Genomic DNA, 57,303 nt, shown 5'->3' with positions numbered 1-57,303 from the left:
CTGACGTGGTTACCCTGCACGTGGATGACAACAAAGCAAACAAAAACTTTATTGGAGAACGAGAACTCAACCAAATGCGTGATGGGGCTATCCTTATTAACCTTTCCAGAGGTTTTGTGGTGGATATTGAAGCGCTTGCAGCTGCCCTTAAAACTGGCAAATTGGGTGGTGCAGCGGTGGATGTGTATCCGTCGGAGCCAAGAAGCAATGGCAAGTTTGAAACAGCCTTGCAAGGATTGCCCAATGTGATCCTTACGCCCCATATTGGTGGAAGTACCGAGGAGGCGCAACGGGATATTGCGGATTTTGTGCCTAACAAGATCATGGATTATATCAACTCTGGTAATACCGTTGACGCGGTAAACTTCCCAAACATCAGATTGCCCAAACAAACCAATGCCCACCGCTTCCTTCATATTCACAAAAATGTTCCTGGAATTATGGCGAAAATCAGTAAAGTTCTGGCCCAATATGAGATGAATATTACAGGGCAATACCTGTCCACAGACGACAAAGTGGGGTATGTAATTACTGATTTGGATAAGGAGTACAACAAAGAAGTGGTTAAGGCCTTGAAGAACGTGGAAAACACGATCAAGTTTAGGGTTCTTTATTAGTCAAACAGTTTTACTTTTCCTGAATAGGGGATTTCACATGCTTTAAATCCCGTTTCACAACATTTTTCTTCGCGTCCTTATTTTTCCATCTAAATTGTGGGTAAATACTTACGGTAATTTTACCTAAATGAGGATAGGAAAGTTCGAAATATTCAAAAAAGGCTTTAGAGCCTACTACTTGTTGGTTATCTCCATTGTATTCCTTACGATTGTTATTCAGTCCATGACCCAATACACTTTGAGCAGGCAGCGATCCACTGCCCTCATCGTAAACCTTGCGGGTAGACAGCGGATGCTGAGTCAAAAATTACTTAACGAATTGTATTCTTGTAGGTATCACAATTGTGATTATGCCGAGATGAAACTGGCCCTTACCAAGTTATATCAAATGAACGGGTTTTTGCAAAACGGCAATCCAACCTTAAATATTGAGCCGCTGGATGATGAGGAAATACAGACCCAATTCAACCGGTTGGAGCCACACATGGAGTGGATTTACCATAAGCTCAAAAACTTTAAAAACTTCAAAGAAGTTTCCTTTAATGATGTCCGCTATCGGGTGGATCGATTTTCCGGAATTATGGACGGTATTGTGACCCTGTTTCAAACTAAGGCCGAAAAGGATATCAAGACCATGATGATCATAGAATTGGAGCTGGCCATTTTTTCCATAGTCATTATTTTCTTCGAGATTTTCTTTATTGTTAACCCCATTATTAGTCGCATAATGGACCAAAAAAAGAAACTATCAGAGATTGCTTGGCACCAATCCCAGGTGTTCAATTCCCACATGAAAAACATCTCAGACCTTCAATATGTCTTGGAAGTTGAGAAGGATCCAATCAGACAGAAGGAGATTTATGGTTTTATCGGTGAGGAGCTGGATGAGTTAAAGAAAGTGTCGCAACGCATGCTAAAATCCTTGGAAGAGACAACACAGGAGGCCAAACCACACCATATTATCATTAAGAAAGTAGAGGATTTTCTGGAAAAGTACAATTTGATGTCCTCCGAAAAAGAACTTATTGGTGATGATAAGGCTCATTACGCAAAATAGTGAAACCTCTATAGAGTTGTTCCACCAAAAACAAGCGTACCATTTGATGCGAAAAGGTCATTTTGGACAAGCTAAGTTTTTCTTGGCTTCGCGCATATACGGCATCACTAAAACCGTAAGGTCCTCCAATAGTAAGAACCAAATTCTTAAGGCCGCTGTTCATCTTCTTTTGAAGGAATTTGGAAAATTCCATGGAGCTATGGTGCTTACCATTTTCATCCAATAGAACAAGATGGTCTGAAGCATGGATTTGGGATAAAAGCAATTCCCCTTCCTTTTCTTTTTGCTGAGACTCGGAAAGATTTTTAGTATTCTTTACATCCGGAAGTATTTTAAACCGAAATTTGATGTAATGTCCCAAGCGCTTCTCATAGTTGTTGATAAGCTGGGAAAGCTCTCTACTATCCGTCTTGCCAATGGCGATTAAGGTGATTTGCATGCCCAAAATTAATTTTTTAGGGACAAACCATGACAATAGATCTTGGATGTTATTAAAATCCTTGATCAAAACCTTGATTCAATCCATTTAAAAGAGCGGATTTTGTTTTTGTGGAATCTATTGTTTCTCCCTAAGCTTCGCAGCAAAAGCAATTTTTAGGTTTGTAATAACCTCTTTTATGTAAGGAGTGTTTAATACGTTCTTTTAGCAGTAGTGTATACTTTTCGCTTTTTGTATATCCAAAATTACTGATACTTATAGAGGTATCAAGAGATTTCACATAATGCCACCACTTTTGCGGAACAAATAGGACATCCCCTGGCTCCAGGATGGCAACTTGAAGTGCTGCATCTTCAAATTTCGGAAATTTCTTCGGGTCAAAGTTATTGAGGTCTATCTGACTTGCCACTGCATCTGCAATATGCTTGCTACTTGGGTACATGTTCCTATTAAATTTGGGAGGGCAAATAATGAACATTTTTTTACCCATGATTTGGGCATACATATTATTGGCGGTATCAAAATGAAACCCTGATATGGTTCCTTTGGGTCCTATCCAACCCGTAACATAATTTGAAACGGTATTTTTTTCAAACAGTGAAAAATCTATGTCCTCAGTGAGATGGGGAAAAAATTTAAAGATATCTACGGTGGTCAAATAATCCTTCATTACCTCCTTGTTGTTTTCCGCGCTTTTTAAAGCTTGTAGATAATCCTTAAAAGATCCTTGTCTATATCGATTGTCGTCTTGAATAAAATTTGCAGCCAAAAGAAGTACTTGGTTATCACCTTCCAAATTCATGAGAAAATCAAGATCCCATTTTTTTTTGGCTCCCCAGTCTTTGGCAAAACCTTTTAAAAGAACCGGTCTTTTCTTAGTGAAGTAATTCTTCCTGAATTCCAGAGCATTGATAGAACTTACTTCTTCAACCGAACTGCTTTTTGCTACAACATCATTGACTATATCCATCTTGGTTTAGGTTTGATTAGACATCCTAATAAAGTTAGAAATAATCCATTTTCACCATTTAAAAGCTTACTGTAATACTTACCAAATGCGAAAATATTCGATGAATTACGTAAATAAGCTAATCCAGCATGATTGATGCTTAGGAACCCCCTAAACCATTGACCCACAAACCAGACCAAGTGCACTACAGGAATTCCATTTTTTAAAAAGAATTGTGAGTAATGTTTTTACTATTTTCGTTGAAACCCCATATACATGATTACCCAAGATCAATTTGAAAAGGAAGTTGCTTTAATTATTGCCAATGCTATCAGGGAAGATGTGGGAGATGGCGACCATAGTTCATTGGCTTGTATTCCAGTTTCGGCACAGGGTAAAGCCAAGCTTTTGGTGAAGGATGAGGGTATTTTGGCCGGGGTGGAATTTGCCAAACAGGTATTTCAATACGTAGACCCCGGTATGAAAATGGAAGTTATGATTCCAGATGGGATACCGGTAAAATACGGAGACATCGCTTTCTATGTTTCGGGAAGTTCACAAAGCATCTTAAAGGCGGAGCGTTTAGTGCTAAATGCTATGCAGCGAATGAGCGCTATAGCCACAAAAACGCGGTTTTTTGTAACATTACTGGAAGGAACGCAGACTAAAATATTGGATACCCGAAAAACCACTCCAGGAATCCGGGCATTGGAAAAATGGGCCGTGAAAATTGGGGGAGGTGAGAACCATAGGTTTGCGCTGTATGACATGATCATGCTTAAGGATAACCATATTGATTTTGCCGGCGGAATTTCAAAAGCCATCAAAAAAACACAGCAATATTTAAAGGAATCGCAACAAGATCTAAAAATAATAGTAGAGGCTAGAAACCTTGGGGAAGTGGAAGAAATTTTGCAATCCAATGGAGTGTATAGAATACTATTGGACAACTTTGATTATGCAGATACCCGAAAAGCGGTTGCTATGATTGGAGATCAATGTCTGACAGAATCCTCCGGTGGAATCAACGAGGAAACCATTCGTAAATATGCGGAATGCGGGGTAGATTTTATATCCTCAGGGGCCTTGACCCATTCCGTACACAATTTGGATTTGAGTTTAAAAGCAGTTTAATGTCATTGGCTATAGAAGAACGGTTAGAGAAGATTCCAGTGGTAAACTGGTTGGTGAGATTGCTCAAAAGTATTAAACTTAGGGCGTTCGAGGGTTTGTCTTTTTATGATTTAACGGAAATGTACCTCCTGGGAATTGTAAAGGGGACACTGTCGGCCAGAGCTAGTTCCATTGCTTTTAGCCTTTTTATGGCGCTTTTCCCGTTGCTGATTTTTATGGTGACCTTGTTGCCCTTTATTATTCCATACGCTAGTGTGGGAAACGAAAATTTTGATGCACAATTTCTCATATTTTTGGAGTCCTTTTTACCTTCTGCCACTAGTGATTATTTTGGCGACATCTATCAGCAGATCAAAGATCAGAAAAGGGGAGGTTTACTCTCTTCCGCATTTCTATTGTCCATTTTTTTGGTGGCCAATGGGGTCAATTCCATCTTTGGCGGTTTTGAGAACTCCTATCACGTGGAACTGACCCGAAACTTTTTTCGCCAATATGCCTATGCGCTAATGGTAGGGCTTATTCTGTCCATACTTCTGATTGTAGGAGCCGTGGCTTTTGTTTATTTTGAGTTCTATATTGTAGAGTACACTAGTGAATATTTGGGTAAAACATTGGGTTATGATGTGGAGAAGGGTGATACCATTGGCATTCAAATCTCCAAAATCCTCTTTTTTATGATTTTGTCCTATCTAACCACGGCAATTCTCTATTATTTTGGTACTGCGGAAGGAAGAAAGGCCCGTTTTTTTTCTGCTGGCGCGTTGATGACCACTTTATTGTTTGTGCTTACATCCTATTTATTTGGGGTTTATGTGGAAAAATTTGCCCGATATAACGAGTTGTATGGAGCGTTGGGAGGTCTCTTAATATTAATGGTTTTTATTTGGTTGAACTCGAATATCCTGCTATTGGGATTTGAACTCAATGCCACCTTGAATTCCTTAAAAAAGAAACATGAAAAAAAGCTGGAAAATCAATAAATACCTACTAATTATTTTCTTGCTGATATGCCAGATTTCATGGTCGCAGTCGGTATTCGGTAAGTGGAAAACTGTAGATGACCGCAATGGAATAACCAAAGCTATAGTTGAGGTATATGAAGAAAATGGCCTGTTGCAGGCAAAGGTTCTTAAAGTTGTGGAGGAAGGAAAAGAAAATGCACTTTGTATAAAATGCAAGGGAGAGCTCAAAAACAAACCCATTAACGGGATGAAAATCATGGACGACTTCAAAAAGAACAGTAAAGGCGAATATAAAGGCAGCAGACTCTTTGATCCAGAACAAGCAATGACCTTTAGAGGAAAAGTTTGGTTAGACCCAGAAGATGCGAACAAATTAAAGGTACGCGGTTATTTGGCATTCCTGTACAGAACCCAAACCTGGCATCGAGTAACGGAAGAATAGAGGTATGCAGTATTTTTTGGATGTTGTGCTTCCAATTCCTTTGGAAAGACTTTTCACCTACAAAATCACTCCAGAAGAGGCAACTTTCCTGAAACCTGGAATGCGGGTAGCGGTACCCTTCGGTAAATCCAAAATTTACACTGCGCTGGCATATAACACCCATCAAGACCAACCCCAGGCCTATGAAGCCAAGGAAATTTATCAGATTTTGGATGACGTACCCTTGGTAAACAACTCCCAACTTCAGCATTGGGAATGGATTGCAAAGTACTACATGTGTACCTTTGGTGAAGTATTACGAAGTGCCTTGCCCAGTGCTTTCTTGTTGGAAAGTGAAACCCTGATTTTGCCCAACAAGAATGCGGAAGTGGACGAAATGGGGCTGGAGGATGATGAATTTCTCATTTTTGAGGCCCTGCAGCATCAATCGGCTTTAAAAATTGGGGAGGTAAGTGGAATCGTAGATAAAAAGAACGTACTGCCCCTCGTCAATAGGTTGGTGCAAAAAGGAGTTGTGCTGCAAAAGGAAGAGCTATATGAACAGTACAGACCCAAGCTTGTCCGTTATGTGAAGTTGGGCCAGGAATACCAGGCGGAGGATAAGCTGGAGCAATTACTTCAGGAATTGACCAGGGCTCCCAAACAAAGTCAGGTGGTGCTTTCACTGTTCCAATTGCAGGCGGTGAACAAAAAACCCATTAAAGTTACCGATTTGGAACGGGAGAGCGGAACCTCCAAAGCGGTGATCAAAGCCTTGATTGATAAATCCATACTGGAAGAATTCCATATCCGAACCGATCGGGTGCAGCAGGAGCAGGAATCTTCCTCGGTGGATGCTATCACACTAAATCCGTATCAACAAGAAGCCCTCGAAGCCATTAAATCAGGTTTTTCGGGAAGCAAACCCGTATTGTTGCACGGGGTTACATCAGCAGGAAAAACCGAGGTCTATTTCAAATTGATTCAAGATGCCTTGAATCAAGGAAAACAGGTTTTGTATTTACTTCCGGAAATAGCACTGACATCCCAGCTCATAAATAGACTACGACATTATTTTGGATCCAAGGTTTCGGTATATCATTCCAAATATAGCATCCACGAAAGGGTAGAGGTATGGAACAATGTACTGAAGAATGCAGAGAAGGCCCAAATAGTAATAGGTGCACGCTCGTCCCTGTTTTTGCCGTATTCCAATTTGGGTTTGGTAGTAGTGGACGAAGAACATGAAAGTTCGTTCAAACAATTTGATCCGGCGCCGAGATATCAAGCCCGTGATGCTGCCATGGTCCTGGCAAATTATCATAAGGCTCATTGCTTGTTGGGGTCTGCCACCCCCAGTATTGAAAGCATGGCCAATGCGAAAAAAGGTAAGTACGGCTATGCGTCCATTGCCTATCGCTATGGAAATGTGTTAATGCCGGATATCAATTTGGTGGACATCAAGGAAGCTACTCGTAAAAAACGGATGAAAGGCCATTTTTCAGAAAGCCTGTTCAATGCCATAATGGAGGCTTTGGAAGTAGGGGAGCAGGTAATCTTGTTCCAGAATCGAAGAGGATTTGCTCCCATTGTGGAATGCACGACATGTGGTCATGCGGCCCAGTGTCCCAATTGCGATGTAAGTTTGACCTACCATCAGCACCGGAACCAGCTTCGCTGTCATTACTGTGGATACCACATGGCCTTGCAACAAGCATGTTTGGCTTGCGGGAGTCCTACCTTGGATAAAAAAGGATTGGGGACGGAGCAAATCCAGCAAGAACTGAAGGAGTTATTTCCTGAAGCCTCGGTTGGTAGAATGGATTTGGATACCACTAGGGGGAAGTATGCCTATGAAAAAATTATCACCGCTTTTGAGCAACAGGAAATGGATATTCTGGTAGGAACGCAGATGGTAACCAAAGGATTGGACTTCAGAAATGTGAGCTTGGTGGGTATTATGAATGCAGACACCTTGTTGAACTTCCCGGACTATAGAGCCCATGAGCGAAGCTTTCAATTGTTGACCCAGGTAGCGGGTAGGGCAGGAAGGACTCAAAAAAGGGGCAAGGTTTTGATACAGACCTACAATCCATACCACCAAATTTTGCAGCAGGTGACCACCAATGATTACGATAAAATGTTTGCCGAACAATATTATGAGCGGGAACAGTTTAAATATCCACCTTTGGTACGCATTATTAAGCTAACCTTGAAAGACAAGGATTACAACAAGCTCAACGAGGCCTCGGAATGGTTTGCACAATCGTTACGAAATGTATTGGGACAACAGGTACTGGGTCCAGAGTATCCTCCCGTAGCAAGAATCCGACGGGACTATTTAAAAAACATTTTGGTGAAGATTCCTAGAAATCTCCCAGCGGTCCAAATAAAAAATAGCATTAAAAGAATTGAAAAATCTTTTAATGCTATTTCTAAGTATAAAAGTGTGAGACTGGTCTACAATGTGGACCACATATAACTTTTCTATACGTTGGCCAGCGCTTCGGCCAGCTCGGTCTTTTTGTTTCTGCTCAACGGAATCTGTCTGCCCCCAACTTCTACATTTTTACTGTTGAACTTTTCAATCTTTTCCAGATTGACAATATAAGATTTATGGATACGAAGGAACTTTTCCGCAGGAAGCTGCTTTTCAAAAGCCTTCATAGTGGATAGGATTACGATATTGGCTTCATCTGTCACCAATTTGATGTAATCACCCAAGGCTTCTATCCATTTAATATCATTTAGGATAACCTTACGCTTTTTAAGGTTACTTTTTACAAAGATGTGCTCTTCATCCTCATCCACTCTGTTCATTTGCTCGTATTTGGCCACTGCTCTTTTTACAGAGGATTCAAAACGGGCTAGGGTGATGGGTTTATGAAGATAATCGGTTACATCATAATCAAATGCCTTAAGGGCATAATCAGGTTTTCCGGTAATCAAAATAACCTGTGGTGGGTTCTCTAGGGCCTCTAAAAGGTCAAACCCACTGATGATTGGCATTTCAACATCTAAAAAGATAAGATCAATGTCATGGTTCTTTAACCCATTTTTTGCTTCAATAGCATTGCTATACTCGGCTACAAGGGCAAGATGTGGGTGATTGTTGACCAATTTTGCAACGGCCATCCGCTGCATGGAGGAGTCGTCTACAATTATACTTTTTAATTTCATAGAATGGGGTGATTTGTAGGGTTTTAAATCATCGGCAAATTACACAAAAAGGATGTTTAACTGCAACAAAAGATGTAAACATGGTCTATTTTGTTGTGTACATTACCATATACGTTACGAAGGTTTAGTTGGTTCATTATTGTTAATAACTATTGACTCTTAAACGAAGAAATTTACCTTTTCTTGCGGAGGTGAGCATTTATTACTAATTTTGCGCTCCTTTAAAATAATAAAGTATGAACCATTACGAAACTGTTTTCATTTTGAATCCCGTTCTATCTGAGACCCAGATAGAGGAAACAGTCAAGAAATTTGAGGATTTCTTGATTAAGAATGGTGGCAAAATGGTCTCCAAGGAAAACTGGGGACTTAAGAAATTAGCCTATCCCATTCAGCACAAAAAAAGTGGCTTTTACCACTTATTTGAATTTACCGTTCCAGGTGAAGCAATTGCTCCCTACGAATTGGAATTTAGAAGAGATGAACGTATTATGCGTTTTTTGACCGTTAAATTGGACAAGCATGCTATTGCTTGGGCAGAAAAAAGAAGAACCAAATTAAAAGCAAACGCATAGGGCTATGGCATCTATTGAACAACAAGCAAAATCAAAGAAAGATGGGGAAATCAGGTATTTGACCCCATTGAACATTGAGACCAACAAGCAAAAGAAATACTGTAGGTTCAAAAAGTCTGGTATCAAGTACATTGACTACAAAGACCCAGATTTCTTGATGAAATTGGTAAATGAGCAAGGTAAATTGCTTCCTAGAAGACTTACCGGAACCTCTTTGAAATATCAAAGAAAAGTGGCGCAGGCTGTAAAAAGAGCCCGTCACCTAGCCTTAATGCCGTATGTTGGCGATATGTTGAAATAAAAAATACTGAAGAATGGAACTTATTCTAAAAGAAGATATACAGGATTTGGGTTTTAAGGACGATATCGTTACGGTAAAGAACGGTTACGGAAGAAATTTCCTTATTCCTCAAGGTTTGGCCGCATTGGCTACTCCTTCCGCCAAAAAAGTTTTGGAAGAAAACCTTAGGCAAAGAGCCCATAAAGAAAAGAAAATTGTTGACGAGGCTACTAAATTGGCCGATGCACTTAAGCAATTGGAAATCCGCATCCCAGCCAAAGTGGGTGCTGGTGACAAATTGTTTGGTTCTGTCAGCAATATTGATTTGGCAGCAGCCTTGGATAAGGCAGGTCATCAAATCGAAAGAAAGTTTATCAATATCAAAGGAGGAATCATCAAAAGAGTTGGGCCTTACAATGCCGAAATCAGATTGCACAGAGAGGTAATTGTTGATTTTCCTTTTGAAGTTATTGCTGAAGCGAAGTAAGGAAACCCTTAACATTCGGTTAATAAGTTATGAAGAGCTATGCATGCATAGCTCTTTTTTTTGTCTATGTTTGTAGGTACTCAAAAAACTAACTCATTTATGAAGAAAAATTTACTGTTGGGGATACTATTGCTTATGGTATCTACCTCGGCTTTTTCACAAGTCACCACATCCAACATCAGGGGAACCGTTGTTGATGATCAAAACGCACCCCTTTTAGGGGCGAATGTGGTAGCGGTACACACGCCTACAGGTACACGCTACGGAGCCATTACCAACGAGGAAGGAAGGTATAACCTTCTTAACCTTAGGGTCGGGGGACCTTACGAGGTAACCATTTCCTATGTTGGATTTAAAACCAATGTACAAAACGATATTTTCCTATCGTTGGGTAAAACCTATAACCAAAATGTTGCCCTTGCATCAGATAGCCAGGCTTTGGATGAGGTCATAGTTGTATCGGATCAAACCGGAACCTTCGGTAGCGACCGTACCGGGGCTGAAACAAGCGTTGGCAGACGGGAATTGACCAGACTACCTACTATTTCAAGGTCTACCAACGACTTTACCCGTCTGGAACCTACCGCAAGTGCAGGTTCGTTTGGCGGAAGAAATGACCAATTCAATAATTTCTCCTTGGATGGGGCCATTTTCAACAACCCTTTTGGATTGGATGCTGCCCAGCCTGGTGGACAAACGGATGCAAATCCTATCTCCATTGACGCCATTGACCAAATTCAAGTAACAACAGCGCCCTACGATGTGACCCAATCCGGATTTACGGGAGCTTCCGTAAATGCGGTGACCAAAAGTGGTACCAATGAGTTTTACGGAACCGTTTACGGCTTTTTTAGGAATGAGAGCCTAACAGGAGGAAAGGTAGCAGGCGATGACGTTTTTAAAGCAGACCTGAGCCAATCCCAATATGGTATCAGTATTGGAGGCCCAATCGTTAAAAATAAGTTGTTCTTCTTTGCCAATTTTGAAAAGGACGACCGTACCGATTTGGGATCCAATGGTTTTGTTCCTAACAGTGGCTCTGGTGCCATCAATGAATCTCGGGTTTTGGCCTCTGATTTTGCGTTGGTGTCCAATATTCTAAGTCAGGTTTCCATCGGTGATGGACAATTCTACAATCCAGGTAGGTTTGAAGGATTCAATTTTGATCAGGAATCGACCAAGGGAATTTTCAAATTGGATTGGAACATCAACGACAATAACCGATTGGCCATCATTTACAATTTCTTGGACGCCTCCAAGGAAAAGCCGGCTCACCCAACTGCTTTGGGCTTTAGAGGGCCAAACCTGTCCACTTTGCAGTTTGAAAATGCCGGATATGAAATCAACAACAGAATTCAATCGGTACAAATTGAATTGAACTCTACGCTTTCTGATGAGGCCATTAACAAGTTGCAAGTAGGGTATACCCATTTTGACGATTTCAGGAACCCAAAATCAACTCCGGCACCAACCATTACATTGCTGGATGAAAATGGGGCATCAAACTACATCATTGCAGGACACGAGCCTTTCTCCATCAACAACAGATTGGATCAGAAGGTTTTTCAATTAACAAACAACCTCAACTTTTTTAAAGGGGATCATACGTTCACCGTTGGGTTCTCTTTTGAGAAGTTCCAATTTGACAACTCCTTTAACTTAGGGGTTTATGGTGCACAAGGAGTGTTCTTCCCAACAGGCTCCATTTCTGATTTTAGAGGTCTGGATGCTGCTGGGGAAGCCGCGTTGGTCAATGTTTACCAAGGTCAGTTCAATGCTGCCATTGCTGCTAACAACGCCTTAAATGCCGCTGGAGAAGGAAATGCTGGAGGCTGGGCCTTGGCCGAAACCAATGTGGGTCAAATGGCTTTTTACGCTCAGGATGAGTGGAACGCCACCGAAAACTTTAAGTTGACATACGGAATCCGTTTTGATAAGCCTTTATATTTTGATTCAGCGCAAAAAGCTCAGGAGGTAATTGAAAGGTCTCCCGCGGTAGTTGCGGATATTCCTTATGTAAATCCCAATAATGGAGAAACCGTGTTAATAGATAACACCAATTTACCCACCAATGATTGGTTGATTTCTCCCCGTGTTGGATTCAATTGGGATGTGAACAATGATGGCAATCTGCAGATTAGGGGTGGTTCCGGGATATTTACAGGTCGCTTCCCATTTGTATGGTTGGGCAACCAGATAGCCAACCCCAATGTATTTTTCCTTACTGCTGTAGACCCCGATTTCCAATGGCCACAGGTCTTTAGAACCAGTTTGGGTGCGGATAAACGCTTGAATAATGGCTGGATTTTGACCGCTGATTTCTCCTATTCAAAGGATATCAACGGGCCTCACGTGCAAAACTGGGGGCTTACTTCTCCTTCAGAAACCTTGCAAGGGGTGGATAACAGAGCTGTGTATGCCGCAACGGATTTAATCAACAACGCTTACGTGTTCTCCAATTCCGATGAGGGAAGAATTTGGAATGCAGTGTTCAAGGGACAAAAAACATGGGACAATGGACTTTATGCGAGTTTGGCCTATAGCTATTTGAATTCAAAGGATGTGAACTCCATTGAAGCTGAGATTACCAGTGATGCTTTTGCCGCCAATGCCATTGTCAATGATGCCAATGCGGATGTGTTGTCCTATTCAAGGTACGGGGATACGCACCGTTTTGTTTGGGGTAATTTCCAAAGCCTTTAAAACAGGAACTACCATTTCCACATTTTTTGAATACGCCCAGGGAGGTCGTTTCAATTATATCTATGGAGGGGACATCAATAGGGATGGATCTAGTATAAATGATTTGTTGTACATCCCAACAGCAGCAGAGGTCAACCAGATGAATTTTGCTGAAGCCGGGGATGCAGCTGCCTTTGAAGCCTTTATTCAACAAGATGACTATTTGAGTGAAAACCGAGGCTCTTATGCAGAGCGCTATGGAGCTTTGGCCCCATGGAGAGGACGCTGGGATTTGAAGGTATTACAGGATATTAAAATAGCCAATAAGAACACCATCCAGTTAAGTTTGGATGTATTGAATGTTGGCAACTTGATCAGTTCTGAGTGGGGCGTTGTTGAAATTCCCACCAACCAGCAGGTGTTGGGTGTAACCATTGATGACAACAACAATCCAACCTACAGTTTTGATGAGAATTTAATGGAAACTTTTAGTTCGGATACCAGCCTATTGTCTAGATGGCAAGCCCAGTTTGGGGTGCGATACATCTTCAACTAAAAGAATATAATTTATAAGGTAAAAAGGCTGCGCAACTGCGTGGCCTTTTTTATTTTTGCCGAATTAAAGGAATCTGATTCAATGAAGTACGCAAGATTGACGCAACAACAACTGGAAGAGTTGCATCCTGAGTTCATCAACTTTTTGGCTACCCAGTCCATTACCGCCGATGAGTGGGCGAGTATCAAAGAAGAAAAACCCGAGGTTGCTGAGGAGGAAATAGATGTTTTTAGCGACTTGGTTTGGGAAGGAGTACTGTCTCAAGTAGAGTACCTAGAGAACATTTCGGAAATGCATATGCACCTGTTCCATTTAACGGACAAGGAGATGAAGCTCTTCTCGGTAAAAGTACTTAATCCCGAAATCGATTTACGAACGGAGGAAGGTTTTGGCTGGTTCAAACGCAATTTCCAATCCGATTTTGTGGAATACCTAACTGCTTCCAAAGCTTATTCCGATGACAAGAACAAAGACAAATTTGATTTGATCCAACAAGGAGCCGCCATAACCAAAGGAGATCTTTACCAATGGTTTGAGCGGATAATGGAGTAGCTTTTGGTTGGACCATTAGATAGTTGGATTTTTGGAATTTGGTTATTTGGACTTTTGAATTTTCATGTTTGATGCTGGACACCCGATGTTCAATTCTTGAATTTTAATGTTGAATTCTGAAATCCTAAATCCATTGTTTTCGAGCCAATTTATGAAACCTGCCTACCGGTTTACATACCTTAGGTATGCAGACAGGTTCGTGTCAACCCGCAGGGTTTGATAAATCCTTAAATAAATCGATATTTGCCAAACATATTCTATGCGCCGGTCTTGGTCCTCGAACTACGTGTAGGGCGCTACCTAATTTTTACACCATTTGAATGGCCCAAAAACCATCCATTCCCAAGGGAACGCGCGATTTTTCACCCACAGAGGTTGCCAAACGCAACTACATCATCCAAACCATCAAAAAACACTTTGAGGTGTATGGCTTCCAACCTATAGAAACCCCATCCTTTGAAAATTCTGAAACCTTGATGGGCAAGTATGGGGATGAAGGGGATAGGCTTATTTTCAAGATTTTGAACTCTGGAGACTTTATCTCCAAAGTGGACGATGTTACCTATAGTTCCAAGAATTCGGCTTCGTTAACACCGAAAATTACTGAGAAAGCGCTCAGATATGACCTTACAGTGCCCTTTGCCCGTTATGTGGTCATGCATCAAAATGAAATTGATTTCCCATTTAAGCGGTACCAAATCCAACCAGTATGGCGGGCGGACAGGCCACAAAAGGGACGTTTTAGGGAGTTTTACCAATGCGATGCCGATGTGGTAGGAGCCAAGTCCTTACTTCAAGAAGTGGAGTTTGTACAGCTATATGATGCGGTCTTTACAGCTTTAGGATTGAAAGGTACGACCATCAAAATCAACAATAGAAAAGTATTGTCCGGTATAGCCGAAGTCATTGGAGCCAAACATTTACTTATTGACTTTACGGTAGCATTGGACAAATTGGACAAGATAGGAGAGGAGGGCGTAAAAAAGGAAATGTTGGCTAAAGGAATTTCCGAAAGTGCCATTGACAAAGCAAGCCCCTTGTTTGCAATGTCAGGCTCTAGTATGGAACAATTGGAGCAACTGAAATCATTGTTGGTGGAATCTGAAATAGGTATGGCAGGAGTTGCGGAACTGGATGAAATCACGAGGAATGTTGAGGCGCTGGGATTGCAATCCGCCCAACTTCAACTGGATGTAACATTGGCGCGAGGACTCAACTACTATACCGGTGCCATTTTTGAAGTTAGCGCCCCAGAAGACGTTAAAATGGGCTCTATTGGTGGTGGTGGACGTTACGATGACCTTACTGGTATTTTTGGATTAAAGGATATTAGTGGCGTGGGAATCTCATTTGGATTGGACCGAATCTATTTGGTGATGGAAGAATTGAATCTGTTCCCAAGTAGTGTAAGCAAATCTGTCGACGTACTTTGTGTGAACTTTGGGAATCAAGAGAGTATGGCTGCCCTTAAGTTGGTGAATCAGATGAGGGCCAAAGGCATTAAAGCTGAAGTGTACCCAACGAATACCAAAATGCAAAAGCAGATGAAATATGCCAATAGCAGGAATATTCCGTATGTGGTTTTGATTGGGGCGCAAGAACTGGAACAGGAACAGTTTGTGGTTAAAGATATGGCCCAAGGTACACAGCAGACCTACTCCCTGGGTAACTCAGAGGAGTTTACGGAACATCTATAGTCTTTGGGATATTTCTTCAATTATCTTCGTGTAATAACCGCTATCATTGGGTACAAAACCGGCTAGTTGATTGTGCTCGACATTAAACTTAAATGTTGTCAAATCAATCAATTCCAAAGCGTCAACTTCGCTTTCCTGTTTGATTAGCTTTGGTAACGGAATTTTCATTTCACATAAAAAAGTATGATGAAATTCCTTGTCAACTAGCACTTTGCTGTGCTCATGAACTGATTTGAAACAGCCAATTTTTTCCAGGTCTTTGGGTTTTATCACTAGACTGATTTCCTCCTCTACTTCGCGTATTGCTGCCTCAATAACATCTTCACCTGCTCCAATGTGCCCAGCTACCGAAACATCCCAAAGTCCTGGAAAGGTGTCTTTGTTTGCCCCCCTTTTTTGAAATAACACTTTTCCATCTGAAGTATAAAACCATACATGAATGGTAGGGTGGAAGTACCCTTTACGGTGTGCTTCGGATTTTAGACAAGTCTTACCGGTAAGCTTCCCGTTTTCATCCAGAATGTCTACCAATTCGTCCACTACAAACAGTCGTTGTTGTCACCTCGAGCGCAGTCGATAGGTCTTAGGATTACTAACTACAAAATAGTTCTCGACTGCGCTCGAACCGACATATTTTTAGTCAAAATAACTAAAAGTCTCCCCTTCTTTGATGTTCAGGAGCGTCTCGTAAATCAATCTGATGACGTTCTCGACATCATCTTTGTGTACCATTTCCACGGTGGTATGCATATATCTAAGCGGCAATGAAATTAGGGCAGAGGCCACACCTCCATTGCTATAAGCAAAGGCATCGGTATCTGTTCCCGTATAACGGGAAGATGCCAAACGTTGGAATGGAATTTTCTTGGCTTCAGCCGTTTCAATGATGCGTTCCCTTAGTTTATTCTGTACCGCTGGGGCATAAGAAATTACAGGACCAGAGCCAATGGCAGTTTCTCCTTCCTTCTTTTTGTCAATCATGGGAGTAGTGGTATCGTGACAAACATCTGTAACAATGGCCACATCCGGTTTAATGGTCTGGGTAATCATTTCAGCACCGCGTAGTCCAATTTCTTCCTGCACCGAGTTGGTGATATACAATCCAAAAGGAAGTTTTACCTTGTTTTCATGAAGTAAACGTGCCACCTCTGCAATCATAAAGCCTCCGGCACGATTATCAATGGCGCGACAAACAAATTTGTTTTTGTTCAGTACTTGGAATTCATCTGGATAGGTAATTACGCAGCCCACATGAACGCCCATTTTTTCAACTTCTTCTTTGTCTTTGGCACCTATATCAATACAAATGTTATCCAACTTGGGTGGTTCCTCCTTGGCACGGTTACGGGTATGTATAGCGGGCCAGCCAAATACACCTTTCACAATCCCTTTTTTGGTATGGATGTTCACCCATTTTGAGGGTGCAATTTGATGATCGCTCCCACCATTTCTGATCACATAGAGCAATCCATTGTCGGTGATATAATTTACGTACCAAGAAATTTCATCGGAATGTCCCTCAATCACCACCTTGTACTTGGCATCAGGATTGATTACCGCTACCGCAGTTCCGTAGGTGTCCGTAATAAAATCGTCCACATAAGGTTTCAGGTAGTCCATCCATATTTTTTGACCTTCCCATTCATAGCCGGTTGGAGAGGCATTGTTTAGGTATTTTTCGAAAAATTTAAGCGATTTGTTGGTGATGATTTTTTCTTGAGCCATAAACATGTATTTGACCTTCAAAAATAATAAGATCATTAGACCCAAGAAACCCTTTGCTTCATTTATTCGGGTATTATTTTGGAATTGAGTAAGCCTTTGGGATAGTGATAGCCCTTTGTCTAATTTATTGAATATGTTTTTTCAAATCCTTCGTCCGCGTCAGTGTCCTGATCGTAGGAAACGGTAAAGCTATCAATTTGTGAGCCATTTCTTCGTACTGTTACTGCTACGGAAAGGGTATATTCTGTTCCATTGTCGGCCGCATCTTCAAGTGCTTCCAGGGTCAATCCATAAAAACTATAGCTTACCCTAATCTCATCTATATACGTTCCAGTGTAAAACTCGTAGGGTGAGGTATCCCAAAATTGTACGGCATAATTGCCCAGACCATCGTTTGAGGCCCTACCATCCCTTGAACTAAAAAGGAGTGCCCCATCTTCACCATCATAGCTTAACAGATTTAGATTGCCTCTAAATTTGCTTATATCACCACTTAAGGTAATATCAACTTCAAACTCATCAAAATATTCGTCTTTATCACAACTAAATGAGATAAGCATCGCCAACAAAAGAATAAATAGATTTTTAAGTTTCATAATTTAAGTTTTAGTGGTTATGAATTTCGGAATGAGGGAATGGGTATGTGAAGCAGTGTTCTGGACCTTTACCGAGACCACCGGATTTACCAGCGGCTCCAGAGGAGTAATCCGTTGCACCGTTGGTACATGGATAATCCAACCCAACCCCAGAGAACATATCATCTACCATTCTTCTAAATGAGAACATGGGATCGGAATCATCCCATACTATTGGCCCCACATCACCGAGAGCCTGGTTCATAAACTGCTTCATATCTCCGGTGGCAGGATGACCAGAGTTCAAAATATCATGCCCTAGTTCATGGTACATTACTGTGAGCCTTTCATTTTGAATATCAAAATAGGAGGCACTGTTCCAAAACGGGGTGTAATAGCTTATATGCACCCGGTCATCGTCTATACAGCTAAGGTGGGATAGTCCTGCAAATCCTTCATCTCTAAACTCTACCAAGACTTTATCAAGGTCAACAAAAGATAGGTCAAGCCCATGACGCTCGGCATCTTTTATAAATGCAGTAACGTAGGTTTCTGGAACTAGAGGGTCTATTTCTGCATAAATGGGATCGCTCCAAAATCCCTTGCCCGCTACCAATTCCATAATTTCTTCATGGGATTTTTTATGTGGAATCTCACTTTCCTCTATTTTCTTGAGCAACCAGGAATGCCGTGCCCCACCGGAATTATATTGGCGATGTATGACAAATCTTGATATGTATTCATTAATGAGGTTCTCGTCCGGGTCACCCGCACCCGGTACGTAACCTATATCCTTAAATACTGGGAATGATGCCAAATCCTCATAAACAGTTCCTGTAAAGATGGTCTCATTATTGGCATATTCAAATACAAACGGAGGCGCATCATAAAATATGGGATTGCCATTGTCATCAACCACGCCTACAAGGATGTAGAACCCGTTTTCAATCTCAAACTTGTCCTTAAATAATGCGGTCAACTCTTTGTTGGAATCAATTGTTATTGTTCTTGGATTTTCTTCTGAATCGTCGGACCAATGCGAGAAAATAAAGTCATTGTCAGGGGTGGCCGTAACAACCAACTCTGTACCATAATCGTATTCGCCCCCGCTTGAATCCACTTGACCGCCTTCACCGGAATCAATCACAAGCGTATATTGTGCAGGGACAAATTCTGCAGTTAGCTGCTTTTCCTCTGTTAACGTTAATTCGATGGGGTTTTCGGAGGAATCAACGGCACCGGACCATCCTACAAATGTCCACTCGTCCATAGGTTCCGCGGTAAGTCTTACAGTTGTGCCGGAATCGTAATCAGTACTTTTCCCAGAACTGACTATTTCTTCCTCAACCTCACCTTCACCTTCTATTTCTATGGTCAAGGCATATTTTTTAATGAGAAAGTTTGCTGTGAGGTTGATGTTGGAGTTGACTACTATTTTCAATGGATTTTCCGTGGCACCGTTGGACCATTTGTCAAACAAATATTCTGCTTCCGCGGTGGCCGTAAGAGTTACTTCTGTTCCTTTGCCGTATGTCCCTCCACTGCTGGAGACTGTTCCGCCATTGCCAGCAGTTACTTTCAAGGTGAATTTCTCTGCTTCAGCTGGTGGGGTGGGATTGTCTGAACTATCTGTGCTGCAAGCTATATACAACAGGGCGAATAAGGGAAGAATGAACTTTTTCATGGTTATCTAGGATCAATTAATACAGAACATTGAAACCTAAAACTAGAAGATGTTTGGATAGAAAAAAATACCCACTAATGCGTATTTTACCTTTTGAAAACAGCATTTTATCGATAAAACAGCGCACTTAATCGGAAAGTCAGAAAATTCCGTTACGATAACAGAAGGCCAACAATTGTTCTTTGTTGTTGCAATTGCACTTGCGAAGGATGTTCTTACGATGGGTATCCACAGTATGTTTGCTTATAAAAAGCTGATTGGCAATTTCGCTACTTTTTAGGCCTTTTTTGATACCCGTGATGACCAGTAGTTCCTTATTGGAAAAGTAATCCTGAAACTCCAGATAGACTTTTTCCTTAAATTTTTGCCTATCTACCTCATTGGCATTTACGTCCCATTCTATTTGATTGTTATTTGAAATAAAACCGATATCGGTAATCAAGGACCAATTGCTGATCAATTTTCCATTGCCCATAGTTTCGTATGCTCCGGATTGTCTTAATACCTTTATTGGCGTACCATCACGTTTTAAAAGCCGATAAGAAATGGTCAAATAGGTGTTTATGCTGGTGGCATTAAAATGGGTATAATGGTCAACGACACCCTTGATTACGCGAGATACTACGTTGATATCATCCGGGTGGATATGGGTGTGAATGATACTGTCATCAAATTCATTTTTAGGATAACCCAACATACCTTCAATATTCCTTTGATAGGTGACTCTGTTTTGTTGCCAATCCATCACATAAATAGCTTGCTTTCCGGGAATCAATGGAAAATGTGCCAAGTCGTTAAACGCTTTTCTTTCTGTCTTTTTATTGGCCAGAAAATTGGAGGTTGTTTTTGCAAATTGAATCAGGTCCACAGGAGATACCCCAGATACTGGGTTGGCAGGTGAAGTTGTATTTTCAGAATTCTTCTTCATTTTGAACTGCAGTTAAATGATCCCATTCGCCGCGCAAAAATTTAAAAGCTGTTCTTTATTGGAACAACCACATTTACGAAGAATGTTTTTTCGGTGCGTATCTACGGTAAGCTTGCTTATAGAGAGTTCTTTGGCAATTTCCAGACTTTTTAAGCCTTTGTTTATTCCATGTATTACCAACAATTCCCTTGGAGAAAAGAAATCCTTGAATTCTCTATAAACATTGTCCTTAAACTTTTGAAAATCCACTTCATTGGTATTTAGATGCCATTCCACTTGGTTATTGTTTGAAATAAAATCAATGACGGTAATCAAAGACCAGTTGCTAATAAATTCACCTCGATCAGAAACCTCAAAAGCTCCCGTTTGCCTAAGTAATTTAATGGTGGAATTATCCTTTTTCAAAAACCTATAGGTCAGTGTGAGATAAGAGTCGGGCTCCACTGTTCTAGAATGTACATAATGGTGAACTGTACCTTTGATTACCCTGGAAACCACTGGTATGTCATCAGGATGAATTCGCCTCAAGGCCGTCTCCATATTAAATTCCTTCAGATCATAGCCTAACAATTTATCAATATTTCGTTGATAGGAAATAGACTTTTTTTTCCAGTCCATCACATAGAGAGCCTGTTTGAACAGCAATGGAAAATCATTTAGGCTATTCCAATTTCTTTGGCCCACAACTTTGTCCTGAAGATATTTTGAAATATCATCAGCATATTGCCACAAGTTTTCTTGGGTTATTTTTGAATTTACATTGTTTTCCAAGCCATTTTATTTATGATGCTCCATTTGTAAGGAGTTCTTCAACAAATTCATTAATTACGGCGTTAAATGCTTTTGAATTCTCTAGATGAGGGGTATGCCCCGAGCTAGGGATATAGTGTACTTTCTGTTTCCAAAGAGTGGAAAAACCGATTTTGTTCAGATATTCTTTGTTTACCAACGGATCCATTTCCCCAGCTAAAATCGCCACAGGAAAATCAGCGGTTTTTAGGCTGTCCATTTCATTGGACAATTCTCCCGTGGAAATGGAATGGGCAATTCCTGTTCTAAATACAGGATCAGTTTTCTCCAATGCACCTATTGCAACGGGATGGTTATTGCAGCCAATAAAATCCATCATAGATTTCTTTTCTCCAGGAGACAATTGATCCTTGAAAAGAAGTCCCATTCGTTCATCCTGGGCAAATGCCTCATTTAAGTTGAGCGGTTTTTTTAAAGGGGGAGTGCCAATTAGTACAAGTCCAAGGCAATTTGCAATGTTTGGAAGGGATTGTAAAATTAAATGGCCGCCAAGAGAATGACCAACAAGGACTATGGACCCTAAGTTATTAAATATATCTTCAAGAATTGGCACTAAAAAGGGAATTTGATAATTGTCCAGCTTCATAGAATCCCCATGTCCGGGAAGATCAAATGCCATTCGATTGAAAGCATCAAAGAGAGAGGTTTTCAATTGATGGTCCCAAAGGTGTAGATTTTGACTGTTCCCATGAACAAATACCAAAGTGAATTTGGAATGCCCGACTTTGCTTTTTACCTGGATTTTGAAGATATCCCTTGTCTTATTGTTGCCCATGTAACGATAGCTTGTTTATCTTATCTTTCCTTTAAAGTAATAATATTCACGTTTATTTAATAATGTTCGCAAAGCAATATGGTTACATTTGGTGCGGTTTTTGGCTTGACACAGCTATGAAGAAGATTTTTTTTGCCATATTTTTTTCACTTGCGGTTTCTTCGTTTTCACAGATTAAAGAAGAGGTCATTGATTCTACGGATTACTATGTTCGGTTTGAAGGGGACTCCATTTTGCATAGTTCCATTGCGTTGGACGAGGTGTATCTATTTGGGAGGCTGGAATTTGCCAATCGGAAAGAAAAACTTCGGTATTATATCCTAAGAAGAAAGACCTTAAAAGTGTACCCCTATGCCAAATTGGCTGCAGAACGTTTGGTGGAATTAAATGATAGTTTGGCCAACATCAAGAAGAAAAGACAACGAAAGAAATACACCAAAAAAGTCCAAAAATACATTGAAGGTGAGTTTTCAGCGGAACTTAAAAAGCTAACGCGAACTGAGGGCCAAATTTTGGTCAAACTCATTTATAGGCAAACCGGGAAAACTGCATTTGACCTCGTAAAAGAGCTTCGAAATGGGTGGCGGGCCTTTTGGTACAATACTACCGCAAAGGCGTTCAAAATTAGTATAAAGGAAGAATTTCATCCGGAGCTAATCCACGAAGACTATCTCATTGAGGACATTCTACAGCGTGCATTTGCCTCCAAGCGATTGGAGCGGCAGAAATCGGTCTTGGATTACGATTATGCCCAATTGAGCAACAAATGGAAAAATAGCAAGACCACGAAGGATTAATCCTTTGTTTTTTTTCCAAACAAAGCCTCCATAAAGATTTTGATGGTGTAAAACCCTAGGCCGATGGCAACTACGGCCAATATCAAACCTACGATCAACACAGGTAAATAGGCAGGATGCCCCTCGTTTTTAAATGCTTGGTAGATGGTAAATGGGGCCAGAAACATGACGGCTACCGTATACCCTATAAATTTGAGACCTTTTGCCAATAATTTTTTATCGGTGTGCATAGGAACTAAAGTAGCAAGTTTAGCCTATATTTAAAGGACATTTTCTAAAAAATAATCATGGAAATCCTTGTTCTGGCCCTAGTGGTCATTTTTATTATTGTGGCGACCATCAAGTTTAAAATGCACCCTGTTTTTTCCCTGACCTTGGCGGCGGTGGTTTCTGGTTTTCTCTTGGGACTCTCCCCTCAAAATATTATGGAAACGATGGGCAATGGATTTGGGAAAACCTTATCAGGTATTGGTCTGGTCATTGCGTTTGGAACCGTTATTGGGATTTATCTTGAAAAAACTAGGAGTACCAAGGTTCTGGCCAATTCAATTTTAAAATTGATTGGACTTAAAAAATCACCTTTGGCTATAAATTTGGCCGGATACATCATTTCCATCCCGGTATTTTGCGATTCAGGGTTTATTATTTTGTCCTCGTTGAACAAAGCACTGTCCAAAAAATCGGGAATTCCCATTATGGTCTACGCGGTCGCTTTGGCAACAGGTCTTTATGCCGCCCACGTATTTGTACCTCCAACACCGGGACCTTTGGCCGCAGCCGCTATCTTGGAGGCCGATTTGGGCACGGTATTACTTCTGGGACTGGTAGTTTCCATACCCGTTTCGTTGATGGGGTATTTCTGGGCTCGATTTATGGGGCGAAAATTAAAACAAGAAGTAGCGAAGGAAGAAAGCGACGTTCAGGAGGAAGAGGGATCCAATATTAAACCCTTTAACGCATTTTTGCCGTTGGTAGTTCCCATAGTTTTGATTGCTTTAAAATCCGTTGCCAATTATCCCACTTTTCCCTTAGGAAAGTCGAACCTTTTCTTTGTTTTTGATTTTCTTGGAAGTCCCATTATAGCATTATTGATTGGCGTTTTATTGGCCTTTATGATGGCAAGGAAAATACCTGCTGAGGAACAAAAGCAGTGGGTTCCTGAAGCGTTTAGACAGGCGGGGGCCATTGTCTTGATAACTGGTGCCGGAGGTGCATTTGGAGCTATCCTACGCACTCTGGACATGGCAGAAATATTTAACCTGACCCAAAGTTCTGGATTGGGCGGTTTGTTGATTTCATTTGCCATAGCTGCCGTTCTAAAGACCGCCCAAGGTTCGTCCACAGTGGCTATTATTACCACCTCTGCCATCATAGCGCCATTGTTGGACACTTTTGGATTGTTGTCCATTACGGATAAAGCTCTTGCTGTTTTGGCCGTCGGAGCCGGTGCCATGACCGTTTCCCATGTTAACGACAGCTATTTTTGGGTGGTTTCCCAATTTTCCAACATGAATGTGAAAACAGCTTTGCGGGGACACACTTTGGCCACCCTTTTTCAGGGTTTGGTGGGGCTTGGGGTAATAGTGTTACTGTATACTTTTCTTTGATTAAGGAATGGTGATGCTCTGCTTATATTCCTCAACAACGGCAAAATAACCCAAAAGAAATTCATTGGGGATGTTCACGTTATCAAAAAAATCAATGTTATCAAGTTCGGTTACATCAAATATGTTTCCACGCAAAGTAGCTGTTGGGGTTTCAAAAACCCCTAAATCGTCTTCGGTCTGTTCAATAAGCAAATTCATGTAGTTGTAAAATGCCTGATCAGCACCAAGAACACTTACCGTGATTTCCTGGCCAGGCTCGAATTTTTCATCATAGAAGTATGAAAAACTAAATTGTTGTCCTTGAAAAAATTGGTCGTCTAAAGTAATGAAGTTCCCAAAACCTAAATCAACCACATAGAAATCATTTCTGTTGGGATCATCGGTAATGGTGATAATTATTTCCGTTTCGTCCTCATCAAATAGGGTGTTGGAACCGATACGAAGGTCATCAATTGGCACTGAACTAGCGTAGGTTGTTGATCCATAGTAGAGCTTGTCTTCCCATTCAAGTTGTAACAACAGTTCCTCCGATGCTTTAAGATTTTCCGCTGAACGCGTGCCTTTGTAAATCCCGGAGCCGGGATTGTCATAGTCAACAAGAACCCCACCTGCCAGAGTAATCTGCTTTAAATTTGTCACGGGAATTTCACCAAAAAAGGCATCCGTTAGTCCTACCCGTACCTCAATGTCCACAATATTTGAAGTGGGATCAACCCGAACCAAGGCATCAACAATTAATCTGGGTTCTTCCGAAGGAACCTCGACTTCTATTACCTCCTCACAAGAAAGCAATGCAAATAAAAAGATGCAATAGGCTATGCTCCTCATTGAATTTGATGTTATTCCAAGGTCATTCTATGATAATGGTTCGTTTGTATTCTTGGACTACCGCAAAATAGCCTAAGGGGAATACATCGGGTTGTCCTACATTATCAAACAAATCAATATTATCTAGGTCTGTAACATCGAAGATGTTGCCCCTAGGCGTGGCTACTGGAGTTTCAAAAACCCCTTGATTGTCCGTAGTTTGTTCTACCAATAAATCCATATAGTTGAAAAATTCGCGGTCGGCGCCCATGATAGTTACGGTTACTTCGTCGCCCGGATTCAACGTTCGTTCTGGGAAAAAGGAAAAACTAAACTGCTCACCATTAAAGAATTTGTCTTCAAGGGCTAAAAATTCCCCTTCACCATAATCCATCACGTAGAAATTATCCATGGATCCATCGTCGGTAATTGTGACCTCAAGTTCAATGTCATCATCATCAAAGAGGATATCATCACCTTGGCGCAAGTCATCCATAGGTGCCGAAGGAACATAATAGGTTCTGGCAAAATAGAGGCGGCCCTCATGTTCCAACTGAAGCAAAAGTTCACCCTCCTCGAAAAAGCGTAGCCCTACAGGATCCGGATCTTGGTAAATCCCAGAACCGGGTGCTGTTTCTTGGAGAATTATTCCATTGCCGCCACCCGCTGTAGGAAGGCTAAGGTTGACTATCGAAATATCCCTAAGTCCAGTAAGGGGAATAGTTCCAAAAAATGAACTCGTCAACGATACTTTTACAATAGGCATATAGGAAGTTTCACTCGGATCTAGCCGAATCAAGGCTTCAACGATCAATCTGGGGTCTTCTTGGGGTACATCCACTTCAATGACATCTTCACAAGAAAACAGCAAAACAATCAAGAATAGGTATGGGATGATCTTTTTCATATGATGCGTTAAAACGTAAAATTATAGGTTATCGCGGGAACAATTCCAAAAATTGAAGTCCGTATGGCCTCATTTCTACCAGTATCCTGGTTCTGTCTAAAATTAATGGATGCCGCATTCAATCTATTGTAAACATTATATAAACTAAAGACCCATTCAGACTTCAGTTTCTTTTTTATTCCTGTTCTTGGTTTTAAGGTGGCTGATATATCCAATCGATGATAATCCGGTAACCTCTCCTCATTTCTTAACCCGTAGTAGGGGATGACCAAACCTTGAAACTCGAACTGTCCAATAGGATAATTTGTGGGTTGCCCGGTTTGATAAACGAAGTTGGCATTGAAATTCCATCGTTCATTCAAATCAAAACTACCATATAGGGCCAGGTCATGGGTCTTATCAAAGGGGGTACTGTACCATTCGCCTAAATTGATTCCGGTCTCCATGTTAGATCGTCCATTGTCAAACGTAGGCTCCCGGCCAGGGGTTCGCTGTTCTGATCTGGAAAGGGTGTAAGCCAACCAACCCTTCAGTCGACCTTCATTCTTACGGAGCAACAACTCTAGACCATAGGCGCGCGCCTCCCCATTGAGGATAACTTGTTCTATAGCATTGTTGGCAATTAGGTTTGCTCCATCTATATAATCAATCCTATTTTGGATGTCTTTATAATATGCTTCAACTTCTAGAGAGTAATCACCTTCGTTGATATTTCTAAAGTAACCAATGGCAAATTGGTCCAGAAACTGTGGATCCACAAAAGGGCCACTAGGAGTCCAGACATCCAAAGGAGTAGGAGAACTGGTATTGGACAACAAATGTAGATATTGGGCAAGCTTTGTGTAACTCGCCTTTATGGAACTTTGCCCATTGAAATTATAGGACATGGAAAATCGAGGTTCCAATTTTCCAAATTTTTTCAAGGTGCCGCTTCTTCCAGGATTTAAAGTGTCCATGGGTATAGCCTCTTGATAGGTAAGGGTAAAGGGATCAAAAACCACGGGCTGGTTGTTTTCGTATTGGTAAAACTCATCTTGTCCAAGCCTATTGAACTGGCTGACCCTTAGACCGTATTCCATGCTCAGACGGTCGGAGATTTTATTTTCGATGTCTAGGTAAATGGCATTTTCATTGGCGTACTTTTTGGTCAATTGCTCTTCCACAATTCCAGAATCTGAGCTATTGGGCTTTATTTTACCTGGATTAAAGACGTAGTAGGTATTATGAATCCCATAATTTACTTGAATCTTATCGCTAACATAGTTTTTGAGGTCATACTTAAGGTTGAAATTCTGGATACCGGAATCCCATTCAAATCCTACAAAATCAAGCTCTAAACCATAGAAATAATCTGAATAGATCAGGGACAAATTGGAAAACAATTTATCTGAGAACAAGTGGTTCCATCTAAAGTTGCCCACAGCGTTGCCATAAGTATTTACAAAACTGTCGTTTATGCTGAATAAGTCCCTGCCAAAATAACCAGACAGAAAAATACTGTTGTTATCATTGATTTTGTGATTGATTTTGGTATTAACGTCATAGAAATAAGCTTTGTTGTCCACATCGAACAAGGGAAGAAAAAGATGTGCGTAGGACGCTCTTGCACCCGCCAAAAATGCCGTACGATCTTTGATAATGGGTCCTTCAACCAACAACCTGCTGGCCACGGCTCCAATACCTCCATTGACCTTAAGTTCCTTACTGTTGCCTTCCTTTTGAAAAATTTCCAATACCGATGATACCCTGCCACCATACCGAGCTGGAATTCCACCCTTAAATAATTTTACATCTTTTATGGCGTCCGGGTTAAAGACGGAAAAGAATCCGAAGAGGTGGGAAGAATTAAAAATTGTCGCCTCGTCCAATAAGATCAAATTCTGATCAGCGGCACCACCCCGAACATTAAATCCAGAAGATGCTTCACCCGCATTTGTGACACCTGGCAACAAAATCAAGGATTTAATAACATCTGCTTCTCCCAATACTACAGGGATTTGCTTGATGGTTTGTACGGCCAGTGTATTGACGCTCATTTGTGGTTTTCGGATGTTCAAGGGTTTGGCATCATCAGTGACGATGACTTCATCCAACACCTCTACCGCTTCGGCAAGGTTGAAGTCCCTTTTAACATTGGAGCGTAGATCAATGGTTTCTCGAATGTCCTGATATCCCAAATAGCTCACCACCACCTCATATTCGCCTTCAGGCAATGTGATGGAAAAAAAGCCATACTCGTTAGTGGCGACTCCAGTATTTAGACTTGGAAACGCTATGGTTACCCCAATTAAGGTTTCGTTACTTTTTTCTTCGGAAACTGTACCGCTTAGCGTATACGTCTTTTGAACCTGTGCCCAACCCGTATGTAAGGAAATGAGCAGAATGGAAATCAGGAATCGTTGAAGCATGTAAATGATTTTCCTACAATTTATAGATAATGCATGGTTTAAAAAAAAGTATTACTACTGATTATCGAATGGTTAACGGTTGGGTGTCAAATTCACTTAAAGCGAAATACCCAAAGGCAAAATTTCCCGGATTGGTTTTGTTTACAATGTTTCCTCTTATGGTTGCATTAGGTATGGCAAACGGCCCTCCATTCCCCATATCTTCTCCAGATTGGGCTAATAGTTTTTCTATGTAGTTGGAAAATACCTTGTTAATGCCAAAAACGGAGATCGAAATTTTTTTTCCAGGTTTGAGTTTCTCATAGAAATAGGAGAAGGTAAGCTGTTCGTCCTGAAAAAACTGATCATCAACCACAAGATAATTGTTCCAGCCAAAAGCAAACAAATAATGATTTCTTTCTCCTGGAAGGTCTGTGAATGTTACTTTTACCTCGGTTTCATCTTCATTAAACAAAAAACCATGGTCCTGTTCCAATTTTTCAATGATTGTTGACTTGACCAGTTGTTCCGTGGCCGTATAAATCTCTCCTTCAAAAGATATTTGGAGCATATATTCCCTGTTGAACTCCAATTTGGGAAACCCGGAGTCAAAAATTCCTGGTTTATTTTCAACTAGTTCATAAGATTGACTTGTAGCCATATCAATAAGAGAGACCGTAGCATTTTCGGCAGGCAGTGTTTCCTCAAAAAATGGGGTTGTAAGGGTCAATTTGACTTCACCTGCGGTTACGGATTGCCCATTGGTATCGTTGTAACCAATGAGTGCATCAATCACCAATTGAGGTTTGGAGGGGGGTAGGTCTAGTTCTATAACATCCTCACAACCGATATTTAGAAGAAAAACCAGAAGAAGAAATTTTCTGTTTTTCAAACTGAAACGATTTGGGACAAAACCCCAAATTAATCATTTTTCTAAATACCTAGAAGGATATGACAGTTTCTTTGATTGACAAAAGTAGAATTAGCTTAGTCCAGCAAGTATTGTATTCAAAGTTTCGCTGGGTCTCATGGCCTTTGTCGCCATATCCGAATCAGGAAGATAGTAACCACCTATGTCCATACTTGTACCCTGAGAATCAATCAACTCTTGTGCAATTTTTGCCTCATTGCTATTGAGCTGGGATGAAATGTTGCTGAAAATAGCCCTGAGTTCCGCATCTTCATTTTGCTCTGCGAGCTGCTCGGCCCAATAGAGGCAAAGGTAAAAATGACTTCCGCGGGTATCTAGCTCATTTACTTTACGGGAAGGGGATTTATCGTTGTCCAAGAACTTTTCTGTGGCCTTGTCCAACGTATCGGCCAAAACAGAAGCTTTTTTATTATTGTTTTTTTCTCCATAGAACTCCAAGGAAACACCCAATGCCAAGAACTCCCCAAGGGAATCCCATCGCAGGTGACCTTCTTCTAAAAACTGCTCCACATGCTTTGGTGCAGAACCTCCAGCTCCTGTCTCAAATAGACCTCCGCCATTCATCAAGGGCACTATGGATAACATTTTGGCACTGGTGCCAACCTCCAAAATTGGGAACAGATCCGTTAGATAATCACGCAGTACATTTCCGGAGACGGAAATCGTATCCTTACCTTCTTTTACCCGTTGTAAAGTGAATTTAGTTGCCTCAACAGGGGAGAGGATGTGAATTTCCAAACCGTTGGTATCATGATCTTTGAGATACGCATTGACTTTGGAGATCAATTCAGCGTCATGCGCCCTATTCTTATCCAACCAGAATACAGCAGGGGTATTGGTCGCACTAGCTCTGGAAACTGCAAGCTTTACCCAATCCTGTACGGGGGCATCCTTAACTTGACACATTCTCCAAATATCACCTTCCTCCACAGCATGCTCTAGAAGCGTACTATTGTTGGAATTGCTGACCACGCGAACGGTTCCTGCTGTCGGAATCTCAAAAGTCTTATCATGGGAGCCGTATTCCTCGGCTTTTTGTGCCATTAGACCCACGTTGGGAACAGTACCCATGGTTGTTGGGTCAAAGGCTCCATTTTCTTTGCAAAAATCAATTGTGGCCTGATAAACACCAGCATAGCTACTATCTGGAATAATGGCCTTGGTGTCTTGAAGCTCGCCATCTTTATTCCACATTTTCCCCGAAGTTCTGATCATGGCCGGCATGGAAGCGTCGATGATTACGTCACTAGGGACATGTAGATTGGTAATTCCCTTATCAGAATTTACCATGGCCAAATCCGGACCATTTTCAATGTTCTTGACGATGGCCTTTTGTATTTCTTCTCTTTTATCGGCTGGAAGTTCCTGCAATTTATCCAGTAAAGTCTCCAAACCATTGTTGGCATTTATGCCCAATTCCTCAAAAGTACTCCGGTATTGATTAAATAATTCCGAGAAATAGGTTTCCAATGCATGACCAAAAATAATGGGGTCGGAAACTTTCATCATCGTAGCCTTGAAATGCAGCGAGAGTAGTAAGTTATCTTTTTTGGCCCCAGAAATTTCCTCAGTCAGGAAATCTACTAAAGCCTTTTTGCTCATCACCGTGGCATCTATGACCTCACCTTTTTGAAGGACTACTTTCTCCTTTAGGATAGTTGCATTACCACTGGCATCAACCAATTCAATGCGAATATCATCAGCACTGGACATGGTCAATGACTTTTCATTGTTTCGGAAGTCCCCATGATCCATGGTGGCAACGTGGGTCTTGGAATCGGGGGACCAAGCACCCATGGTGTGTGGATTTTTCTTGGCGTAGTTTTTAATGGCTTTCGGGGCTCTTCTATCCGAATTCCCTTCCCTTAAGACCGGGTTTACTGCGCTACCTTTGATTTTGTCATATCGCGCCTTGATGGCTTTTTCGTCGGCATTTTGTGGCTCATCCGGATAGTCTGGTAACTTGTAACCCTTTTGCTGCAACTCTTCAATAGCTTCCTTCAATTGAGGAATGGAAGCACTGATGTTGGGTAATTTTATGATGTTGGCTTCTGGGGTTTTGGCCAAATCCCCCAAGATTTTCAAATCGTCCGAAATTTGTTGTTCTTCGGTTAAAAATTCTGGAAATACCGCTGCAATCCTACCGGCCAAGGAAATATCCTTGGTTTCAATTTCAATGTTTGCGGTATTTGTAAATGCTTTTACAATGGGTAAAAATGACTGAGTTGCCAAAGCTGGGGCTTCATCCGTCTTTGTATAAAAAATCTTGGCCATCTAGGTGTTTTTATTTGAGCGGTGCAAATATACAATTTATGGCTGTTGGTATACTAAGGGATTTATCGAAAAGTGTGATTTTGGAGGGATTGTAAAACAAAAGCCATACCTATGTCGAAACATTGATATGGCTTTCTGAAAAGAGCTAAAAGATTTTATTTTGCGTTGCCGCAAAATTGCAACCATTGATTGCATCCGTTGCTCCTTTGACGTTTACTCAACACTATGCTTTTAATTTTGCAACTAAACAACATCTTGTAAAGTGTCCTAATAATTTCCTAAACCCTATCAAAACGAAAAATTGCTCTCTCGCCCGCACATAGGACTTCTCATTTCTATTTAGGTTACACCGAGGCGTTACCTCTTTCGAAATTCCTTTTGTGATCAGTAGTGTTACCAATTCTAAAGGGAAACATCAGTTTTTAAAGAACGTCAACTTTAAAACCAAACACGAGCTCGATTGCTCTCCTTCGTATTTGTTTGACTAAATTAGAATAAACTGTCAGATATCCAAATTTTGTAAGCGATTAAAAATCAACAATGTATGAACCATGGTTATTAACAATTGTTCATAAAAAAAGCACCCAATTTGGGTGCCTGATTTTTTGATAAGGAAAGTGGGTTTATCCCCGAACTTCCTTGATACGTGCCTTTTTACCGGTAAGCCCTCTAAAGTAGAAGATTCTGGATCTACGAACCTTACCTTTTTTGTTGACCTCAATACGTTGAAGTGCAGGCATGTTGATAGGGAAAATTCTTTCCACCCCAACGGTTCCCGACATTTTTCTGATAGTAAAGGTCTCAGTGGCTCCCGATCCCCTTCTTTGAATTACCACTCCTTTAAAGAACTGTGTACGTGTTTTTTCGCCTTCCTTAATTTCGTAGTATACCGTGATCGTGTCACCAGCTGAAAATTTTGGAAAGTCTTTTTTTGGAACAAATTCGTCTTCAACAAATTTTATTAAGGATTCCATGATATGCTTTTTTAATGTTTTACAAGACCAACTTTCACGAGTTTCGTCAGAGGTTGATTTTGAGATTGCAAAAGTAATGCAATATTTAGAATTGACAAGGGCTTTTTTGCATTTTACAAATGATACCCGTCTTACGCCGATTTTCGGACATGACCGATTGCATAAACCAACAGACCTATACCAAATAGGATGTAGGGCAACGGCCCAATAACAGCAAATACCTTTGTCCAGGACAAAATGGAATCTGCACCCCTGTGCCCTGCAAAAAGGGTTCCCGAGAAATTGAGAACGTTAAAAACCAGGGTTAGTATACTACCAATCAGCATGAGCAGGGTACCTCCATTTTTTTGTTTGGTCACCAGAACTATGCATCCCACGATTACGGCCAATTGGGCAAGCGTTCCCAATATGGAACCTAAGGCAAAAAAAAGTGTATAAGAATCGTCCATATTATTTTAATAAATCAGGTCGTTTTTTACTTGTGCGTTCCAAAGCCTGATCCTCCCGCCATTTTTCTATCTTGGGAAAATCCCCGCTTAACAATATTTCTGGAACTTCCTGACCTTTGTAGTTAGAAGGTCTGGTGTATACCGGAGGTGCCAGTAGATTATCCTGAAAGGTATCCGTCAAGGCTGAAGTTTCATCATTTAATACTCCGGGCAATAATCGTATAACGGCATCGCAGAGAACGGCGGCGGCCAATTCTCCACCTGACAACACATAATCGCCTATGGATATTTCACGGGTTACAAACATATCCCGTACTCGTTGATCCACTCCTTTATAATGTCCACAAAGAATGATTACATTTTGCTTGAGTGAAAGTTCGTTGGCAATCCCTTGATTTAATGTGAGCCCATCCGGGGTCATATAAATGACTTCGTCATATTCCCTTTCGGCCTGGAGTTGTGAGATGCACTTGTCAATGGGCTCAATCATGAGCACCATCCCGGCCCCACCCCCAAATTGATAGTCATCTACTTGCTTGTAATTTCCGGTGGTATAATCGCGGAGATTGTGGAAATGAACTTCCACTAAGCCTTTTTCCTTGGCCCGCTTAAGGATGGAAGCATTGAAGGGGCTTTGCATTAACTCCGGTAAAACCGTTATGATATCTATCCGCATGGGCACAAAAATAAAAGAAGTATTGTGGATACCCTATTTAGGGTTTTTCCAAAAATAGTGTAGGTAAGACACATCCTTTTCCCAACCCAACCTCTCATACAGCTTTTGGGCTGGATTGTCGGCCGCTGTTTCCAAAGTTAGTCCCTTGCTGTTTTTCAATTTGCAAAACTCCTTGGCATGATTCAGCAGTTGTTCGCCAATACCCTTTTTTCTAGCTTCAGGAGCAACAAACAAATCGTTCAAAATGTAAAATTGCTGCATGGAAACCGAAGAAAAAGTAGGATATAGCTGGGTAAACCCAACGGCTACATCATTTTCGAGGGCAAGAAAAATAACGTTTTCCCCCTTTTCAAAACGTTCCAAAAGAAAAACCTTTGCTGCCTCTACATCCGATTCCTGTCCATAAAAAACACGGTAGGCATCAAATAGGGGAGCGATACGATCAACATCCAAAGCCGTAGCCTGTTTAATCATGCTTAGAACCTTAAGTAGACTTTGCTACTTCTTGTTTTTGTTCAACTCGTCTTGAAGTTGTCGGCTAATTTTCTGCTCGCGCTCCAATGCACGACGTCTGTGCTCTTCAAATTCCTTTTCAAGATCCGCCAATGCCTCTTTGGCCTGACTGGTAAGTACGTTACTATTTCTGAATCTATAGATAAACAGCAACAAGAAAAGGAGCAAGCCAACGATAATTCCCCAGAGAATCAGTTTGTAGGTGCCTTTACTTACCTGAGCTCCAAAAAAGGACATGCTATCTTTCTCCGAAGTTACCGTTTTAAGGCTATTCGAGGTTTCTTGCAGTCTTGTGTTGAGGTCTTCTATTTCAGATTTGTTATTGGAAATGGTAGCCGATAGATCTTTGATGGATTTATTGGCGGTGTTTATGGAATCAAATATGTTTTCTTTGATTCGGTTCAAATCAACCAGGCGAATCACCTCATACCGAATACCATTGGCCCTATAGTTGCCGGATTTTTTTTCCAATCGCTGGAATTGGCCCACCAAGGATGGATCTTCCTCATCCTGATTACTTTGTTGCGCGGACAAAGTCAATAAAGGGGTTAGTAAAGCTAGGGCGAATAAATATCGTAATCTTCTCATGGTCAATGTTCTTTAAATTTAGATTAAGGGTAGGGCGAAATTACACCAATAAACTAAAATTCAAAAGAAAATTGCCCACGGGAGCACCTACCCACCCCAAATTTGTTTAATAATAGGTATAGCGTCTAACCTTTGCAATGTACTTGGCCAATCTAATCACTTGATGCGAATAGCCATATTCGTTATCATACCATATATATAGTACCACACTTTTCCCATCCCCAGAAACCAAGGTGGCCTGGCTATCATAGATGGATGGGGCAGAGGCACCGACAATATCTGAGGACACCAATTCATTGCTCAGGGAATATTTGATTTGCTCCACCAAATCCCCTTCCAGCGCATACTTTTTCAATATGGTATTCAAACTTTCCTTGGAGGTCTTGTTCTTGACCTCAAGATGTAGGATGGCCAAGGAACCATTGGGCACGGGCACACGAATGGCGTTGGAAGTCAGTTTGCCTTTTAAGGAAGGTAAGGCTTTGGCAACGGCAGCACCTGCTCCAGTTTCGGTAATCACCATGTTTAAGGCAGCGGCACGACCCCTACGGTACTTTTTGTGCATATTATCAACCAAGTTTTGGTCGTTGGTATAGGCGTGGATGGTCTCCAAATGTCCTTTTTTGATACCGAGGGAATCCTCTATGACCTTTAAGACTGGAGTAATGGCATTGGTGGTACAGGAAGCTGCGGAATAAATTTTTGTTTTTTCAGGGTCAAATTCTGAATGATTCACACCATGTACAATGTTGGGAACCTCTTTACCTGGCGCAGTAAGCAAAACTCGACTGGCGCCTTTGGCTTCCAAATGTCTGGCGAGGGCTTCTTTATCCCTAAAGGCCCCTGTGTTGTCTATAATCAAGGCATTGAAGATTCCGTGCTTGGTATAGTCAATGGATTCTGGTTTGTCTGCGCTTATGAACTTGACCGTGGTTCCGTTTACGATCAAGGCATCATTGGCAGCATCCACATCCACAGTGCCCATAAATTGTCCGTGGACGGAATCTGTTTTCAATAAGGCCGCACGCTTTTCCAAAATTTCATGGGACAATTCCCCTCTTACCACAACAGCTCTTAGTCTTAATTGGCTACCTCTTCCGGTCTTTGCCATAAGCTCTCTTGCAACTAACCTACCAATTCGCCCAAAACCATAAAGTACTACATCTTTGGGTTTGATTTCCTTTGAAGCCTGCGCATCCTTGAGTTTTTCCAGCACAAATGCTTTTACATTAAGGTGGGTATTATCATCAGAATGGAATTCATAGGTTAATTTTCCAATATCCAATTTAGCCGGGGGAAGGTTGATATCGTTAATGGCCCGAAGAATTTCCACGGAATCAAAAATGGAAATGGGTTTTTGGACAAATTCACCTGCATACTCATGCAGGTTGATGATGTCACTTACATTCTTGTCTATGATTTGGTTTTTAAAAAGCACCACTTCAATGGCCTTGTCATACCAAAGATCACTGATGATTTTGATGAATTCTGTGGTGGCTTTTCTCCGATCGGCTTGGAATGCAAGCTCTTTTTCGTAAGACTTGATATCTCCCATAGGATTTAGTTGCGTTAGCGATTTAAGTTTGCGGCAAAATTATATATTTCAAACGTTTTCGTAAAAGGTTTTGACAATAAAAAAGCACCCGTCAAGGGTGCTTTTCCAAGTCTTCAAAGAAAAGCGATTATTGCAAAATTAATCGCTCTTTTTCTCCTTTTTCGTTGATCATAGTGAAGCTTGTGCGACCATATCTTGAGATTTCCCCAAAATGTTCACGCGCATCATCTATGTTGGTAATTTCGTTATCATCCACTGCAATGATGACCTTGTTTTTCAAATCATACCTTCCATAACCTTCAGGTACATCAATAATCTTGACACCTTTTTTAACTCCAAAAGTCTTTTTGTCCTCATCCGAGAGGTTCTTTACCATAAATCCGGTGGTAGGCAAAATGACGGTTTGCTGTTTTTTCAAGGTAACTTTCTTGGTCAATTTATTGCCATCCCTGTCCACAACAACATCCACAGTGTCCCCTGGTCTTTTGGAAGATAAATATCCAGTGAGTTCAGAGAATTTGCGAACTAGAATATTGTCCACTTGTTTAATAACATCGCCTTCCCGCAAACCGGCTTCCTCGGCACCTGAATCTTCTGAAACCTGGGAGATATACACGCCTTCAATTTCATCCAAGCCCAATTCCATTGCTGCTTGCGAATTGACGTTGGCCGCAGAAATCCCCAATAGACCACGTTGTACATTTCCAAATTCCATGATGTCCTCCACAACTTTCTTTGCAATATTACTTGGCACCGCAAAGGCATATCCCACATAGGAGCCCGTTTGGGAGGTAATAGCGGTATTAATTCCAATAAGATCGCCATTGGTATTTACCAAGGCACCACCACTGTTTCCTGGATTTACGGCCGCGTCGGTTTGGATAAAACTTTGGTTTCTTCCCAAAGAACGGGCCTTGGCACTAACAATACCGGCAGTAACTGTAGAGGTAAGGCTAAACGGATTACCTACAGCAAGTACCCATTCCCCAACTCGGGAATTGTCCGAGTCCCCGAAGGCCAAATAAGGTAGGGGGCGGTCTACATCAATCTTTAAAAGAGCGATGTCCGTGTTGGAATCGGCACCTATAACCTCAGCTTCATACGTTTTCTTACTATTTAAGGTCACTTCCAATTGGCTAGCATTGGCAATTACATGGTTATTGGTAACAATGAAACCATCTGGCGAAATGATGACCCCAGAACCTGTCCCGATTTGTGGAGTCTGCTGACGTTCAAATCCGTAAAAGAAATCAGATAAACTATTGGAACCCTTACTGGTGCTCAAGTTTTTTACGTGTACCACGGCATTGACCGTCTTTTCTGCGGCTATGGTGAAATCCACTTCGTTAATACCGGCACCTTTGGCCGAGGTGGATAGGGTACTGGTACTTAGCACTGGGACATTTTGATCTGCCTGCACCCATTTATAGTTGTCTTCTTCAAAAAATAATTTATATGCTCCCAAAGTAATGGCACCTGCAAAGAGGCTTACCAGGAATAATCCGGCTATTCTTTTCATAATTCAGTAAAAATTTAACATTTAGCTTCAACAAAATTAAATGAATCCTATAATGGCTTTGTCGGTTTAACTCGGTTTTAACTACAAAAAATTCCTTAAAGAATACCCTATATTTGTTCCTTTGCAGAGAATTATGCAACTGGATTTTTACAAATACCAAGGAACGGGGAACGATTTTGTTGTTATCGACAATCGCCAGGAGGTTTTTCCCAAAAATAATACCAAAATCATTACGCAACTGTGCGATCGCCGATTTGGGGTAGGTGCGGACGGACTTATTTTGCTGGAAAATGATAATGCGTCCGATTTTTACATGGATTACTACAATTCGGATGGGAGTCAAAGCATGTGCGGGAATGGGGGTAGATGTGCGGTGGCGTTTGCGCGGATTCTGGGGATAATTGATGAACAAACCACTTTCAAAGCCATTGATGGACTTCATACAGCGACGATAAAGGGAGACATTGTTACCCTAAAAATGCACGATGTGGAAGAAGTTCGCCAAAAGGATGCTTATAGCTTTTTGGATACCGGCTCTCCTCATCACGTGCAACTGGTCAATGAACTGGAAAAATTCAATGTAACCAAAGAAGGAGCTAAACTAAGATATGGACTCTATGGCAAGGCTGGAAGCAACATCAATTTTGTGGAACAAGCTGATTCCAACACCTTTGGGGTTCGTACGTATGAAAGAGGGGTAGAAGACGAGACGCTTTCATGTGGTACCGGGGTGACTGCCGTGGCCATTGCCATGCACAAAACAGGGAAAACCGCATCAAACGAAGTAAATATCAAGACCCCAGGCGGAGACTTGACCATAAGTTTTGACCAGCAAAATGGTTCTTACACAGATGTCTATCTCCAGGGACCTGCCCAAATGGTATTCAATGGTAAAGTATCATGGTGAAGTTGGACGGCAAACATATTTATCTAAGAGCTTTGGAACCCAAAGATTTGGATTTCCTGTACCAATTGGAAAACGATACCTCCATTTGGGAAATCAGTGGTACGCTAAAGCCCTATTCCAAAAAAGTGCTTCGGCTGTATTTGGATAACGCCCATAGGGACATTTTTGAGGTAAAGCAATTGCGTCTATGCATCTGCACGCTGGATGACCAATGTGTAGGTTTAATTGATTTATTCGATTTTGACCCCAAGAACAAACGGGCGGGCATGGGAATTGTAATTGCCAAAGCTGAGGACAGGAATAAAGGTTGGGGAGCAGAGGCTATCGAAATCCTTTGCAATTATGCCTTTACCATGTTGGACCTTCACCAACTTTATGCCAATATTTTGGAGGAAAATAAACCAAGTATACATTTGTTCGAGAAGTTGGGATTTGACCAAATTGGGGTTAAAAAGGAATGGATTAGAACCAGCAAAGGGTTCAAGAATGAACTGATGTTCCAAAAAATCAATGTCAATGCATCTTAAAAGAGTGCTCTGGGCGGCGGCCATTCTAGGCCTGGTAGTTTGTGGTTTTATTGCGTACCAAATTTACAGCGCCATTTTTAGTCCCAATACCCAATTCAACAATAAGGAGGCTTTTGTATACATTGCTTCTGATGCCAACCTAGAGGATGTTAGAAAAAATTTGGAACCCCTGGTAAAAGATTGGTCCAGTTTTGAGGCGGTTGCAGACCGGAAGGGATATTCTTCCAACATAAAAGGAGGCAAGTACATCATTAAAAAGGGGATGAGCAACAATGACATGATCAACACCCTTAGAAGCCAAAACATTCCGGTAAGGGTGTCCTTCAATAATCAAGAATCTGTGGCAGCTTTGGCGGGAAGGGTCGCTGAACAAATAGAAGCAGATAGTTTATCCTTATTGAAAGCTTTTGATAACACCCAGTTTTTGGAAGAATCCGGTTTTGATGAGGATACCAAATTGGCCATGTATCTACCCAATACCTATGAGTTCTTTTGGAATACCAGTGCCGATGGATTTCGGGATAGAATGCACAAAGAATTTAAAAAGTTTTGGACCGAAGACCGATTGGAGAAAGCCAAAAAGCAAAATTTGACACCTGCTGAGGCCATTTCCTTGGCAGCCGTAGTGCAGAAAGAAACAGTGAAATCTGACGAGCGCCCAAGAGTGGCAGGCGTATACCTAAATCGAATTAAAAAAGGCATATTGCTCCAGGCGGATCCAACGGTGATTTTTGCCATCAAAAAAGAGACGGGAAATTATGATACCATTATAAAAAGAGTCTTGTATCGGGATTTGGAGATTGAATCCCCATATAATACCTATAAAAATGCTGGAGTACCTCCTGGTCCCATTACCATGCCCGATATAACTTCCATAGAAGCCGTTTTGAATCCCGAAAAACACAACTATCTATATTTTGTGGCGGATGTTTCAAACTTTGGTTACCATATGTTCGCCGAAACTTTGGCGCAACACAACCGAAATAAGGTGCAATACATCCGTTGGCTCAATCAGCAAAATGTCCGCAGATAATACCCTTTACCGTTAATTTTCAGCCTTTTAACGTTATTTGGGCCACAATTAAGAAATTCTTATGAGCTTTATTATTGTTAAAATGAAGTCTCCCCCTATATTTGCCGGCCAAATTTAATTTCATAGCAATTAAGCTTTGAATCATTAAATATGTGAATTATGAAAAGATGGATTGGTTTTATACTGCATCTTGCCATGATTGTGATTTTAACGAGTTTTGTCTCGTATACCACTCCTAAAAAAGTGGACTACAAGATTCCTAATTCGTTGAAAACAAGAATCAATGTGGAGACCCTAGTGCTCGAGGAGCCTTTGGAAATCCAGGAAGACGACCTAGTGACCCCTCCTTTTTTGGGGAATGCTTACAATGGTTTTAAGGAAGCCTTGGCATTTAAGGAGTCGCAAGGAAGATATGACGTTATTAATACTTTGGGGTATCTTGGAAAATACCAGTTTGGAGTAGGAACACTTAAATTATTGGGTGTCAATGATTCCAGAAACTTTCTGAATGACCCTGTATTGCAAGAAAAGGTTTTTGAAACTAATGTTGCTAGGAACAAATGGATACTTAGACGGTACATAAAATTGTACAACGGGAAACGAATCCGGGGTACGGTTATCACCGAATCAGGTATTTTGGCCGCGGCCCATTTAGCTGGAGCCGGAAACGTAAAAAAATACCTGAGATCCTATGGGAAGAATGATGTTGCGGACGCTTATGGAAGTAGCATTTCTTATTATATGAGAAAATTCTCAGGATTTGACATCTGTTCCATTGAGCAAAAAAGAAATGCGAAAATTTAATTAAGTTTTTGAAGTAAGTAATATGGCCCAAGGTGTAACCTTGGGCTTTTTTTATGCCTGAATAATAAAGATAGTGGGCCTTTTATTCAGGTCTATATCTATTTCGCTCCATTCATGGATACTTTTGGTCTGAATGAATTCCGTGGGGAAGGTTATGTCTGTTGCAATACAAAGTCGGGTTTGCTTTTGTAAGGTTTTAGTAAGCTCAAGCAGCAATTTTCCATTTCGGTACGGAGTCTCCATAAAAATTTGGGATTGCCCAGTATCCTTGGACAAGCGTTCCAATTGTTTTAGTTTCGATTTTCTTTCGGGGGTATCGATGGGTAAATATCCATTAAAAGCAAAGCTCTGACCATTCATCCCGCTACTCATCATGGCCATTAAAATGGAAGAAGGTCCCACCAACGGAACCACTTGAATGCGTCTTTCATGGGCCACTTTGATTACCGCGGCACCTGGGTCGGCAATACCTGGACAACCCGCCTCAGACAAGATTCCAATATTATGACCACTGATACAGGGATCCAAATATGATGGAATTACCGTAGGATCCGTGTATTTGTTTAGCGTTTCAATATGCAAACTGGGTTGAGGCTTGTTAGGGCTTATTTTCTTAATAAAGCGCCGGGCCGTCTTTTCATTTTCAACCACATAGTGGTTTACGTTTTCAATGGTGCGTTTAATGGAAATGGGTAGCACCTCCAATGGCGCATTGTCTCCCAAGGTGGTTGGAATTAAATAGACTTTACCTAAAACAAGGCCAGGTTTGCTTTCTTCCATCCGATCAACTTATTTTTTGGGCGATGACCTCACAGGCCATATCAACCATTTGATATACATTTTCAAAACCGTCAGGGCCGCCATAGTAGGGGTCTGGAACTTCATTGAAACCCAAATCAATTTCGTCTAAAAGCAACTTTACTTTCTTTTCTTCTGCCTTGTCGTTGGCTAGTCGCAAAACGTTGGAAAAATTACTTAAATCCATAACATAAATTACATCAAACTCCTGAAAATCATCTGCAGAAAATTTGCGACACTTTTGATGGCTGATATCAATTCCATGCTTTTGTGCCACAGCTATGGAACGTTCATCTGGGGCATTGCCTACATGATATCCGGCAGTTCCTGCAGAATCCACAAAAACAGCAGCTTCATCCGTTTTGGAACGCAATATACCTTCGGCCAATGGTGACCTGCAAATGTTGCCCAAGCAGACCATCAACACCTTGGTTTTCATTAAGTTAAAGGATTAGGAAAATTTCTTGTTCAGGTCTTCGATGTACTTTCTGAACTGCTTATCGGTTTCGGCCAGATTATCTACCGTCTTGCACGCATGTAATACTGTGGCATGGTCTCGCTTCCCTATTTGGGAACCAATACTGGCCAATGAGGCTTTAGTGAACTTTTTGGCAAAGAACATGGCCAATTGTCTGGCTTGTACAATATGGCGTTTTCTAGTTTTGGATTGAAGGGTTGCCACATCCATTTCAAAATAATCGGACACCACTTTTTGGATGTAATCGATGGAAACTTCCCGCTTGGTGTTCTTGACAAACTTCTCAACAACCTGTTGGGCCAACTCCAAGGTCACTTCTCGTTTGTTGAAGGACGATTGCGCAATCAACGAAATGATGGCACCTTCCAATTCCCGGATGTTGGTTTTGATGTTCTTGGCCACATGATCTATAATGTCCTCCGGCATTTCAACCCCATCTCTGTACAGCTTGTTCTTTAAAATGGATACCCGGGTCTCGTAATCCGGACTCTGCAATTCGGCAGAAAGCCCCCATTTGAATCGGGACAACAAACGTTGTTCAATGTCCTGCATGTCTACAGGAGCTTTGTCTGATGTTAGGATGACCTGCTTACCATTTTGATGCAGGTGGTTGAAAATATGGAAGAACACGTCCTGCGTACCGGATTTCCCAGAAAGGAACTGCACGTCATCAATGATCAACACATCTATCAGCTGATAAAAGTGGATGAAATCGTTTCGAGTGTTCTTTTTTACGGATTCAATATATTGTTGCGTAAACTTTTCCGCGGAAATGTAGAGTACGGTCTTTTCTGGATATTTATCCTTGATTTCTACTCCAATGGCATGCGCCAAGTGGGTCTTTCCCAAGCCAACCCCACCAAAAACCAATAGGGGGTTAAAGGAAGTTCCTCCTGGTTTGTTGGCCACCGCCATACCTGCAGATCTAGCCAAGCGATTGGAATCTCCTTCCAGAAAATTTTCAAAATTGTAATTGGGATTGAGTTGCGACTCAATCTTAATATTGCGAATACCGGGAATCACAAATGGATTTTTTAGCTCTGGACTTTTGGAGGTAATGGGCACATCCAATTCCTGGGGCCCCACAGCAGTCCGGTTTGCGCTTGGAATTTGTTCTGTAAACGGTTCCTTGTTACCGTACTTATTTTCCATTTTAATAATGTAGATAAGTTTGGCATTGTTTCCGAGCTCCTTGGTCAAGGCTACTTTCAAAAGCTTTACGTAATGCTCTTCCAACCATTCATAGAAAAATTTACTTGGAACTTGAATGCTTAAGGCACTATCTGTTAACTTGATAGGCTTAATAGGTTCAAACCATGTTTTGAATGCCTGCGGTTGGATATTATCCTGGATAAAAGCCAAACAATTGTTCCACACGGAATTTGCAGTAACACTCATAAAAGTTTTTCCTTAGTTTAATGGTTAGCTTTAAAGCTTTAGGTCAAAGCATCAAAGGGTTTCAGGATGCTCGTTGGATGCGACAAATATGTGAACAAAACTTTGAAAAAAAAAATGATTTTACCATTGAATATTTTGTTTTTTTTTCGCATGTTTCCCTAACGTAAACCGAGTCTCTAAATATATAATTTTTCAGTTAAAATATGCGGATAAATTCATTTTCTTTTCGCGTTCGTTATGCAGAAACGGACCAGATGGGTATTGTTCACCATGCAAGCTATGTTCCCTATTTGGAGATGGGGAGAATAGAGTGGTTGAGGGCGATGGACATCTCTTATAGGGCCATGGAGGAAAATGGAATCATACTCCCTGTAATTTCCCTACAGATCAATTACAAAAAATCTGCGCTCTATGATGATATGCTTACCGTGGAAACCCGCCTGAAGCAACTTCCCATGGTCCGGATTGAATTTGAATATAAGATTTACAATGATAAACGGGAGTTATTGGCCGAGGCCAACACGGTGCTGGCATTCATGGATCAAAGCAAAAACAGACCCATAAAGTGTCCAGACTTCATTTTGGATAAGTTGAAAGCTTAGTCCAGTTTTTTCACTTTTATTTGATGCAGTTGCTGAAAAGTTCCAAGAACATCCTCAGCTTCTTTTTTTCGAACCGCAACTACTAAGGCACAATCCATTTCCATTTTTTGGGATTTGATTTCCAGATTTTTTTGTTTAATGGTTCGCATGACCACATCCATATAGGGATAATCGAACTTAAGTTGAAAATGCTGTTTCACAATCTTTTCAATAATTGTTGCATTTTCAAGGGTCATTTGAGCAGCAGTGCGATAAGCTTGAATTAAACCGCCCACGCCCAATTTGGTTCCCCCAAAAATTCGAACAACAGCTACCAATACATTGGTGACCTCAAATGATTGAATTTGCCCATAAATGGGCATTCCAGCCGAGTTATTGGGCTCTCCATCATCATTGGCCCTATAGGTAAGCTGATTGGTTCCGAGTTGCCAGGCGTAGCACACATGGTTGGCCGTGGGGTATTTTTTTCTCAATGTTTCCACAATGGGCTTAACCTCAGATTCGGTAGCAATGGGAAAGGCATATCCAAAGAATTTACTTTTCCTGTCCTTATAAAGTATTTCAGGTGCGGGACCATCCAAGGTTCTGTAACTGTCCACTTCCATCAGAACAAGGCTACTAAAACAATACTTAGAACGGCCAAGGCTATACCACCCCAGTTTTTGATACTCAATCGTTCCTGGAACATTAAAATACCGAGCAAGGTACACAGCATAACCACGGCCACATTGTTAATGGTAAAAATGGCAGCGCTGCTAAAATTCTCGTTCTGTAATGCTCTGAGCAAAAAGAAAATAGAAAAGTAATTGGGGACACCGAGTATTATTCCACCCAATACATTTCTAACATTAATCTTGATTGTTTCCCTAGTGGCTTTATACCCAATGAAGACAAATCCGGAAAGTGCGGCAAATCCAAAGACCATGGCTGAAAAGATGGCAACCTCTCTGGAATCCAGATGCCGTTCCTCAAAATACTTCATGCTAGCATCTATGATTCCAGATCCCAAGAATACCAAGAGGGGTAGGACCAAGGCTTTTTTGGAAATTACCAGCGAATTTTCCTTGATGGAGGTAAAATAGACGGCAGCTAAGGCCAATAATATCCCTAGACCCTGAAAAAGGGATAGCTTTTCGTTATACAGGATCATCCCGACCACCACAGGAATAACCAAGGACATTTTGGTGGCCACGGATGCCACGGTGACCCCTGCCACTTGTGATGCTCTCGCCATTAGATTAAAAATGAGGATAAAAAAGACCCCCATACCCATTGCTCCCAGAAACCAAGACGATTGTGTTATGGATGAAAAGTTGATAGTTCCGTCGTAGAGGAGCAGGCCCACAGTACAGGCCACCACATAATTGATCACAATAGCGTAAGGGGTCTGTACCTTATAGGTATCAAATAATTTGAACACCACAAAAATGGTGCTGGTACAAAGAATGCTAAACAGCAGATCTAACATTACAGGTGTTGTTTTAGTTGGGTGATATCCTCTATGCCCACTTGCAGGTTCCAGACTTGGATACCCAAGGAAGCTGCGGTATCTGTATTTTCCTTGGTATCATCCACGAACAGCGTTTCCCCTGGAATAAGGGTATTGGCCTGCAGTACAAATTCAAAAATTTCAGCATCCGGTTTGCGCATGCCCATTTCGTAGGAGAGGTAGAAAACTTCAAAGGAACCTTCAAAGCGATTAAACTTTTCCTTTCCCAGCCGTTCGCGCACAAACTCGATGTGAAGGTCATTGGTATTGCTCAAAAGGAATAATCGATATTGGTTTTCCTTGGCGAGGTTTTCTACAAATTCCAGTCGGCTATCTGGAAAATCCTTTAGGATGGCGTTCCAAGCATTGATTAAATAGTCCTCGGGAGCAGCGGGAAAATGGGAGGCGACTTGCTTCAGAAAGGAAGGGGAATTCATCTCTCCTTTTTCATAGGAGTTAAATAGGTTTTCTAAATCCGGGGTAAGTTCCCTAAAACCATATTTTTCCATGGCCCTTGCTGTGGCGGGTTTGTCCAAATCGATAAAAATGTCTCCAAAATCGAGAATAATGTTTTTAATCATGCTGAAGTATTGAAAGGGTGTCGGAAATTATTTTTTCGGAATGGATAAGCTTTCCGGATATCTCTGGCGCTAAAATTCCGGAATCAAATTTTGAAGCTCCTTTAAAAATACGGGCCTCATCCCAAAGTCCCTCATCAATAAAAGTCTGGAGAGTTCTTGTTCCTCCTTCAACAAGCAAACTGGATATGGAATGTTTATGTAAAAGATTACAAATTTGATTTGCTACAGGTTTAGTGAAATCCAGTAGTTCATAGGTAATACCATCCAAATATTTGGAGCTGTCCTGCTCGGCAGTCAATAATATGGTATCAACACTATTATCCAAAACATGAAAATGGGATGGAATCTTCAACGATTGATCCAAAACAATGCGAATTGGACTTTTGCCTTCCCATGTCCTCACATTTAGTTTCGGATTGTCATCCAAAACGGTCTGCGTTCCCACCAAAATGGCCTGTTCTTCACTTCTCCATTGATGGACCAACTGTTTAGAGTAGGTGTTGGTAATCCAAAAGGGTTCAGGGCTGTCATTTCTCCTTGCTTTATCAGGAGCAATAAACCGATCCTGTGTTTCAGCCCATTTTAATATGATATACGGTCTTCGTTTCTCTTGAAAAGTCAAAAACCGTTTATGGTGTTCACGGCATTCGCGTTCCAATACCCCAACAGTTACCTGGCATCCCGCATCCCGTAATTTATTAATCCCGGCTCCTGCTACCTTGTCGTGTGGGTCTTGTAAACCAATGACCACCAAGGGGATTTCCGATTCAATAATTAAATCAGCGCAGGGTGGGGTCTTTCCAAAGTGGGAACAAGGTTCCAAAGTAACATAAATCGTGGATTGCTTTAGTAGTTCTTTGTTAAGGACAGCACTAATGGCATTCACTTCGGCGTGAGGTCCGCCATAAGGACTCGTGTAGCCTTCCCCAATAATTTTATCATCGTGAACAACTACACTTCCAACCATGGGATTGGGAGCTGTGGTCCCAAGACCTTTTTTGCCCAATTCCATGCAACGCAACATGTATTTTTCGTGTATATTCACCGGACAAAAATAGAATAATAAAACACAATATGGGCGAGGTGGTAATTCGGGAAATTGAACCTGGGGACAACGCTGCTGTGGCAAAGGTTGTGAGACAAGTTTTGGTGGATTTGGGAGTGCCCAAAGTGGGTACTGCTTATGCTGATAAAGCTTTAGATGATATGTATGGAACCTACGATGTTCCAAAGGCTACTTATTTTGTTGCCGAAGAAGATGGCCGCGTTATTGGATGCGCAGGGGTTGCCCAGTTGGAAAATTTTGAAGGGAACGTTTGTGAGCTGCAGAAAATGTACTTTTTGGAAGAAGCTAGAGGCAAGGGTCTAGGAGCCAAAATGATTGACGTTTGTTTAGCAAAAGCAAAGGAGTATGGATTTGAAGCCTGCTACTTGGAGACTATGCCGTATATGAAAGCGGCTCAAAAGTTATATCAAAAAAACGGCTTCCATTACATTGATGCCCCCATGGGTAATACGGGTCATTATTCTTGTCCTGTTTGGATGCTTAAAGAAATATAAGTTGCTGCTCAAAAACATCAAAGACATTTTTCATAAAGAGCTGGATGAGATTTATCCTGCTGAGGAAGTGGACTCCTTTTTTTATCGATGTATAGAACATTATTTGCACTTGGAGCGATTTGCTTTGGTTCTTCAACCCGATTTGGTTTTGACGAAGGAGGAGGAAACGCCATTGTTTGGAGCTTTAAGCAAATTGAAATTGAAGGAACCCTTGCAGTACATTCTGGGGACTGCCCATATTATGGATTTGGATTTCAAAGTCAATGAACATGTATTGATTCCCAGACCGGAGACCGAAGAGCTAGTGGAGTGGGTTATTTCCGAAGTTCAAAAACAAACATCAGACACCGGACATCAGACACCAGACATCAAGATTTTGGACATTGGAACAGGAAGCGGCTGCATTGCCATTGCACTGGCCAAAAAGTTACCTAATGCCAAAGTATATGCCTTAGATGTGTCTGAACAAGCACTGAAAGTGGCCAAGGAAAACGCAAAATTAAATGAGGTGGATATAACGTTCATCCAACAAGATATCTTAAACCTCGAACTTGAACTTGAACTTGAACTTGAACTTGAGTTTGATATGATTGTATCCAATCCACCTTACGTAAGGGAATTGGAAAAAGAACAAATGAGTGACAATGTGAAAAAGTACGAACCACATCTGGCTCTGTTTGTTGAAGATGAAGACCCTTTACTTTTTTATAAGGCCATTATGCAATTTGCTATTTCGCATCTAGACAAAAAAGGAACGCTCTATTTTGAAATCAACCAATATTTGGGCAAGGAGACCCAGGCCCTTTTAGAAGCCCATAATTTTTCGGAAATTGAGCTTCGAAAGGACATCTTCGGAAATGACAGAATGCTTAAATGCCAACTAAATTAATATGGACAGTATTGCTGTATTTTGTGGAAGTAGTACCGGGAATGATTCCAGTGTGGTTAAGACTGCCTTTAAGTTAGGAGAAATTTTGGCCAGTCAACAAATCCAGTTGGTATATGGTGGAGCAAAAGTTGGGTTGATGGGCCAGGTAGCTGACGGAGCTTTGGGCAAAAATGGAAAAGTGATTGGGGTAATACCGGATTTTCTGAAGTGCAAGGAGGTGTTTCATCCCCAAATTACGGAATTGATCGTTGTGGAAACCATGCATCAAAGAAAGGTGAAAATGCATGAACTCTCGGATGGTTTCATTGCACTTCCTGGAGGTTATGGCACCTTGGAAGAACTTTTCGAAATCATTACTTGGGGCCAACTCGGGTTACATCAAAAACCCATAGGAATTCTAAATTGCAATAACTTTTTTGATTCCATGCTGCAATTTTTGGACACCATGGTCACCCAAGGATTTTTAAAGCAGGAAAACAGGGAGATGTTATTGGTGCATACGACTGCGGAAGGACTTCTGGAGCAAATGAGGAACTACACACCAGTGATGACTCCCAAATGGATTGAAAAAGAACAAACGTAAATGAGCATCCAAGAAAAAATAACAACCCTTAGGGAAGAACTGCGCGGACACAACTACAATTATTATGTGTTGGACGAGCCCACCATTTCGGATTACGAGTTTGATATCAAACTAAAGGAACTCCAAAAGCTGGAAGAAGCCCATCCAGAGTTCCATGACCCAACTTCGCCAACCCTTCGGGTAGGTGGAGAGGTGACCAAGAATTTTGAGACTATTCAGCATGAACATCGCATGTATTCCTTGGACAATTCCTATTCCAAAGAAGATTTGGAGGACTGGGAAAAGCGAATCCAGCGTATTTTGGGGGATGTTGATGTGGAGTTTACCTGTGAGCTTAAATATGACGGGGCTTCCATCAGTCTAACCTATGAAGATGGACTGTTGGTGCGTGCTGTAACAAGAGGCGATGGCTTTCAAGGCGATGATGTCACTACCAATATAAAGACTATTAAATCGGTTCCCTTGCAACTCAAAGGGGACTATCCCCCCAAATTTGATATCCGCGGAGAGATCATCCTTACTTTGGATGGCTTCGCCCAAATGAACAAGGAACGTGTTGAAGCAGGGGAGGACCCTTATATGAATCCTAGAAATACAGCTTCAGGAAGTCTCAAACTTCAAGACAGTGCTTTGGTTGCGCAACGTCCGTTGGAGTGTTTGTTGTATAGCATTGTTGGGAAAAACGTGGACATCAGCACCCAGTTTGAGGTGTTGGAAAAAGCCCGAGCCTGGGGCTTTAAAGTACCAACGGTTGCCAAATTGCGCAAGACCACGGATGAGGTAATGCAGTTTGTAGAGCATTGGGATGAAAAACGGCATAACTTGCCCTACGAAACAGACGGGGTGGTCATCAAGGTAAATAGTCTGCGCCATCAGGAGGAATTGGGCTATACTGCCAAGGCTCCGCGTTGGGCCATGGCCTACAAGTTTAAGGCGGAGCAAGTGTCTACCGTATTGAATGAAATCACCTATCAGGTGGGCAGAACAGGGGCTATTACCCCGGTGGCCAATTTAGAACCTGTACTGTTGGCAGGAACTACCGTGAAAAGGGCATCGCTCCACAATGCGGACCAAATTGAAAAATTGGACATCCGCGAAGGCGATACCGTTTTTGTGGAAAAGGGAGGAGAGATTATTCCCAAGATCATTGCTGTTGATTTTACCAAACGCCCAGCTGACTCTACCCCAACTATCTATATCCAAAATTGTCCCGAATGTGAAACCCCTTTGGTTCGAAAAGAAGGGGAGGCCCAGCACTTTTGTCCCAACGATACCGGTTGCCCAACACAGATTACAGGACGCATCCAACATTTCATTTCCCGAAAGGCTATGGATATTGAAGGGCTTGGCGGTGAAACCGTAGAGCTTCTCTTTAAGGAGGGACTCATTGCCAACTATGCCGACCTCTATGTTCTGACCAAGGAGCAGATAATGCCGCTGGAGCGCATGGCGGAAAAATCTGCGGAAAACCTGGTGAATGGAGTGGCAGCTTCCAAGAGCATTCCGTTTGAGCGTGTTTTGTTTGCTTTGGGTATACGATATGTAGGAGAGACCGTGGCCAAAAAATTAGCCAAGGCCTATAAAAATATAGATGCATTAATGGTGGCTTCGGAAGAAGAACTGGTAGCTGTAGATGAGATTGGTGGAAGAATTGCTGAAAGTGTTGTACAGTTCTTTGGGAATCCTGATAATGTGGCAATCGTGGACCGGCTTAAAGCCTATGGATTACAATTCTCACTGTCCGAAGAGCAACTGGAAAATCAATCTGAAAAATTAAAAGGACAGACCTTTGTGGTTTCCGGGGTATTTGAATCCCTTGGTAGAACTGAGCTTAAAAAACTGATTGAGGACAATGGCGGCAAAGTGGCATCGTCAATTTCCTCCAAAACCAGCTTTTTAGTGGCTGGAGCCAATATGGGACCAAGCAAAAAGACCAAAGCCGAAAACTTAGGGGTTCCCATTATCTCCGAGCAAGATTTTTTGTCCAAATTGGATTAGGGTATGAACTATCAAGACTTTCTGCAAACTTTAGGTGAGACAAAACCGCCTGAGGACTGGCCTTTGGCCCTACGGGCACTTTGGTTTGATGCCAAAGGCGATTGGGAGAGTTCCCATAACATCGCCCAGGACCTGCATACCCAAATGGGGAGTTGGATTCACGCCTACCTCCACCGTAAAGAAGGAGACGATTGGAATGCCGGCTATTGGTACAGACAAGCGGGCAAGCCTTTCCCTGAACACGATTTGGGAGCGGAATTGCAAGAATTAGTGGAGCATGCACTTCATTGAGGTTCTCATTTCGTTTGCACCACTCCAATTGATAACACATCCCTGATTTCAGCATGCTGAAATCCTTCCCTTCTCAAGAAGGGAGCTCATCTTTCCCCTCTCGAGAGGGGCTAGGGGTGTGTTCCATCCCATTTCCCATAAAAATTTGTCAACCCAAAACCTCCATCCGTCAATTGAAAACGGGTCTCCGTCAATTGGCCCCTAATAATAAGGTGTCCATTTCCCATTTTTGTTGGATAAACTTTAAAATTCCAAAAAATGAAATTGCAGAACCTGTTTTTGATGCTATTGGCCACGGCTGTTTTATTCTCTTGTAAAAAGGACGATGGCACTGAGGAGCCCAATACTATTCCGGAAATTGATGATCAAACGACTTCTGTATCTGAAGGCATGGGAGCTGGCACTTCCTTTTATACCGTTACCGCGGAAGATGAAGATGGTGACACTCTTACTTTTTCCATTTCAGAAAATGACAATGACCTGTTTACCATCTCTATTGCCGGACAGCTAAGTGTGGCCGATGGGCAAAGCCTGGATGCTTCCAATAGCCCGCATAGTATTACCGTAAGTGTTACTGATCAAAAGGATACTTCGAGTGCGACTGTTACCATTAATGTAACCGATGAGGTAGAAGTAACTAATCAAGCACCAGTTATGGAGAACCAGGAGTTCTCTGTTGATGAAGATGTTGCGGACGATTTTTCGATCGCCACAGTGATTGCCGCCGATGAGGACAGCGAAACCTTAACGTTTTCCATCACGACCAATAGTGATGACCTATTTGCCATTACGGAAGACGGTATTCTTAGTATAACCGATGCAACAGAACTTGATGCTTGGGAGGATGAGTTCCATGAAATCGTAGTAAGTGTATCTGATGATGAAAACACGGTGGATGCCACGATTACAATTAATGTGAATGATACATCATCTTTTATTACCACCTGGAAAACGGATACGGCAGGCGAGACAATAAGTTTTGGAGACCTTCAAGATGAATTTTACGAGTGCAATATTATATGGGGTGATGAAAATGATGATTCCTATGATACCTATGGTGGGACTACTCCCCCAAGTCATGTTTATGAGGCAGCGGGCACTTATACTGTAAAGATAAGATATGGATTTTCTCGATTGCTCATGGACAACAACCCTTCGGCAACCAAACTTTTGAGCATAGATCAATGGGGAGCTATTGAATGGCAAAGTTTTGAAAGAGCGTTTGAAGGTTGCTCAAATATGGTCTACAATGCAACAGATGCCCCAGATTTGACAGGAGTTGCGGACATGTCCCATATGTTTGATGACGCAACCCTTTTTAATGGGGATATAAGCGATTGGGATGTAAGTAGCGTTAGCGATATGGAATGGATGTTTGATCAAGCTGTTAATTTCAATGCTGATATCAGTGATTGGACAGTAAGTGGGGTTACAAAAATGAGTGGAATGTTTTCTGGGGCGTCTGAATTCAATCAAGACTTAAGTGACTGGGATTTTAGTCAGGTAACGGATATGAGTTTGATGTTTAACGGTGCTACCTTGTTTAATCAATATTTAGGCAGTTGGGACATCAGTGCTGTTAATCTTATGTCAAATATGTTGGACAACTCTGGATTATCTCCGGAAAACTATGATGCCACTTTAACAGGCTGGGCCAACAATGCCAACACTCCTAACAATGTTACTTTTGGGGCAAGCGGTGTTTACTACTGTAACGGAGGAATGGCAAGAGCAACTTTGGAAGGTAAGGGTTGGACAATTGATGATGAGGGCCTTGATCCTATTTGTGATTAACTATTTCCAAAAAAATCAACATTGAACCATATTGAAACACCGGAAACTTAACTTCCGGTGTTTTTTGTTTTTCCCTTGCTACCGCTTGATTACATCTAGTGGTCTAGCATGCAAGAATAGAAGATATGCTAAGAAGAACAAAGTCCTAATTTTTGACACATCCCTGATTTCAGCATACTGAAATCCTCACCCTCTCAAGAAAGGAGCACATTTCTCCCCTCTGGAGAGGGGTTAGTGGCGTGTTGTTCTCGATACATCCCGAATGAAGTTCGGGACACTCGAACTGACGAAAAGCTAGATGTTAAACGGAAATACTCACCCCGTTCCCAGAAACATTTTTCTCGGAATCAAAATAGAAATCTATACGGCCCAAGTTAAGCCCATAGGCACCTACTTGGTTTACTAATACGGAATTGCCATTTAAGTTGGTGCGTACTTCGGGTTTATCCAAAAAAGTATGGGTATGTCCACCAATGATTAATTGGGTATGGTAGGTGCGTTGCGCCAACCGAATATCAGAAGGTCGCTGTGGATTTTCATAGTCGTATCCCAAATGGGAAAGGCATACAATCAAATCGCATTTTTCTTCTTCCTTCAGCTTTCGCTCCATGTCCAAAGCTATCTCATAAGGCTCTAGGTAGACGGTTTCTTTGTATAGGCGTTTGGTCACCAAACCATCCAGGGCAATGCCCAAACCATAAACCCCAATTTTAATCCCATCCAACATATATGTCTTATAAGGCTTTGTAAAACTGTCCAAAACCGTGTTGGAGAAGTCATAGTTAGCGGAAAGCAAATCAAAAGTGCCGTTCGGAATCTGCGCCAAAAGCCCATCTACCCCATTGTCAAAATCATGGTTGCCTATGGTGGCGGCATCATACTTGAGCTTGCTCATCAGTTTAAACTCCAATTCCCCACCATAAAAATTAAAGTAGGGCGTACCTTGAAAAATATCCCCGGCATCAAAAAGGAGGGTATTGGGATTTTCATTTCTTATTTGTTCCACCAAAGTGGCCCTACGGGCCACGCCACCCAAATTGGGGTATCGGCTATCCGAGCTGGGGAAAGGGTCAATATGGCTGTGTACATCGTTGGTATGCAAAATGGTGACGTGTTTTCGGCCAATTGAAGAACAGGAGTTCAAGCCCAAACCTCCCAGACCTACCAAAGTGGAGGCAGCTACCGTTTGCGATAAAAATTTTCTTCGTTCCATTTACTTTAATTGAATAAATCGGTCATCCACTTGGGCGGTTACGGTATCTATCTTTTTCAAATGGTCAATAATGGCATTTCTAACCAGATAACCCGTATCATGTACAGAAACCATATCACTGAAAAAACCAATACTGGGTCCACCCTGCACCAAATAGTCCGAGGTGGCCACATGGTAGTTTTTATTTTCGTCAAAAGGACTTCCATTGATGTTCACGGATTCCAGGTGCCCGGTATTGTCCAAAACAATCTGCATCCCTGCGATGGCGTGTATGCGGGAGGAATTGATCAAAAAACCGATCAGTTTTCGCAGGGCTGTACCATCCAGTTCCACAACCGAAATGTAATTTTCAAAGGGCATTACTTCAAAAGCATGTCTGGCACTAACGTTCCCTGCGGATATTATGGAGCGAATACCGCCACGATTCATGATAACAAAGTCCAGTTCTTTCCCGGTTTGTTTCAGGAAAAGGGGAGCGGTCTCTTCCAAAAGTACATCGGCCATAAAATTGCCCATGGAAGTATTGCGGGGGCCATCGTCCAAGTTAATATCTTCGGGAGCAAAGGCCAAGGTGCTGTCCAAAACCTCGTTGATTCGGTTTCTGAACGGAGCTACAAAGGATGCAATGGAATCTACTGGAGCAAGAATACTGTCTATGGATACTTGTTTTCCATCAATTTTGGAGAGCTGCGGTTTTCCTTGCTTGCAGGAAGCCAAAGTACAAATTGTTAATAATGTAACAATTTGTTTGATTTTTAAAACACTCACTGGCGTATCTTTGTTTTAAGGAGTCAAGGTAGATTAATTACCTTTGTAAAAATGCATAAAAATAATGTTTTTAAAAGGGCTCCAGGATAAATTTAAAGTTAAATCGGGACTAAAATACCTGCAGGATGAAATGCAAAAGCCCGCTTCTGTTGTGGAGCGGAGCAAGGGCGTTAGCAGTATTGGCTGCATTGTGGATGTGGACAATTTTGGAAATGCGGAGGTGTTTTATGAGTTAATAGACGAGTACGAACTAAGACCCAATGCTATCAAGATCATTGGCTATAAAAGGGAGTACGATAAAAACTCACCCTATGCCATTCAAATTTTTTCCGATAAGGATTTAGGTTGGAAAGGCGATATTGAAAACGGATATGTGCTGGAGTTTTTGGGCAGGGAATACGATCTTTTGCTCAATTATTACCAAGAGGATAATTTAATGATGAAACTCCTCTCGGTGAAAACTCAAGCCCGACTCAAGGTTGGATTTGGAACCTTAGATCCCAAGATCAATGATTTGATTTTAAATACGTCCTTAAATGATTTTGACTTGTTCAAAAGTGAATTAAAGAAATATTTAAAGGTTTTAAAAGAATTGTAATGGAGCAATTATTGGGCACTGGGGTTGCCTTGGTCACCCCGTTCAAAGAAGATTTTTCGGTGGATACCACTGCTTTGGAGCGCGTTGTGGAGCATTGTATTCAGGGAGGTATTGACTATCTGGTTGCGCTGGGTACCACAGCGGAATCCGCTACCTTGTCCAAAGCGGAAAAACAGCTGGTCGCCGATGTAGTTGTTCGGGCCAATGCGGGAAGGTTACCACTGGTTTTGGGTGTTGGCGGAAATAATACCGCCGCGGTTGTGGAAGAGCTCAAATCTTTGGACCTTTCGGAATTTACGGCCATATTATCTGTATCACCTTACTACAATAGACCTACCCAAGAAGGCATTTACCAGCATTTTAAGGCTATTGGCGCGGCCTCCCCAATACCTATCGTAATGTACAATGTGCCTGCAAGGACGGGTAGCAATATGTTGCCGGAAACCACGGTAAGATTGGCAAAGGATGTTCCCAATATCGTAGCGATCAAGGAAGCCTGTGGAGATATGGTTCAGATTGACCAGATCATGAAGGGTAAACCAGATGACTTTTTGGTTATTTCCGGGGACGATTTCACAGCTTTGCCTACTGTTTTGGCAGGAGGCTCTGGAGTAATTTCGGTTTTGGGTCAAGGATTGCCTGCGGGTTTTTCTACAATGATTGAGCAGGGGTTACAGGGTAAATCAGATGAGGCCTATGAATTGCACCATGCACTTTTGCCGGCCATGCAACTCATTTTTGAAGAAGGAAATCCCGCTGGGATCAAGAGTATTTTTGAGTCCTTGGGAATTTGTTCGGCGGTAGTCCGCTTGCCATTGGTTGAGGCTTCGCTTGGTTTAAAAAACAGGATTGCTGCCTATCTAAAGTCGCACAACAAGGTGTATGCATAAGTTGCGTTAAAACTTAGCCAAAACCTTGGCAGG

58 protein-coding genes and 1 pseudogene (1 of these 59 running past the window's edge) are annotated in these 57,303 nt (G+C 41.6%); 27 read left to right on the top strand and 32 right to left on the bottom strand.

Annotation, left to right across the window (positions count from 1 at the left end):
• Both serA and FGG15_RS04810 read left to right on the top strand, forming a co-directional pair.
• A protein-coding gene (gene serA / locus FGG15_RS04815) for a phosphoglycerate dehydrogenase (RefSeq protein ID WP_138833760.1) crosses the window boundary here: on the top strand, positions 1 to 617 show its final stretch. The gene continues 1,276 nt to the left of window position 1, outside the view; 617 of the gene's 1,893 nt are visible here — the last part of the coding sequence; its start codon lies off the left edge, out of view; it ends in the stop codon at positions 615 to 617.
• A gap of 127 nt (positions 618 to 744) precedes the next feature.
• Entirely contained in the window at positions 745 to 1,674 is a 930-nt protein-coding gene (locus FGG15_RS04810; RefSeq protein ID WP_138833758.1) for a type IV pili methyl-accepting chemotaxis transducer N-terminal domain-containing protein, read from the top strand.
• Here the strand turns inward: FGG15_RS04810 and rlmH are convergent.
• Both rlmH and FGG15_RS04800 read right to left on the bottom strand, forming a co-directional pair.
• Positions 1,640 to 2,113 carry a 23S rRNA (pseudouridine(1915)-N(3))-methyltransferase RlmH gene (rlmH, locus tag FGG15_RS04805; RefSeq protein WP_138833756.1) on the bottom strand — a complete coding sequence of 158 codons (474 nt, stop codon included), beginning with the start codon at positions 2,111 to 2,113 and terminating at the stop codon, positions 1,640 to 1,642. The two genes, FGG15_RS04810 and rlmH, sit on opposite strands and share 35 nt — an antisense overlap.
• A gap of 130 nt (positions 2,114 to 2,243) precedes the next feature.
• Positions 2,244 to 3,083, bottom strand: a complete 840-nt coding sequence (locus tag FGG15_RS04800; protein ID WP_138833754.1) for a cupin-like domain-containing protein — start codon at positions 3,081 to 3,083, stop codon at positions 2,244 to 2,246.
• A 255-nt stretch (positions 3,084 to 3,338) separates the two neighbouring features.
• Between FGG15_RS04800 and nadC the strand changes: the two genes are divergently transcribed.
• Genes nadC through priA form a run of 4 tightly spaced genes read left to right on the top strand, consistent with a single transcriptional unit; the run spans position 3,339 to position 8,061 of the window.
• A complete protein-coding gene (gene nadC / locus FGG15_RS04795; protein WP_138833752.1) occupies positions 3,339 to 4,196 on the top strand; it encodes a carboxylating nicotinate-nucleotide diphosphorylase in 858 nt (285 codons plus the stop codon).
• Positions 4,196 to 5,176 (top strand): YihY/virulence factor BrkB family protein, encoded by a 981-nt coding sequence (locus FGG15_RS04790; protein WP_138833750.1) that lies wholly within the window; start codon positions 4,196 to 4,198, stop codon positions 5,174 to 5,176. Before nadC ends, FGG15_RS04790 begins: the two co-directional genes overlap by 1 nt.
• Positions 5,151 to 5,600 carry a DUF2147 domain-containing protein gene (locus tag FGG15_RS04785; RefSeq protein WP_138833748.1) on the top strand — a complete coding sequence of 150 codons (450 nt, stop codon included), beginning with the start codon at positions 5,151 to 5,153 and terminating at the stop codon, positions 5,598 to 5,600. The genes FGG15_RS04790 and FGG15_RS04785 overlap by 26 nt, the downstream gene beginning before the upstream one ends.
• A gap of 4 nt (positions 5,601 to 5,604) precedes the next feature.
• Positions 5,605 to 8,061, top strand: a complete 2,457-nt coding sequence (gene priA / locus FGG15_RS04780) for a replication restart helicase PriA (RefSeq protein WP_138833746.1) — start codon at positions 5,605 to 5,607, stop codon at positions 8,059 to 8,061.
• Between the two features lie 5 nt (positions 8,062 to 8,066).
• On the opposite strand, the gene FGG15_RS04775 is transcribed toward priA, so the two are convergent.
• Positions 8,067 to 8,759 carry a LytR/AlgR family response regulator transcription factor gene (locus FGG15_RS04775; RefSeq protein ID WP_073176311.1) on the bottom strand — a complete coding sequence of 231 codons (693 nt, stop codon included), beginning with the start codon at positions 8,757 to 8,759 and terminating at the stop codon, positions 8,067 to 8,069.
• A 236-nt stretch (positions 8,760 to 8,995) separates the two neighbouring features.
• On the opposite strand from FGG15_RS04775, the gene rpsF reads away from it, so the two are divergent.
• From rpsF to hisS, 6 genes and pseudogenes are all read left to right on the top strand, one after another.
• A complete protein-coding gene (gene rpsF / locus FGG15_RS04770; RefSeq protein WP_138833744.1) occupies positions 8,996 to 9,334 on the top strand; it encodes a 30S ribosomal protein S6 in 339 nt (112 codons plus the stop codon).
• Positions 9,335 to 9,338: 4 nt separating this feature from the next.
• Positions 9,339 to 9,635, top strand: coding sequence for a 30S ribosomal protein S18 (gene rpsR / locus FGG15_RS04765; protein WP_055392375.1), 297 nt, complete (start codon positions 9,339 to 9,341; stop codon positions 9,633 to 9,635).
• 13 nt (positions 9,636 to 9,648) lie between these two features.
• The gene (gene rplI, locus FGG15_RS04760; RefSeq protein ID WP_138833742.1) at positions 9,649 to 10,101 is read left to right on the top strand and encodes a 50S ribosomal protein L9; all 453 of its coding nucleotides are present in this window, start codon (positions 9,649 to 9,651) and stop codon (positions 10,099 to 10,101) included.
• A gap of 99 nt (positions 10,102 to 10,200) precedes the next feature.
• A pseudogene (locus FGG15_RS04755) lies at positions 10,201 to 13,339 on the top strand (TonB-dependent receptor).
• 81 nt (positions 13,340 to 13,420) lie between these two features.
• Positions 13,421 to 13,891 (top strand): DUF6495 family protein, encoded by a 471-nt coding sequence (locus FGG15_RS04750; RefSeq protein ID WP_138833740.1) that lies wholly within the window; start codon positions 13,421 to 13,423, stop codon positions 13,889 to 13,891.
• 320 nt (positions 13,892 to 14,211) lie between these two features.
• A complete protein-coding gene (gene hisS / locus FGG15_RS04745) occupies positions 14,212 to 15,588 on the top strand; it encodes a histidine--tRNA ligase (protein WP_138833738.1) in 1,377 nt (458 codons plus the stop codon).
• Here the strand turns inward: hisS and FGG15_RS04740 are convergent.
• The 7 genes from FGG15_RS04740 to FGG15_RS04710 all read right to left on the bottom strand — a co-directional run bounded on the left by FGG15_RS04740 (position 15,583) and on the right by FGG15_RS04710 (position 22,085).
• Positions 15,583 to 16,128 (bottom strand): NUDIX hydrolase, encoded by a 546-nt coding sequence (locus FGG15_RS04740; protein WP_138833736.1) that lies wholly within the window; start codon positions 16,126 to 16,128, stop codon positions 15,583 to 15,585. The two genes, hisS and FGG15_RS04740, sit on opposite strands and share 6 nt — an antisense overlap.
• Before the next feature lie 96 nt (positions 16,129 to 16,224).
• Positions 16,225 to 17,313, bottom strand: a complete 1,089-nt coding sequence (locus FGG15_RS04735) for a M42 family metallopeptidase (protein WP_138833733.1) — start codon at positions 17,311 to 17,313, stop codon at positions 16,225 to 16,227.
• A 119-nt stretch (positions 17,314 to 17,432) separates the two neighbouring features.
• Positions 17,433 to 17,909, bottom strand: a complete 477-nt coding sequence (locus FGG15_RS04730; RefSeq protein ID WP_138833731.1) for a hypothetical protein — start codon at positions 17,907 to 17,909, stop codon at positions 17,433 to 17,435.
• 10 nt (positions 17,910 to 17,919) lie between these two features.
• Positions 17,920 to 19,572, bottom strand: a complete 1,653-nt coding sequence (locus tag FGG15_RS04725) for an InlB B-repeat-containing protein (protein ID WP_138833729.1) — start codon at positions 19,570 to 19,572, stop codon at positions 17,920 to 17,922.
• Positions 19,573 to 19,711: 139 nt separating this feature from the next.
• Positions 19,712 to 20,500, bottom strand: coding sequence for a LuxR C-terminal-related transcriptional regulator (locus FGG15_RS04720; RefSeq protein ID WP_138833727.1), 789 nt, complete (start codon positions 20,498 to 20,500; stop codon positions 19,712 to 19,714).
• A 12-nt stretch (positions 20,501 to 20,512) separates the two neighbouring features.
• Entirely contained in the window at positions 20,513 to 21,271 is a 759-nt protein-coding gene (locus FGG15_RS04715) for a LuxR C-terminal-related transcriptional regulator (protein WP_138833725.1), read from the bottom strand.
• A 10-nt stretch (positions 21,272 to 21,281) separates the two neighbouring features.
• On the bottom strand, positions 21,282 to 22,085 hold the full coding sequence (locus FGG15_RS04710; protein ID WP_138833723.1) for an alpha/beta fold hydrolase: 804 nt from the start codon (positions 22,083 to 22,085) through the stop codon (positions 21,282 to 21,284).
• A 116-nt stretch (positions 22,086 to 22,201) separates the two neighbouring features.
• Between FGG15_RS04710 and FGG15_RS04705 the strand changes: the two genes are divergently transcribed.
• Positions 22,202 to 22,882, top strand: a complete 681-nt coding sequence (locus FGG15_RS04705) for a DUF4294 domain-containing protein (RefSeq protein WP_138833721.1) — start codon at positions 22,202 to 22,204, stop codon at positions 22,880 to 22,882.
• Here the strand turns inward: FGG15_RS04705 and FGG15_RS04700 are convergent.
• Positions 22,879 to 23,112, bottom strand: a complete 234-nt coding sequence (locus FGG15_RS04700) for a DUF6095 family protein (RefSeq protein WP_138833719.1) — start codon at positions 23,110 to 23,112, stop codon at positions 22,879 to 22,881. The genes FGG15_RS04705 and FGG15_RS04700 overlap by 4 nt on opposite strands.
• A gap of 57 nt (positions 23,113 to 23,169) precedes the next feature.
• Here FGG15_RS04700 and FGG15_RS04695 point away from each other — a divergent pair, with 57 nt between their 5' ends.
• Positions 23,170 to 24,489, top strand: coding sequence for a GntP family permease (locus FGG15_RS04695; RefSeq protein ID WP_138833717.1), 1,320 nt, complete (start codon positions 23,170 to 23,172; stop codon positions 24,487 to 24,489).
• On the opposite strand, the gene FGG15_RS04690 is transcribed toward FGG15_RS04695, so the two are convergent.
• The 12 genes from FGG15_RS04690 to FGG15_RS04635 all read right to left on the bottom strand — a co-directional run bounded on the left by FGG15_RS04690 (position 24,490) and on the right by FGG15_RS04635 (position 38,069).
• Entirely contained in the window at positions 24,490 to 25,317 is an 828-nt protein-coding gene (locus FGG15_RS04690) for a DUF4249 family protein (protein ID WP_138833715.1), read from the bottom strand.
• A 22-nt stretch (positions 25,318 to 25,339) separates the two neighbouring features.
• Positions 25,340 to 26,203: a DUF4249 family protein gene (locus tag FGG15_RS04685; RefSeq protein WP_138833713.1), complete on the bottom strand. Its 864-nt coding sequence runs from the start codon at positions 26,201 to 26,203 to the stop codon at positions 25,340 to 25,342.
• Between the two features lie 8 nt (positions 26,204 to 26,211).
• Positions 26,212 to 28,611 carry a TonB-dependent receptor gene (locus tag FGG15_RS04680; RefSeq protein WP_138833711.1) on the bottom strand — a complete coding sequence of 800 codons (2,400 nt, stop codon included), beginning with the start codon at positions 28,609 to 28,611 and terminating at the stop codon, positions 26,212 to 26,214.
• A gap of 61 nt (positions 28,612 to 28,672) precedes the next feature.
• Positions 28,673 to 29,482 (bottom strand): DUF4249 family protein, encoded by an 810-nt coding sequence (locus tag FGG15_RS04675; RefSeq protein WP_161991921.1) that lies wholly within the window; start codon positions 29,480 to 29,482, stop codon positions 28,673 to 28,675.
• A gap of 90 nt (positions 29,483 to 29,572) precedes the next feature.
• Positions 29,573 to 31,795, bottom strand: coding sequence for an NADP-dependent isocitrate dehydrogenase (locus tag FGG15_RS04670; RefSeq protein ID WP_138833706.1), 2,223 nt, complete (start codon positions 31,793 to 31,795; stop codon positions 29,573 to 29,575).
• A 623-nt stretch (positions 31,796 to 32,418) separates the two neighbouring features.
• Positions 32,419 to 32,769, bottom strand: coding sequence for a 50S ribosomal protein L19 (gene rplS / locus FGG15_RS04665; protein ID WP_138833704.1), 351 nt, complete (start codon positions 32,767 to 32,769; stop codon positions 32,419 to 32,421).
• 131 nt (positions 32,770 to 32,900) lie between these two features.
• Positions 32,901 to 33,218, bottom strand: coding sequence for a hypothetical protein (locus tag FGG15_RS04660; RefSeq protein ID WP_138833702.1), 318 nt, complete (start codon positions 33,216 to 33,218; stop codon positions 32,901 to 32,903).
• Between the two features lies 1 nt (position 33,219).
• A complete protein-coding gene (gene trmD, locus FGG15_RS04655; RefSeq protein ID WP_138833699.1) occupies positions 33,220 to 33,894 on the bottom strand; it encodes a tRNA (guanosine(37)-N1)-methyltransferase TrmD in 675 nt (224 codons plus the stop codon).
• A gap of 33 nt (positions 33,895 to 33,927) precedes the next feature.
• Positions 33,928 to 34,368, bottom strand: coding sequence for a GNAT family N-acetyltransferase (locus FGG15_RS04650; protein WP_138833697.1), 441 nt, complete (start codon positions 34,366 to 34,368; stop codon positions 33,928 to 33,930).
• A gap of 24 nt (positions 34,369 to 34,392) precedes the next feature.
• Positions 34,393 to 34,995 carry a tRNA (guanine-N1)-methyltransferase gene (locus FGG15_RS04645; RefSeq protein ID WP_138833695.1) on the bottom strand — a complete coding sequence of 201 codons (603 nt, stop codon included), beginning with the start codon at positions 34,993 to 34,995 and terminating at the stop codon, positions 34,393 to 34,395.
• Positions 34,996 to 35,101: 106 nt separating this feature from the next.
• Positions 35,102 to 36,550: a glyceraldehyde-3-phosphate dehydrogenase gene (locus FGG15_RS04640; RefSeq protein WP_138833693.1), complete on the bottom strand. Its 1,449-nt coding sequence runs from the start codon at positions 36,548 to 36,550 to the stop codon at positions 35,102 to 35,104.
• Positions 36,551 to 36,677: 127 nt separating this feature from the next.
• Entirely contained in the window at positions 36,678 to 38,069 is a 1,392-nt protein-coding gene (locus FGG15_RS04635; RefSeq protein WP_138833691.1) for a trypsin-like peptidase domain-containing protein, read from the bottom strand.
• A 133-nt stretch (positions 38,070 to 38,202) separates the two neighbouring features.
• Here FGG15_RS04635 and dapF point away from each other — a divergent pair, with 133 nt between their 5' ends.
• The 4 genes from dapF to FGG15_RS04615 all read left to right on the top strand — a co-directional run bounded on the left by dapF (position 38,203) and on the right by FGG15_RS04615 (position 41,340).
• Positions 38,203 to 38,976, top strand: a complete 774-nt coding sequence (gene dapF, locus FGG15_RS04630; RefSeq protein WP_138835392.1) for a diaminopimelate epimerase — start codon at positions 38,203 to 38,205, stop codon at positions 38,974 to 38,976.
• Positions 38,970 to 39,503, top strand: a complete 534-nt coding sequence (locus tag FGG15_RS04625; protein WP_138833689.1) for a GNAT family N-acetyltransferase — start codon at positions 38,970 to 38,972, stop codon at positions 39,501 to 39,503. Before dapF ends, FGG15_RS04625 begins: the two co-directional genes overlap by 7 nt.
• Entirely contained in the window at positions 39,493 to 40,536 is a 1,044-nt protein-coding gene (gene mltG, locus FGG15_RS04620; RefSeq protein ID WP_138833687.1) for an endolytic transglycosylase MltG, read from the top strand. Before FGG15_RS04625 ends, mltG begins: the two co-directional genes overlap by 11 nt.
• Positions 40,537 to 40,695: 159 nt before the next feature.
• Positions 40,696 to 41,340, top strand: coding sequence for a hypothetical protein (locus FGG15_RS04615; protein ID WP_138833685.1), 645 nt, complete (start codon positions 40,696 to 40,698; stop codon positions 41,338 to 41,340).
• 51 nt (positions 41,341 to 41,391) lie between these two features.
• Here the strand turns inward: FGG15_RS04615 and FGG15_RS04610 are convergent, their stop codons facing one another.
• From FGG15_RS04610 to dnaA, 3 genes are read right to left on the bottom strand one after another with little or no spacing between them, the layout of a single operon-like run.
• Positions 41,392 to 42,120, bottom strand: a complete 729-nt coding sequence (locus FGG15_RS04610; RefSeq protein ID WP_138833682.1) for an SAM-dependent methyltransferase — start codon at positions 42,118 to 42,120, stop codon at positions 41,392 to 41,394.
• Positions 42,121 to 42,124: 4 nt separating this feature from the next.
• Positions 42,125 to 42,577: a low molecular weight protein-tyrosine-phosphatase gene (locus tag FGG15_RS04605; protein ID WP_138833680.1), complete on the bottom strand. Its 453-nt coding sequence runs from the start codon at positions 42,575 to 42,577 to the stop codon at positions 42,125 to 42,127.
• Positions 42,578 to 42,589: 12 nt separating this feature from the next.
• Positions 42,590 to 44,014: a chromosomal replication initiator protein DnaA gene (gene dnaA, locus FGG15_RS04600; RefSeq protein WP_138833678.1), complete on the bottom strand. Its 1,425-nt coding sequence runs from the start codon at positions 44,012 to 44,014 to the stop codon at positions 42,590 to 42,592.
• 203 nt (positions 44,015 to 44,217) lie between these two features.
• Between dnaA and FGG15_RS04595 the strand changes: the two genes are divergently transcribed.
• Complete coding sequence (locus FGG15_RS04595; RefSeq protein WP_138833676.1) at positions 44,218 to 44,616, top strand: acyl-CoA thioesterase; 399 nt, start codon at positions 44,218 to 44,220, stop codon at positions 44,614 to 44,616.
• Here FGG15_RS04595 and FGG15_RS04590 read toward each other — a convergent pair.
• Genes FGG15_RS04590 through ribD form a run of 4 tightly spaced genes read right to left on the bottom strand, consistent with a single transcriptional unit; the run spans position 44,613 to position 47,731 of the window.
• Positions 44,613 to 45,221, bottom strand: coding sequence for an IMPACT family protein (locus FGG15_RS04590; RefSeq protein WP_138833674.1), 609 nt, complete (start codon positions 45,219 to 45,221; stop codon positions 44,613 to 44,615). The two genes, FGG15_RS04595 and FGG15_RS04590, sit on opposite strands and share 4 nt — an antisense overlap.
• Complete coding sequence (locus tag FGG15_RS04585) at positions 45,221 to 46,084, bottom strand: DMT family transporter (RefSeq protein WP_138833672.1); 864 nt, start codon at positions 46,082 to 46,084, stop codon at positions 45,221 to 45,223. The genes FGG15_RS04590 and FGG15_RS04585 overlap by 1 nt, the downstream gene beginning before the upstream one ends.
• A complete protein-coding gene (locus FGG15_RS04580) occupies positions 46,084 to 46,686 on the bottom strand; it encodes an HAD family hydrolase (RefSeq protein ID WP_138833670.1) in 603 nt (200 codons plus the stop codon). Before FGG15_RS04580 ends, FGG15_RS04585 begins: the two co-directional genes overlap by 1 nt.
• Positions 46,679 to 47,731, bottom strand: coding sequence for a bifunctional diaminohydroxyphosphoribosylaminopyrimidine deaminase/5-amino-6-(5-phosphoribosylamino)uracil reductase RibD (gene ribD, locus FGG15_RS04575; protein ID WP_138833667.1), 1,053 nt, complete (start codon positions 47,729 to 47,731; stop codon positions 46,679 to 46,681). Before ribD ends, FGG15_RS04580 begins: the two co-directional genes overlap by 8 nt.
• Before the next feature lie 29 nt (positions 47,732 to 47,760).
• On the opposite strand from ribD, the gene FGG15_RS04570 reads away from it, so the two are divergent.
• The 6 genes from FGG15_RS04570 to FGG15_RS04545 all read left to right on the top strand — a co-directional run bounded on the left by FGG15_RS04570 (position 47,761) and on the right by FGG15_RS04545 (position 53,801).
• Complete coding sequence (locus FGG15_RS04570; protein WP_138833665.1) at positions 47,761 to 48,246, top strand: GNAT family N-acetyltransferase; 486 nt, start codon at positions 47,761 to 47,763, stop codon at positions 48,244 to 48,246.
• A gap of 1 nt (position 48,247) precedes the next feature.
• Complete coding sequence (prmC, locus tag FGG15_RS04565) at positions 48,248 to 49,135, top strand: peptide chain release factor N(5)-glutamine methyltransferase (protein WP_138833663.1); 888 nt, start codon at positions 48,248 to 48,250, stop codon at positions 49,133 to 49,135.
• Position 49,136: 1 nt separating this feature from the next.
• Positions 49,137 to 49,718, top strand: a complete 582-nt coding sequence (locus FGG15_RS04560; RefSeq protein WP_138833661.1) for an LOG family protein — start codon at positions 49,137 to 49,139, stop codon at positions 49,716 to 49,718.
• Positions 49,719 to 51,716 carry an NAD-dependent DNA ligase LigA gene (gene ligA, locus FGG15_RS04555; RefSeq protein ID WP_138833659.1) on the top strand — a complete coding sequence of 666 codons (1,998 nt, stop codon included), beginning with the start codon at positions 49,719 to 49,721 and terminating at the stop codon, positions 51,714 to 51,716. It begins immediately after the preceding gene.
• 3 nt (positions 51,717 to 51,719) lie between these two features.
• Entirely contained in the window at positions 51,720 to 52,007 is a 288-nt protein-coding gene (locus FGG15_RS04550) for a hypothetical protein (RefSeq protein ID WP_138833657.1), read from the top strand.
• A 258-nt stretch (positions 52,008 to 52,265) separates the two neighbouring features.
• Positions 52,266 to 53,801 carry a BspA family leucine-rich repeat surface protein gene (locus FGG15_RS04545; protein ID WP_138833656.1) on the top strand — a complete coding sequence of 512 codons (1,536 nt, stop codon included), beginning with the start codon at positions 52,266 to 52,268 and terminating at the stop codon, positions 53,799 to 53,801.
• A 301-nt stretch (positions 53,802 to 54,102) separates the two neighbouring features.
• On the opposite strand, the gene FGG15_RS04540 is transcribed toward FGG15_RS04545, so the two are convergent.
• Positions 54,103 to 55,014, bottom strand: coding sequence for a metallophosphatase (locus FGG15_RS04540; protein WP_138833654.1), 912 nt, complete (start codon positions 55,012 to 55,014; stop codon positions 54,103 to 54,105).
• Positions 55,015 to 55,731, bottom strand: coding sequence for a 5'-nucleotidase C-terminal domain-containing protein (locus FGG15_RS04535; RefSeq protein ID WP_237561746.1), 717 nt, complete (start codon positions 55,729 to 55,731; stop codon positions 55,015 to 55,017).
• 115 nt (positions 55,732 to 55,846) lie between these two features.
• Between FGG15_RS04535 and FGG15_RS04530 the strand changes: the two genes are divergently transcribed.
• On the top strand, positions 55,847 to 56,380 hold the full coding sequence (locus tag FGG15_RS04530) for a DUF6913 domain-containing protein (RefSeq protein ID WP_138833650.1): 534 nt from the start codon (positions 55,847 to 55,849) through the stop codon (positions 56,378 to 56,380).
• The gene (gene dapA / locus FGG15_RS04525) at positions 56,380 to 57,270 is read left to right on the top strand and encodes a 4-hydroxy-tetrahydrodipicolinate synthase (protein ID WP_138833648.1); all 891 of its coding nucleotides are present in this window, start codon (positions 56,380 to 56,382) and stop codon (positions 57,268 to 57,270) included. Before FGG15_RS04530 ends, dapA begins: the two co-directional genes overlap by 1 nt.
• Positions 57,271 to 57,303 lie beyond the last annotated feature (33 nt).

It is taken from the genome of Flagellimonas algicola (assembly GCF_005937185.1).
GTDB classification, from domain to species: domain Bacteria; phylum Bacteroidota; class Bacteroidia; order Flavobacteriales; family Flavobacteriaceae; genus Flagellimonas; species Flagellimonas algicola.
Note: the sequence above shows the minus strand (reverse complement) of the source record. Positions and strands in the feature narration are given on the sequence as shown.

Excerpts from the sequence above, each read along its gene's own strand:
- FGG15_RS04680 (WP_138833711.1), bottom strand. The coding sequence starts at position 28,611 with ATGCTTCAACGATTCCTGATTTCCATTCTGCTCATTTCCTTACATACG.
- rpsR (WP_055392375.1), top strand. The coding sequence starts at position 9,339 with ATGGCATCTATTGAACAACAAGCAAAATCAAAGAAAGATGGGGAAATC.
- FGG15_RS04775 (WP_073176311.1), bottom strand. The coding sequence starts at position 8,759 with ATGAAATTAAAAAGTATAATTGTAGACGACTCCTCCATGCAGCGGATG.
- FGG15_RS04595 (WP_138833676.1), top strand. The coding sequence starts at position 44,218 with ATGCGGATAAATTCATTTTCTTTTCGCGTTCGTTATGCAGAAACGGAC.
- FGG15_RS04725 (WP_138833729.1), bottom strand. The coding sequence starts at position 19,572 with ATGAAAAAGTTCATTCTTCCCTTATTCGCCCTGTTGTATATAGCTTGC.
- rplI (WP_138833742.1), top strand. The coding sequence starts at position 9,649 with ATGGAACTTATTCTAAAAGAAGATATACAGGATTTGGGTTTTAAGGAC.
- FGG15_RS04735 (WP_138833733.1), bottom strand. The coding sequence starts at position 17,313 with ATGGCTCAAGAAAAAATCATCACCAACAAATCGCTTAAATTTTTCGAA.
- FGG15_RS04730 (WP_138833731.1), bottom strand. The coding sequence starts at position 17,909 with ATGAAACTTAAAAATCTATTTATTCTTTTGTTGGCGATGCTTATCTCA.
- FGG15_RS04530 (WP_138833650.1), top strand. The coding sequence starts at position 55,847 with ATGTTTTTAAAAGGGCTCCAGGATAAATTTAAAGTTAAATCGGGACTA.
- FGG15_RS04615 (WP_138833685.1), top strand. The coding sequence starts at position 40,696 with ATGAAAAGATGGATTGGTTTTATACTGCATCTTGCCATGATTGTGATT.
- FGG15_RS04635 (WP_138833691.1), bottom strand. The coding sequence starts at position 38,069 with ATGAAAAGAATAGCCGGATTATTCCTGGTAAGCCTCTTTGCAGGTGCC.
- rpsF (WP_138833744.1), top strand. The coding sequence starts at position 8,996 with ATGAACCATTACGAAACTGTTTTCATTTTGAATCCCGTTCTATCTGAG.
- FGG15_RS04560 (WP_138833661.1), top strand. The coding sequence starts at position 49,137 with ATGGACAGTATTGCTGTATTTTGTGGAAGTAGTACCGGGAATGATTCC.
- rlmH (WP_138833756.1), bottom strand. The coding sequence starts at position 2,113 with ATGCAAATCACCTTAATCGCCATTGGCAAGACGGATAGTAGAGAGCTT.
- FGG15_RS04800 (WP_138833754.1), bottom strand. The coding sequence starts at position 3,083 with ATGGATATAGTCAATGATGTTGTAGCAAAAAGCAGTTCGGTTGAAGAA.
- dapA (WP_138833648.1), top strand. The coding sequence starts at position 56,380 with ATGGAGCAATTATTGGGCACTGGGGTTGCCTTGGTCACCCCGTTCAAA.
- ligA (WP_138833659.1), top strand. The coding sequence starts at position 49,719 with ATGAGCATCCAAGAAAAAATAACAACCCTTAGGGAAGAACTGCGCGGA.
- priA (WP_138833746.1), top strand. The coding sequence starts at position 5,605 with ATGCAGTATTTTTTGGATGTTGTGCTTCCAATTCCTTTGGAAAGACTT.
- dnaA (WP_138833678.1), bottom strand. The coding sequence starts at position 44,014 with ATGAGTGTTACTGCAAATTCCGTGTGGAACAATTGTTTGGCTTTTATC.
- FGG15_RS04810 (WP_138833758.1), top strand. The coding sequence starts at position 745 with ATGAGGATAGGAAAGTTCGAAATATTCAAAAAAGGCTTTAGAGCCTAC.
- FGG15_RS04650 (WP_138833697.1), bottom strand. The coding sequence starts at position 34,368 with ATGATTAAACAGGCTACGGCTTTGGATGTTGATCGTATCGCTCCCCTA.
- FGG15_RS04610 (WP_138833682.1), bottom strand. The coding sequence starts at position 42,120 with ATGGAAGAAAGCAAACCTGGCCTTGTTTTAGGTAAAGTCTATTTAATT.
- FGG15_RS04605 (WP_138833680.1), bottom strand. The coding sequence starts at position 42,577 with ATGAAAACCAAGGTGTTGATGGTCTGCTTGGGCAACATTTGCAGGTCA.
- FGG15_RS04685 (WP_138833713.1), bottom strand. The coding sequence starts at position 26,203 with ATGAAAAAGATCATCCCATACCTATTCTTGATTGTTTTGCTGTTTTCT.
- mltG (WP_138833687.1), top strand. The coding sequence starts at position 39,493 with ATGCATCTTAAAAGAGTGCTCTGGGCGGCGGCCATTCTAGGCCTGGTA.
- FGG15_RS04790 (WP_138833750.1), top strand. The coding sequence starts at position 4,196 with ATGTCATTGGCTATAGAAGAACGGTTAGAGAAGATTCCAGTGGTAAAC.
- FGG15_RS04550 (WP_138833657.1), top strand. The coding sequence starts at position 51,720 with ATGAACTATCAAGACTTTCTGCAAACTTTAGGTGAGACAAAACCGCCT.
- FGG15_RS04670 (WP_138833706.1), bottom strand. The coding sequence starts at position 31,795 with ATGGCCAAGATTTTTTATACAAAGACGGATGAAGCCCCAGCTTTGGCA.
- FGG15_RS04640 (WP_138833693.1), bottom strand. The coding sequence starts at position 36,550 with ATGGGAGATATCAAGTCTTACGAAAAAGAGCTTGCATTCCAAGCCGAT.
- FGG15_RS04545 (WP_138833656.1), top strand. The coding sequence starts at position 52,266 with ATGAAATTGCAGAACCTGTTTTTGATGCTATTGGCCACGGCTGTTTTA.
- FGG15_RS04710 (WP_138833723.1), bottom strand. The coding sequence starts at position 22,085 with ATGGGCAACAATAAGACAAGGGATATCTTCAAAATCCAGGTAAAAAGC.
- dapF (WP_138835392.1), top strand. The coding sequence starts at position 38,203 with ATGCAACTGGATTTTTACAAATACCAAGGAACGGGGAACGATTTTGTT.
- FGG15_RS04570 (WP_138833665.1), top strand. The coding sequence starts at position 47,761 with ATGGGCGAGGTGGTAATTCGGGAAATTGAACCTGGGGACAACGCTGCT.
- FGG15_RS04695 (WP_138833717.1), top strand. The coding sequence starts at position 23,170 with ATGGAAATCCTTGTTCTGGCCCTAGTGGTCATTTTTATTATTGTGGCG.
- FGG15_RS04585 (WP_138833672.1), bottom strand. The coding sequence starts at position 46,084 with ATGTTAGATCTGCTGTTTAGCATTCTTTGTACCAGCACCATTTTTGTG.
- FGG15_RS04645 (WP_138833695.1), bottom strand. The coding sequence starts at position 34,995 with ATGAGAAGATTACGATATTTATTCGCCCTAGCTTTACTAACCCCTTTA.
- rplS (WP_138833704.1), bottom strand. The coding sequence starts at position 32,769 with ATGGAATCCTTAATAAAATTTGTTGAAGACGAATTTGTTCCAAAAAAA.
- FGG15_RS04540 (WP_138833654.1), bottom strand. The coding sequence starts at position 55,014 with ATGGAACGAAGAAAATTTTTATCGCAAACGGTAGCTGCCTCCACTTTG.
- nadC (WP_138833752.1), top strand. The coding sequence starts at position 3,339 with ATGATTACCCAAGATCAATTTGAAAAGGAAGTTGCTTTAATTATTGCC.
- trmD (WP_138833699.1), bottom strand. The coding sequence starts at position 33,894 with ATGCGGATAGATATCATAACGGTTTTACCGGAGTTAATGCAAAGCCCC.
- FGG15_RS04700 (WP_138833719.1), bottom strand. The coding sequence starts at position 23,112 with ATGCACACCGATAAAAAATTATTGGCAAAAGGTCTCAAATTTATAGGG.
- hisS (WP_138833738.1), top strand. The coding sequence starts at position 14,212 with ATGGCCCAAAAACCATCCATTCCCAAGGGAACGCGCGATTTTTCACCC.
- FGG15_RS04720 (WP_138833727.1), bottom strand. The coding sequence starts at position 20,500 with ATGAAGAAGAATTCTGAAAATACAACTTCACCTGCCAACCCAGTATCT.
- FGG15_RS04750 (WP_138833740.1), top strand. The coding sequence starts at position 13,421 with ATGAAGTACGCAAGATTGACGCAACAACAACTGGAAGAGTTGCATCCT.
- FGG15_RS04690 (WP_138833715.1), bottom strand. The coding sequence starts at position 25,317 with ATGAGGAGCATAGCCTATTGCATCTTTTTATTTGCATTGCTTTCTTGT.
- FGG15_RS04590 (WP_138833674.1), bottom strand. The coding sequence starts at position 45,221 with ATGGAAGTGGACAGTTACAGAACCTTGGATGGTCCCGCACCTGAAATA.
- FGG15_RS04660 (WP_138833702.1), bottom strand. The coding sequence starts at position 33,218 with ATGGACGATTCTTATACACTTTTTTTTGCCTTAGGTTCCATATTGGGA.
- FGG15_RS04705 (WP_138833721.1), top strand. The coding sequence starts at position 22,202 with ATGAAGAAGATTTTTTTTGCCATATTTTTTTCACTTGCGGTTTCTTCG.
- FGG15_RS04580 (WP_138833670.1), bottom strand. The coding sequence starts at position 46,686 with ATGATTAAAAACATTATTCTCGATTTTGGAGACATTTTTATCGATTTG.
- FGG15_RS04785 (WP_138833748.1), top strand. The coding sequence starts at position 5,151 with ATGAAAAAAAGCTGGAAAATCAATAAATACCTACTAATTATTTTCTTG.
- FGG15_RS04625 (WP_138833689.1), top strand. The coding sequence starts at position 38,970 with ATGGTGAAGTTGGACGGCAAACATATTTATCTAAGAGCTTTGGAACCC.